The organism is Neorhizobium sp. DAR64872/K0K18, assembly GCF_050500175.1.
Taxonomy (GTDB): domain Bacteria; phylum Pseudomonadota; class Alphaproteobacteria; order Rhizobiales; family Rhizobiaceae; genus Neorhizobium; species Neorhizobium soli.
Window position 1 is genome coordinate 1,121,148 of record NZ_CP191446.1, and the last position, 56,042, is coordinate 1,177,189.

At 60.5% G+C, this 56,042-nt stretch carries 54 protein-coding genes, 1 tRNA gene and 1 other annotated feature (2 of these 56 cut by a window edge); of the genes, 31 read left to right on the forward strand and 24 right to left on the reverse strand.

All coding sequences use genetic code 11. The features are described 5' to 3' along the window. Window positions 1-505: the 3' portion of an alpha/beta fold hydrolase gene (locus ACQY1P_RS10835; protein WP_192076726.1), read on the forward strand. 323 nt of this gene lie to the left of the window's left edge; 505 of the gene's 828 nt are visible here — the last part of the coding sequence; the start codon falls outside the window, past its left edge; its stop codon occupies window positions 503-505. A 65-nt stretch (window positions 506-570) separates the two neighbouring features. On the opposite strand, the gene purN is transcribed toward ACQY1P_RS10835, so the two are convergent. Continuing rightward, entirely contained in the window at window positions 571-1,197 is a 627-nt protein-coding gene (gene purN / locus ACQY1P_RS10840; protein ID WP_325261154.1) for a phosphoribosylglycinamide formyltransferase, read from the reverse strand. After that, window positions 1,194-2,267, reverse strand: coding sequence for a phosphoribosylformylglycinamidine cyclo-ligase (gene purM, locus ACQY1P_RS10845; protein ID WP_325261152.1), 1,074 nt, complete (start codon window positions 2,265-2,267; stop codon window positions 1,194-1,196). Before purM ends, purN begins: the two co-directional genes overlap by 4 nt. A gap of 249 nt (window positions 2,268-2,516) precedes the next feature. Here purM and ACQY1P_RS10850 point away from each other — a divergent pair, with 249 nt between their 5' ends. The 5 genes from ACQY1P_RS10850 to ACQY1P_RS10870 all read left to right on the forward strand — a co-directional run bounded on the left by ACQY1P_RS10850 (window position 2,517) and on the right by ACQY1P_RS10870 (window position 9,679). Next, window positions 2,517-3,695, forward strand: coding sequence for an AI-2E family transporter (locus tag ACQY1P_RS10850; protein ID WP_062453299.1), 1,179 nt, complete (start codon window positions 2,517-2,519; stop codon window positions 3,693-3,695). Between the two features lie 7 nt (window positions 3,696-3,702). Then, the gene (gene hdaA, locus ACQY1P_RS10855; RefSeq protein ID WP_430256387.1) at window positions 3,703-4,410 is read left to right on the forward strand and encodes a DnaA regulatory inactivator HdaA; all 708 of its coding nucleotides are present in this window, start codon (window positions 3,703-3,705) and stop codon (window positions 4,408-4,410) included. A 100-nt stretch (window positions 4,411-4,510) separates the two neighbouring features. Then, window positions 4,511-6,724 (forward strand): RNA degradosome polyphosphate kinase, encoded by a 2,214-nt coding sequence (locus ACQY1P_RS10860; protein ID WP_430250209.1) that lies wholly within the window; start codon window positions 4,511-4,513, stop codon window positions 6,722-6,724. Between the two features lie 29 nt (window positions 6,725-6,753). Continuing rightward, window positions 6,754-8,274, forward strand: a complete 1,521-nt coding sequence (gene ppx, locus ACQY1P_RS10865; protein WP_062579928.1) for an exopolyphosphatase — start codon at window positions 6,754-6,756, stop codon at window positions 8,272-8,274. Window positions 8,275-8,392: 118 nt separating this feature from the next. Further along, window positions 8,393-9,679: a HEAT repeat domain-containing protein gene (locus ACQY1P_RS10870; protein ID WP_139283846.1), complete on the forward strand. Its 1,287-nt coding sequence runs from the start codon at window positions 8,393-8,395 to the stop codon at window positions 9,677-9,679. A 143-nt stretch (window positions 9,680-9,822) separates the two neighbouring features. Here ACQY1P_RS10870 and ACQY1P_RS10875 read toward each other — a convergent pair whose 3' ends face one another. From ACQY1P_RS10875 to ACQY1P_RS10885, 3 genes are all read right to left on the reverse strand, one after another. Further along, a complete protein-coding gene (locus tag ACQY1P_RS10875) occupies window positions 9,823-11,181 on the reverse strand; it encodes an esterase-like activity of phytase family protein (RefSeq protein ID WP_430256388.1) in 1,359 nt (452 codons plus the stop codon). 249 nt (window positions 11,182-11,430) lie between these two features. After that, window positions 11,431-12,576 (reverse strand): ribonuclease D, encoded by a 1,146-nt coding sequence (gene rnd / locus ACQY1P_RS10880; protein WP_062453294.1) that lies wholly within the window; start codon window positions 12,574-12,576, stop codon window positions 11,431-11,433. 90 nt (window positions 12,577-12,666) lie between these two features. Next, the gene (locus tag ACQY1P_RS10885; RefSeq protein ID WP_430256389.1) at window positions 12,667-13,935 is read right to left on the reverse strand and encodes an MFS transporter; all 1,269 of its coding nucleotides are present in this window, start codon (window positions 13,933-13,935) and stop codon (window positions 12,667-12,669) included. 260 nt (window positions 13,936-14,195) lie between these two features. Between ACQY1P_RS10885 and aspS the strand changes: the two genes are divergently transcribed. From aspS to ACQY1P_RS10900, 3 genes are all read left to right on the forward strand, one after another. Further along, entirely contained in the window at window positions 14,196-15,986 is a 1,791-nt protein-coding gene (gene aspS / locus ACQY1P_RS10890; RefSeq protein ID WP_209900536.1) for an aspartate--tRNA ligase, read from the forward strand. 175 nt (window positions 15,987-16,161) lie between these two features. Beyond that, on the forward strand, window positions 16,162-16,482 hold the full coding sequence (locus tag ACQY1P_RS10895) for a DUF1236 domain-containing protein (RefSeq protein WP_062579936.1): 321 nt from the start codon (window positions 16,162-16,164) through the stop codon (window positions 16,480-16,482). A gap of 175 nt (window positions 16,483-16,657) precedes the next feature. Then, window positions 16,658-16,715: a sequence feature (sul1 is cis-regulatory element that is thought to sense ions involved in sulfur or methionine metabolism; They are found in Alphaproteobacteria), on the forward strand. Between the two features lie 75 nt (window positions 16,716-16,790). Beyond that, window positions 16,791-18,281 carry a SulP family inorganic anion transporter gene (locus tag ACQY1P_RS10900; protein WP_430256390.1) on the forward strand — a complete coding sequence of 497 codons (1,491 nt, stop codon included), beginning with the start codon at window positions 16,791-16,793 and terminating at the stop codon, window positions 18,279-18,281. A gap of 82 nt (window positions 18,282-18,363) precedes the next feature. Here the strand turns inward: ACQY1P_RS10900 and ACQY1P_RS10905 are convergent, their stop codons facing one another. Next, on the reverse strand, window positions 18,364-19,554 hold the full coding sequence (locus ACQY1P_RS10905; protein ID WP_062453289.1) for a hypothetical protein: 1,191 nt from the start codon (window positions 19,552-19,554) through the stop codon (window positions 18,364-18,366). Between the two features lie 232 nt (window positions 19,555-19,786). Here ACQY1P_RS10905 and parC point away from each other — a divergent pair, with 232 nt between their 5' ends. Continuing rightward, on the forward strand, window positions 19,787-22,054 hold the full coding sequence (gene parC, locus ACQY1P_RS10910; RefSeq protein ID WP_062579939.1) for a DNA topoisomerase IV subunit A: 2,268 nt from the start codon (window positions 19,787-19,789) through the stop codon (window positions 22,052-22,054). A gap of 45 nt (window positions 22,055-22,099) precedes the next feature. On the opposite strand, the gene ACQY1P_RS10915 is transcribed toward parC, so the two are convergent. The 5 genes from ACQY1P_RS10915 to hemB form a co-directional block, all read right to left on the reverse strand. Further along, window positions 22,100-22,486 carry a type II toxin-antitoxin system death-on-curing family toxin gene (locus ACQY1P_RS10915; protein ID WP_092661935.1) on the reverse strand — a complete coding sequence of 129 codons (387 nt, stop codon included), beginning with the start codon at window positions 22,484-22,486 and terminating at the stop codon, window positions 22,100-22,102. Further along, entirely contained in the window at window positions 22,486-22,707 is a 222-nt protein-coding gene (locus tag ACQY1P_RS10920) for an AbrB/MazE/SpoVT family DNA-binding domain-containing protein (protein ID WP_430256391.1), read from the reverse strand. The genes ACQY1P_RS10915 and ACQY1P_RS10920 overlap by 1 nt, the downstream gene beginning before the upstream one ends. Window positions 22,708-22,782: 75 nt before the next feature. Continuing rightward, window positions 22,783-23,544 (reverse strand): arginyltransferase, encoded by a 762-nt coding sequence (locus ACQY1P_RS10925; RefSeq protein WP_430256392.1) that lies wholly within the window; start codon window positions 23,542-23,544, stop codon window positions 22,783-22,785. Window positions 23,545-23,665: 121 nt separating this feature from the next. After that, window positions 23,666-24,124, reverse strand: a complete 459-nt coding sequence (locus ACQY1P_RS10930) for an RDD family protein (protein ID WP_062453284.1) — start codon at window positions 24,122-24,124, stop codon at window positions 23,666-23,668. A 76-nt stretch (window positions 24,125-24,200) separates the two neighbouring features. Beyond that, window positions 24,201-25,211, reverse strand: a complete 1,011-nt coding sequence (hemB, locus tag ACQY1P_RS10935; RefSeq protein ID WP_244474015.1) for a porphobilinogen synthase — start codon at window positions 25,209-25,211, stop codon at window positions 24,201-24,203. A gap of 194 nt (window positions 25,212-25,405) precedes the next feature. Between hemB and ACQY1P_RS10940 the strand changes: the two genes are divergently transcribed. The 11 genes from ACQY1P_RS10940 (at window position 25,406) to ACQY1P_RS10990 (ending at window position 36,822) form a co-directional block, all read left to right on the forward strand. Next, entirely contained in the window at window positions 25,406-25,843 is a 438-nt protein-coding gene (locus ACQY1P_RS10940) for a DUF6163 family protein (protein WP_062454738.1), read from the forward strand. Between the two features lie 233 nt (window positions 25,844-26,076). Next, window positions 26,077-26,589 carry a transcriptional regulator LdtR gene (gene ldtR / locus ACQY1P_RS10945; RefSeq protein WP_062454736.1) on the forward strand — a complete coding sequence of 171 codons (513 nt, stop codon included), beginning with the start codon at window positions 26,077-26,079 and terminating at the stop codon, window positions 26,587-26,589. Window positions 26,590-27,122: 533 nt separating this feature from the next. Beyond that, window positions 27,123-28,451 carry a L,D-transpeptidase family protein gene (locus ACQY1P_RS10950; RefSeq protein WP_062454734.1) on the forward strand — a complete coding sequence of 443 codons (1,329 nt, stop codon included), beginning with the start codon at window positions 27,123-27,125 and terminating at the stop codon, window positions 28,449-28,451. 185 nt (window positions 28,452-28,636) lie between these two features. Then, window positions 28,637-29,926, forward strand: coding sequence for a serine hydroxymethyltransferase (gene glyA / locus ACQY1P_RS10955; RefSeq protein WP_062579943.1), 1,290 nt, complete (start codon window positions 28,637-28,639; stop codon window positions 29,924-29,926). 9 nt (window positions 29,927-29,935) lie between these two features. Beyond that, a complete protein-coding gene (gene nrdR, locus ACQY1P_RS10960) occupies window positions 29,936-30,415 on the forward strand; it encodes a transcriptional regulator NrdR (protein WP_062453281.1) in 480 nt (159 codons plus the stop codon). A gap of 4 nt (window positions 30,416-30,419) precedes the next feature. Further along, the gene (gene ribD, locus ACQY1P_RS10965; protein ID WP_430256393.1) at window positions 30,420-31,499 is read left to right on the forward strand and encodes a bifunctional diaminohydroxyphosphoribosylaminopyrimidine deaminase/5-amino-6-(5-phosphoribosylamino)uracil reductase RibD; all 1,080 of its coding nucleotides are present in this window, start codon (window positions 30,420-30,422) and stop codon (window positions 31,497-31,499) included. Window positions 31,500-31,508: 9 nt separating this feature from the next. Continuing rightward, window positions 31,509-32,120, forward strand: a complete 612-nt coding sequence (locus tag ACQY1P_RS10970; RefSeq protein WP_192076737.1) for a riboflavin synthase — start codon at window positions 31,509-31,511, stop codon at window positions 32,118-32,120. 203 nt (window positions 32,121-32,323) lie between these two features. Beyond that, a complete protein-coding gene (gene ribH, locus ACQY1P_RS10975; RefSeq protein ID WP_062579948.1) occupies window positions 32,324-32,782 on the forward strand; it encodes a 6,7-dimethyl-8-ribityllumazine synthase in 459 nt (152 codons plus the stop codon). A 4-nt stretch (window positions 32,783-32,786) separates the two neighbouring features. Next, entirely contained in the window at window positions 32,787-33,266 is a 480-nt protein-coding gene (nusB, locus tag ACQY1P_RS10980; protein WP_430256394.1) for a transcription antitermination factor NusB, read from the forward strand. Window positions 33,267-33,286: 20 nt separating this feature from the next. Further along, complete coding sequence (locus tag ACQY1P_RS10985; RefSeq protein ID WP_062579950.1) at window positions 33,287-34,516, forward strand: MFS transporter; 1,230 nt, start codon at window positions 33,287-33,289, stop codon at window positions 34,514-34,516. Between the two features lie 164 nt (window positions 34,517-34,680). After that, complete coding sequence (locus ACQY1P_RS10990; protein WP_062453275.1) at window positions 34,681-36,822, forward strand: sodium-translocating pyrophosphatase; 2,142 nt, start codon at window positions 34,681-34,683, stop codon at window positions 36,820-36,822. Between the two features lie 79 nt (window positions 36,823-36,901). On the opposite strand, the gene ACQY1P_RS10995 is transcribed toward ACQY1P_RS10990, so the two are convergent. Further along, window positions 36,902-37,426: an outer membrane protein assembly factor BamE gene (locus ACQY1P_RS10995; protein ID WP_062454732.1), complete on the reverse strand. Its 525-nt coding sequence runs from the start codon at window positions 37,424-37,426 to the stop codon at window positions 36,902-36,904. Window positions 37,427-37,649: 223 nt separating this feature from the next. Between ACQY1P_RS10995 and ACQY1P_RS11000 the strand changes: the two genes are divergently transcribed. The 8 genes from ACQY1P_RS11000 (at window position 37,650) to ACQY1P_RS11035 (ending at window position 42,978) form a co-directional block, all read left to right on the forward strand. Beyond that, window positions 37,650-38,201, forward strand: coding sequence for a ubiquinol-cytochrome C chaperone family protein (locus tag ACQY1P_RS11000; protein WP_430256696.1), 552 nt, complete (start codon window positions 37,650-37,652; stop codon window positions 38,199-38,201). Then, entirely contained in the window at window positions 38,198-38,776 is a 579-nt protein-coding gene (locus ACQY1P_RS11005) for a YceD family protein (protein ID WP_430256395.1), read from the forward strand. The genes ACQY1P_RS11000 and ACQY1P_RS11005 overlap by 4 nt, the downstream gene beginning before the upstream one ends. 148 nt (window positions 38,777-38,924) lie before the next feature. Next, entirely contained in the window at window positions 38,925-39,971 is a 1,047-nt protein-coding gene (plsX, locus tag ACQY1P_RS11010) for a phosphate acyltransferase PlsX (protein WP_062453272.1), read from the forward strand. A 20-nt stretch (window positions 39,972-39,991) separates the two neighbouring features. Then, window positions 39,992-40,963, forward strand: a complete 972-nt coding sequence (locus ACQY1P_RS11015) for a beta-ketoacyl-ACP synthase III (RefSeq protein WP_062453271.1) — start codon at window positions 39,992-39,994, stop codon at window positions 40,961-40,963. Window positions 40,964-41,102: 139 nt separating this feature from the next. Further along, window positions 41,103-41,441: an integration host factor subunit alpha gene (locus ACQY1P_RS11020; protein WP_062453270.1), complete on the forward strand. Its 339-nt coding sequence runs from the start codon at window positions 41,103-41,105 to the stop codon at window positions 41,439-41,441. Between the two features lie 172 nt (window positions 41,442-41,613). Beyond that, the gene (locus ACQY1P_RS11025) at window positions 41,614-42,147 is read left to right on the forward strand and encodes a MerR family transcriptional regulator (RefSeq protein ID WP_062453269.1); all 534 of its coding nucleotides are present in this window, start codon (window positions 41,614-41,616) and stop codon (window positions 42,145-42,147) included. 106 nt (window positions 42,148-42,253) lie between these two features. Continuing rightward, window positions 42,254-42,718, forward strand: coding sequence for a BA14K family protein (locus ACQY1P_RS11030; RefSeq protein ID WP_062579958.1), 465 nt, complete (start codon window positions 42,254-42,256; stop codon window positions 42,716-42,718). Between the two features lie 183 nt (window positions 42,719-42,901). Next, window positions 42,902-42,978 (forward strand) — tRNA-Pro (locus tag ACQY1P_RS11035). 457 nt (window positions 42,979-43,435) lie between these two features. Here the strand turns inward: ACQY1P_RS11035 and ACQY1P_RS11040 are convergent. The 8 genes from ACQY1P_RS11040 to ACQY1P_RS11075 all read right to left on the reverse strand — a co-directional run bounded on the left by ACQY1P_RS11040 (window position 43,436) and on the right by ACQY1P_RS11075 (window position 49,336). Beyond that, window positions 43,436-43,771 (reverse strand): hypothetical protein, encoded by a 336-nt coding sequence (locus ACQY1P_RS11040; RefSeq protein ID WP_062579960.1) that lies wholly within the window; start codon window positions 43,769-43,771, stop codon window positions 43,436-43,438. 138 nt (window positions 43,772-43,909) lie between these two features. Further along, window positions 43,910-44,095, reverse strand: coding sequence for a hypothetical protein (locus ACQY1P_RS11045; protein WP_062453266.1), 186 nt, complete (start codon window positions 44,093-44,095; stop codon window positions 43,910-43,912). A 104-nt stretch (window positions 44,096-44,199) separates the two neighbouring features. Beyond that, complete coding sequence (locus ACQY1P_RS11050; RefSeq protein ID WP_092661949.1) at window positions 44,200-44,349, reverse strand: hypothetical protein; 150 nt, start codon at window positions 44,347-44,349, stop codon at window positions 44,200-44,202. 76 nt (window positions 44,350-44,425) lie between these two features. Next, a complete protein-coding gene (locus ACQY1P_RS11055; RefSeq protein ID WP_430256396.1) occupies window positions 44,426-44,719 on the reverse strand; it encodes a DNA-binding protein in 294 nt (97 codons plus the stop codon). Window positions 44,720-44,776: 57 nt separating this feature from the next. Then, window positions 44,777-46,030 (reverse strand): O-antigen ligase family protein, encoded by a 1,254-nt coding sequence (locus ACQY1P_RS11060; protein WP_430250193.1) that lies wholly within the window; start codon window positions 46,028-46,030, stop codon window positions 44,777-44,779. After that, the gene (locus tag ACQY1P_RS11065; protein ID WP_325261105.1) at window positions 46,027-47,565 is read right to left on the reverse strand and encodes an undecaprenyl-phosphate glucose phosphotransferase; all 1,539 of its coding nucleotides are present in this window, start codon (window positions 47,563-47,565) and stop codon (window positions 46,027-46,029) included. The genes ACQY1P_RS11060 and ACQY1P_RS11065 overlap by 4 nt, the downstream gene beginning before the upstream one ends. A gap of 78 nt (window positions 47,566-47,643) precedes the next feature. Further along, on the reverse strand, window positions 47,644-48,807 hold the full coding sequence (locus tag ACQY1P_RS11070) for a glycosyltransferase family 4 protein (RefSeq protein WP_430256397.1): 1,164 nt from the start codon (window positions 48,805-48,807) through the stop codon (window positions 47,644-47,646). A 7-nt stretch (window positions 48,808-48,814) separates the two neighbouring features. After that, window positions 48,815-49,336, reverse strand: coding sequence for a polysaccharide biosynthesis/export family protein (locus tag ACQY1P_RS11075; protein WP_062454730.1), 522 nt, complete (start codon window positions 49,334-49,336; stop codon window positions 48,815-48,817). Window positions 49,337-49,632: 296 nt separating this feature from the next. On the opposite strand from ACQY1P_RS11075, the gene ACQY1P_RS11080 reads away from it, so the two are divergent. Then, complete coding sequence (locus tag ACQY1P_RS11080) at window positions 49,633-51,960, forward strand: exopolysaccharide transport family protein (RefSeq protein WP_430256398.1); 2,328 nt, start codon at window positions 49,633-49,635, stop codon at window positions 51,958-51,960. A 36-nt stretch (window positions 51,961-51,996) separates the two neighbouring features. Here the strand turns inward: ACQY1P_RS11080 and ACQY1P_RS11085 are convergent, their stop codons facing one another. After that, window positions 51,997-53,223, reverse strand: a complete 1,227-nt coding sequence (locus tag ACQY1P_RS11085) for a GNAT family N-acetyltransferase (protein WP_325261100.1) — start codon at window positions 53,221-53,223, stop codon at window positions 51,997-51,999. A 124-nt stretch (window positions 53,224-53,347) separates the two neighbouring features. Further along, on the reverse strand, window positions 53,348-53,560 hold the full coding sequence (locus tag ACQY1P_RS11090; protein WP_062453259.1) for a DUF2842 domain-containing protein: 213 nt from the start codon (window positions 53,558-53,560) through the stop codon (window positions 53,348-53,350). Window positions 53,561-53,720: 160 nt separating this feature from the next. On the opposite strand from ACQY1P_RS11090, the gene ACQY1P_RS11095 reads away from it, so the two are divergent. Next, window positions 53,721-54,824 (forward strand): COX15/CtaA family protein, encoded by a 1,104-nt coding sequence (locus tag ACQY1P_RS11095; protein ID WP_430256399.1) that lies wholly within the window; start codon window positions 53,721-53,723, stop codon window positions 54,822-54,824. A gap of 38 nt (window positions 54,825-54,862) precedes the next feature. On the opposite strand, the gene argC is transcribed toward ACQY1P_RS11095, so the two are convergent. Next, on the reverse strand, window positions 54,863-55,795 hold the full coding sequence (gene argC, locus ACQY1P_RS11100; RefSeq protein WP_184654908.1) for an N-acetyl-gamma-glutamyl-phosphate reductase: 933 nt from the start codon (window positions 55,793-55,795) through the stop codon (window positions 54,863-54,865). 74 nt (window positions 55,796-55,869) lie between these two features. After that, a protein-coding gene (gene speB / locus ACQY1P_RS11105; RefSeq protein WP_062579974.1) for an agmatinase crosses the window boundary here: on the reverse strand, window positions 55,870-56,042 show its end. The gene runs 796 nt beyond the window's last position; the window shows 173 of its 969 coding nt (coding positions 797-969); the start codon falls outside the window, past its right edge; it ends in the stop codon at window positions 55,870-55,872.

The window sequence follows — 56,042 nt, forward strand, 5'->3', positions numbered from 1 at the left end:
GCGCCACGGCGGCAAGGGCGTTTCCAAGGCCGCGCTGATTGCGTCGGTCGTTCCCTATATGGCGCAGACGCCCGACAACCCTGATGGTGTGCCGCAGTCGGTGTTCGACGAGATGACGGCCGGCATGAAGGAAGACCGGGCGCATTTCTTCCACGGCTTTTTGAAAAGCTTCTACGGCGTCGGCGTGTTCACCGGGTCGGTGAGCGAAGCCGTGCTCGACTGGTCGTTTCAGCAGACGATGATGGCGGGTCTTCGGCCAACGCTTGCTTGCGCAAAGGCCTTCTCCTCGACGGATTTTCGTCCGGACCTGCCGAGCTTCAAGGTGCCGACGCTGATCATCCACGGAACAGGCGACCAGACCGTGCCGATCGAGACGTCCGGCCGTGCCGCCGCTGCCGCGATCCCCGGCGCGACGCTGATCGAATACGACGGCGCGCCCCACGGGCTGTTTGCCTCGAACAAGCAGCAGCTGACGGACGACTTGATGGCGTTCCTGCGCAGCTAACACAAATGGCCGCACGCCGGATGGTTATGTCCGGCGTGCGGCCAAGATGTAGGCGAAAGATGTGATTAAAACTCTGCCCTGCCAGCTCTGAGGCTGACGCCTCCCGTCGCTAGAAGCGCTAGCGCTTCCGGATAGATCTGGTGCTCGACGGTCAGTACCCGCGCAGCGAGCGTATCAGGCGTATCACCGTTCTGAATGGGAACACAGGCCTGGGCCACGATCGGGCCTTCATCCATGCCCTCGGTCACGAAATGCACCGTGCAACCGGCAACCTTCATGCCGGCATCGAGCGCCCGCTGATGGGTATGCAGTCCCGGAAAAAGCGGCAGGATGGAGGGATGGATATTGAGTATCCGGCCCTCGTAGCGGGAAATGAAATCCCCGGAAATCAGCCGCATGTAACCCGCAAGACATATGATGTCAGGCGCTATTTCCTCGAGTGCCTCAAGGATCGCCGCCTCGTGCTCAGCCTTGCCGGCATAGGACTTGCGCTCGAAGGCGAGTGTCTGGATGCCGCGCGCCTCAGCCTTCGCGAGCCCGCCGGCTTGCGGTTTGTCGGAGATGACGGCAACGATTTCGGCCGGGAAGCCTGGATCTTCACAGGCGTCCGCCAGCGACAGCATGTTGGAGCCGCCGCCGGAAATGAACACGACGACGCGCTTCTTCTGCACGCTGGCGAGTGCTTTGCTCATAGACCGAGCGTGCCCTTGTAGACGACGCCGGCGTCGCCTTCCGCACGGTCGATCATGCGGCCGAGCGGAACGACGATTTCACCTTCGCGGGTGAGCACATCCGTCACCGTCTGCGCATTCTCAGCCGAAACGACGACGATCATGCCGATGCCGCAGTTGAACGTGCGTAGCATTTCCTTCGGCTCGACACCGCCGGTCTTTGCCAGCCACGAGAACACGGGCGGGACGGGGATTGAGTCGAGATCGACTTCGGCCGCCAGGTTCTTCGGCAGCACGCGCGGAATGTTTTCGGGAAAGCCGCCGCCGGTGATGTGGGCAAGCGCCTTCAGGGCCCCGGTTTCGCGGATCGCCTTCAGCAGCGGCTTCACATAGATGCGGGTCGGCGTCAAAAGCGCTTCGCCGAGCGACTTGCCGTCGAAGAACGGCGCAGGCGCGTCCCAGCCGAGGCCGGAGATCAAGACGATCTTGCGCACCAGCGAAAAACCGTTGGAATGCACGCCCGAGGAGGTGAGGCCGAGAATGACGTCGCCGGCGGCCAGGTCGCCGACTGGCAGAAGCTGGCCACGTTCGGCAGCGCCCACTGCAAAGCCGGCAAGGTCGTAGTCGCCATCGGAATACATGCCCGGCATTTCTGCCGTCTCGCCGCCGATCAGCGCACAGCCTGCATCGACGCAGCCCGCAGCGATCCCCTTGACGATGGCAGCGCCCTGGTCCGGATCGAGCTTGCCGGTGGCGAAGTAGTCGAGAAACAGCAGCGGCTCTGCGCCCTGCACGACGAGATCGTTGACGCACATGGCGACGAGATCGATGCCGACCGTGTCGTGGAAATTGGCATCGATCGCGATTTTCAACTTGGTGCCGACGCCGTCATTGGCAGCCACCAGGATCGGATCGGTAAAGCCTGCAGCTTTCAGGTCGAACAGGCCGCCGAAGCCACCGATTTCGCCGTCTGCGCCGGGACGGCGGGTTGAGCGTACCGCCGGCTTGATCTTCTCGACCATCAGGTTGCCCGCGTCGATATCGACGCCGGCATCGCTATAGGTGAGACCGTTCTTGCCCGTCTCGCTCATCGTAATTCTCCGTTGGGACATGCCGCGCGAACCGAAGATCGAGACCTTTCGGCGTGGTGCGGCTGCGCAAAAATCTCCGGCCCGCCATTGCATGACAAGGCGGAGGATGCAAGCGGAAGCGTGGGCTTTCAAGGCTTTTCACAGGCCCGGCCGTCGCTCGACGCGGCGAAGTCGATGCCGATCTTGACCTTACCCGGTCCGGGCTCATATGCGTGATACCGGGAATGCAGTGCAAAAAAGGACGTAAAGATGCCCTATCATATCAGCGGAGCGAGCCTGCGCCGCCATGTCTTCTTCTGGGCAGCCGTTCTTTTCATCTTCGCGCTGTTTCTGTGGTTTTTCAGCTCCATCCTTCTTCCCTTCGTCGCAGGCATGGCGCTCGCCTATTTCCTCGATCCTGTCGCAGACTGGCTGCAGCGCCGCGGACTGAGCCGGATGATGGCTTCCGTGCTGATCCTGGTATCGTTCGTCACGGTGTTCGCGCTGTCGCTGATGCTGGTCATCCCGATCATCGTCACCCAGTTCACCCAGTTCGCCGCCGCTTTGCCCGGTTACATCACCCAGTTGCAGCAGATCATTTCCAACCCGGAGAACTCGTTCCTGCCGAGCTGGGTCTCCAGCCAGATCGAGACCGTCAAACAGAATTTCTCTGAAGTGCTGAGCCAGGGCGCCGGCTTCATCGGTACCCTGTTTGCGCAGATCTGGAACTCCGGCAAGGCGATCGTCGACGTCGTGTCGCTCCTGATCGTTACCCCGGTCGTCGCCTTCTATCTGCTGCTGGACTGGGACCGCATGGTGTCGAAAGTCGATAGCTGGATCCCGCGCGATCAGGTCCAGACAGTGCGCGACATCGCCCGCGACATGGATGGATCCGTCGCCGGCTTTATTCGCGGGCAGGGATCACTCTGCCTCATCCTCGGCATCTACTATGCCGTCGGTCTGTCGCTGGTGGGCCTGAATTTCGGCCTGCTGATCGGCTTCGTCGCCGGCATGATTTCGTTCATTCCCTATATCGGTTCGATGATCGGGCTGATCATGGCGATCGGTGTGGCGCTCGTACAGTTCTGGCCGGACTATCTGTGGATCATGGCGGTCGCTGCCGTGTTCTTCTCCGGCCAGTTCCTGGAAGGCAATATACTGCAGCCGAAGCTGGTCGGCGAAAGCGTCGGTCTGCATCCGGTCTGGCTGATGTTTGCGCTGTTTGCCTTCGGTGCCATGTTCGGCTTTGTCGGTCTTCTTCTGGCCGTGCCGGCGGCGGCAGTCGTCGGCGTGCTTGTCCGGTTCGCGATCTCACGGTATCTTGACAGCGATCTCTATTACGGACGATCGGTAGATCTGCCGTGGGAAGGGGCGCCACAGGCCGTGGTCAATGAAAATACCGGCATGCAGCGTCTCGATGCTCCCAAGAGCGACCAGAAAGACATCTGAAAAGCGAATGACCGGATCGAGCGAACGCGACCAGCGCAGAAGCGAACAGCTTCCGCTGCAATTCACCCATGATTCCGCGCAGAGCCGGGATGATCTCCTGGTCTCTGAACGGCTGGCCGCCGCGGTCTCGATCGTCGATGAATGGCCGGCCTGGCCATCTCCGGTCGTGATCCTTGCGGGTCCCGTCGGTTCCGGCAAGTCGCATCTCGCCCATATCTGGCGGGAGCGGGCAGGGGCTGCCGAGATCCATCCGATCTCGGGTTCGAATGCAGCAACTGTCGCAGCGGATGGGCCGGTGCTGTTTGAGGACGCCGATCGGCGCGACTTCGACGAGACCACGCTTTTCCACGTCATCAATGCCGTGCGCCAGCATGGCCGCACTTTGTTGATGACATCGCGGCTGTGGCCCATGTCCTGGTCCGTGACGCTGCCGGACCTCAAATCACGGCTGAAGGCTGCGACCGTGGTGGAAATCGGCGAGCCCGATGAGGAATTGCTGGCCCAGGTGATGGTAAAACTGTTTGCCGATCGTCAGCTTTATATTGATGACAAACTTCTCAGTTACATCGTCACCAGGATGGAGCGATCCCTGGGCGCTGCGCAGACCATCGTCGACCGGCTTGACCGGTTGGCATTGGCGCGCGGGACCCCGATCACCCGTCCTCTGGCGACCGAAGTCCTCAAGGATTTCGGCAGTGCCGTACCGAATGATTAGCAACGTCTGCGCCGGCAATTGACTATGACGGTCGCGTCGTCAAACGTATCGCACGGCCCCACGCATACCGGTTATGGGGCTGGCTCTGGGATGGATGAAGATGGAATCGATGACGACCGAGATTGAGCAGCCCAAAAAGGGCGAGGCAGCCAGCAGGGACGAAGCGGCGGATGTGGGCGAGGCGCTGCTTTCCAGCCCCGAGCGGTTCATCAACCGCGAGTTTTCCTGGCTGCAGTTCAACCGCCGCGTTCTCGAGGAAACGCTGAACGCGTCGCATCCACTTCTGGAACGCATCCGCTTCCTGTCGATCTCGGCTGCAAACCTCGACGAATTCTTCATGGTGCGCGTTGCCGGTCTTGAGGGGCAGGTCCGTCAGGGCATCGTCATCAAGAGCCCCGATGGCAAGACGCCGGCAGAACAGCTGGATGCGATCCTGCAGGAAATCGACAATCTGCAGATGGAGCAGCAGGCTTCGCTCGCCGTGCTACAGCAGTATCTGGCGCAGGAAGAGATTTTGATCGTCCGTCCGGCAGCGCTTTCGGACGAAGACCGTAACTGGCTGTCCGGGACGTTCGACGACGAGCTGTTCCCGATCCTGACACCGCTTTCGATCGATCCGGCGCATCCGTTCCCGTTCATCCCCAATCTTGGCTTCTCGATGGGGCTGCAATTGCACAGCCTGAACGGCAAGGAGCCTATGACGGGTCTTCTGCGCCTGCCGACGACGCTTGACCGCTTCATCCGTCTGCCCGACGACGCAAACACGATCCGCTACATCACGCTAGAAGATGCGGTCGCCATGTTTACCGACCGGCTCTTCCCGGGTTACGAGGTCAAGGGCGGCGGTACGTTCCGCATCATCCGTGACAGCGATCTCGAAGTCGAGGAAGAAGCCGAGGATCTGGTGCGCTTCTTCGAGACGGCGCTCAAGCGCCGCCGCCGCGGCAAGGTCATCCGCATCGAGACCGATTCGGAAATGCCGGCGGAACTGCGCCAGTTTGTGGTGCAGGAACTCGGCGTTCCGGACAACCGCGTCGCGGTCTTGCCGGGTCTTCTGGCACTCAACACGCTGTCGGAAATCACCAAGGCGCCGCGCGACGATCTGCGGTTCGAAAGCTACAACGCCCGATTTCCCGAACGCGTCCGCGAACACGCCGGAGACTGCCTCGCCGCCATCCGCGAAAAGGACATGGTGGTCCACCACCCGTACGAGAGTTTCGACGTTGTGGTGCAGTTTCTTCTTCAGGCAGCCCGTGACCCCGACGTCCTCGCCATCAAGCAGACCCTCTACAGAACCTCCAACGACAGCCCCATCGTCCGAGCCCTGATCGATGCGGCCGAGGCCGGCAAGTCGGTGACGGCGCTGGTCGAGTTGAAGGCACGCTTCGACGAAGAGGCCAACATCCGCTGGGCGCGAGACCTGGAGCGAGCTGGCGTGCAGGTCGTGTTCGGCTTTATCGAGCTCAAGACACATTCGAAAATGTCGATGGTCGTGCGCCGTGAGGACGGCAAGCTGAGAACCTACTGCCACCTTGGTACCGGCAACTACCATCCCATCACCGCAAAGATCTACACGGACCTTTCCTTCTTCACCTGCAACCCGAAGATCGCCCACGACATGGCGAATATCTTCAACTTTATCACCGGTTACGGCGAGCCGAAGGAAAGCACCAAGATCGCCATGTCGCCCTACACGCTGCGACCGCGCATTCTCAAACACATCGAGGAAGAGATCGCGCACGCGAAGGCGGGAGCTCCGGCCGCGATCTGGATGAAGATGAATTCACTGGTCGATCCGGAGATTATCGACGCGCTTTATCGCGCCAGCCGCGCCGGCGTCGAAATCGATCTGGTCATCCGCGGCATCTGCTGCCTGCGCCCGCAGGTGCCGGGTCTTTCCGACAATATCCGCGTCAAATCGATCGTCGGGCGCTTCCTCGAACACAGCCGCATCTTCTGCTTCGGCAACGGTTACGGCCTGCCTTCGGACAAGGCTCTGCTCTACATCGGGTCCGCCGACATGATGCCCCGAAACCTCGATCGCCGCGTCGAAACGCTGGTGCCGCTGCTCAATCCGACCGTGCACGAGCAGGTTCTTTCACAGATCATGCTGGGCAATCTCATTGACAATCAACAGAGCTACGAGATATTGGCGGACGGTACGTCAAGGCGCATGGAAGTGCGCAAGGGTGAAGAACCGTTCAACGCGCAGCATTATTTCATGACCAATCCTAGCCTCTCGGGGCGTGGTGAAGCCCTGAAATCCAGCGCTCCGAAACTGATTGCCGGCGTCATGTCCGGACGCAAAAAGTAGCCGGCAAGAACAGTCAAGAAATAGGCAGCATGGTACGATCTGAAGCTCAAGGGCGCCTGCCTGGCATCGCCCCTGTTTCCGTCATCGACATTGGCTCGAACTCGGTTCGCGTGGTGATTTACGAAGGCCTGACCAGGGCACCGACCGTTCTCTTCAACGAGAAGGTTCTGTGCGGTCTTGGCAAGGGGCTCGGCTCGAACGGCCGGATGGACGACGAGGGCGTGTTGCGCGCGCTCGCCGCTCTCAGACGGTTCAAGGCGCTGTCCGACCAGGCGCAGGCGACGGAAATCTACGTCCTTGCAACAGCCGCCGCCCGCGAAGCCTCCAACGGCCCTGATTTCATCGCCAAGGCGGAGGAAATCCTCGGCCAGGAAATCCAGCTCCTGTCCGGCGAGGAAGAAGCCAAATATTCGGCGCTCGGCGTCATCAGCGGCTTTCACGAGGTCGACGGCGTCGCCGGTGATCTTGGTGGCGGATCGCTTGAACTGATCGACATCAAGGGACACGAGTTCGGCAAGGGGATCACCCTGCCTCTCGGCGGCCTGCGGCTGTCGGAATCGTCAGGTGGTTCCATTTCCAAGGCGCGGACTTTTGCCCGCAAGCAGGTCAATACCGCCCGCTTTCTGGAAAAGGGCGAGGGCCGCACCTTCTATGCGGTCGGCGGCACGTGGCGCAACATCGCCAAGCTGCACATGGAAATCACCAAATATCCGCTGCACATGATGCAGGGCTACGAGCTGACCTTCGAGGAAATCCAGAAATTTCTCGAAGACGTGATCGATGCCAAGGATTCCAAGGATCCTGCCTGGCAGGCCGTCTCGAAAAGCCGTCGTTCGCTTCTGCCCTTCGGCGCCGTGGCCCTGCAGGAAGTGCTCTCCGTCATGAAGCCGTCGGTCGTCAGCTTTTCGGCGCAGGGCGTGCGGGAAGGCTATCTCTATCATCTGATGCCGGATGAGGAAAAGCAGGCCGATCCGCTGGTCGTGGCTGCCGATCAACTCGCCATCTTGCGCGCGCGTTCGCCCGAACATGCGCGCGAGCTTGCCGATTGGACCGGCCGCATGGTGCCGTTCTTCGGCATTACCGAGACCGAGGAAGAAAGCCGCTATCGCAGGGCTGCCTGCCTGCTGGCCGATATCAGCTGGCGTGCGCATCCCGATTACCGCGGCGCCCAGGCACTTAACGTCATCGCCCACTCGTCCTTCGTCGGCATTACCCATGCGGGCCGCGCCTACCTGGCGCTCGCCAACTACTACCGGTTCGAGGGTTTGAGCGACGACGGTGCCACCGGCCCGCTCTCGACGATTGCGACACCGCGGCTGCTGGAACTGGCTAAACTGCTCGGCGGATTGTTGCGGGTCGTCTATCTGTTCTCGGCTTCGATGCCCGGCATCGTCAATAACCTGACTTTCCGCCAGTCGAGTTCGCCCGATCTCGACATGGAATTCGTCGTGCCGCACGCTTACCGCAACTTCGCTGGCGAGCGGCTGGAAGGTCGGCTGCAGCAGCTTGCCAAGCTGACCGGCAAGAAGCTCGCCTTCGTGTTCGAATAGCAGCTGTTGCGAGAACAGATGCATCAGATCTAGACGGTTGCAACCGAGCGGGCTTCGGCTTATCTTCGGTTGAACAGGCATGCCTTATGTTGGTGTTGGCTTCGAGGGGGGCTCGAACATGGCAGTGGCAGATCAAGGCGCGAACAATCATGCGGACCGTGGGGCCAATAACGCGCTGGCGCCCGAGAACAATTTTCCGGAAAAATACTTTGTTGCCGGCGTGGCCGTCGGGCTCTTTCTCGTGCTGCTGGGTACTGCGATCCTTCTCTTGGGACGCAGCCAGACCGCCTCCTCGCTGACCATCTGCGTCGGTTTCGGGCTGGTGCTTGCGGCGTTCGGTGCAAAGGTTGCAGGGAACTGGGCCGGCTGGTCGGTGACCGGGGCCGGCGCCATGGCAGTCGTTCTGTTTCTAATGCTCCAGCAATTTACGCCGCCTGGCACGCCGGCGCTGTTTAAAGGCGAGATCAGCGGCGACTTCTCGCATGTCGCCGATATCCGCATAATCGATGACGAGCCGCTCTACATCTACAAGGATGCCATGGTCCGACGGATCAAGTTTCTTGGCCTCGGTACATCGCTACAAAGCACGCAGATGCGGATGCAGGTCGATACAATCGAAAAGGAAGCTGGCAAAGAGTATTTCGAGCTTATCGGCGATGCCCAGAAAATCCGGGCAATTTTCGCCGAAGGCCGGCCGGTCCAGTGGCGCTTCGACTATAATGCGCGGCAGGTCAAGAACGGCTCGCTGGTTCTCCTGTCCGAACTGGATACGCTTTCACCTGGGCCGACAGCGGAGGTTAGCGGCAGCACGACAGGTGCATGGTGGGATCTGAGCGCGTTCGCTCAGGCGGCGGTTCGGCCGGAAGCATCGGTCGACCAAATTCAGAAGGCGCTTGCCGGCCTACGGAACGAGGATACGTTCCTGAGGCGCAATTCCCGCGACTTTCTGGTCTCTGCCGGAGTTGTCGCAGTGCCCATGATGCTGTCTGCGCTGCACGCATCGCCGGACGATTACCGCGTCAAGCTCGGCGTGGTCTATGCCCTGGCAGAAATGATCCGCTCCGACCCCAATCTGGCGTCGTCTCTGTCGCAAAAGCTGGCCGCTGAGGATTTTCCGTTGCTGATTCAGGCGGCCGCAGATCCGGACAAGACCATTCGCTACCAGGCAGCAGATTTTCTGTACCGCCTGCAGGATCCGCGGGCCGTGGAGCTGAGCGTAAACGCTGCCAAGGATACGACAGATCAGGGTGTGGCCAATAACCAGATCCTGATCCTGCGGCAGTCGGGGAGCAATCTTTCCTCGTCGCAAAAGAGCGACATCGTCCGTCAGCTCAATGATCCTTCGACGAACTTGAACAGAAGCTTGAAGGCGCCATCATCGCTTAACGACGTCCTGAAATGGTAATCCTGGCGATACCTGAGCTTTAATACGTCCAGGTTCGAGGTGTCATGGAGTCGAAAAGGGTACCTGCTGATGCAGATACCCTTTTCTGTTTCGTCGTGGTGATGTCCGGGCTCTAGAGGCCTGCCGATCACCGCCTCACTGCTTTACTTCGCGTTGAGGAACTCGGCGGCTTCGATCAGGCTGAACTCGTTGTCATCAGCCTTGTTGACGGCGCGACCGGCCGAGAAGGGCAGGTTGTTGTCATTGCCGATGATCAGGTGTGTCGCGTCGATCTGGTCGACATTCTCGATCGTCACGAACGGCATGTCGTAGATGCCGTCCTTCGAGCCAGCCATCTTCTTGCTGTCGGGGTCCTTGATGTTCAGAAGGTCGATATAGCCGATTTTGCGGACGGCCGCGCCGACATTGGCGTCGGTCATCTCGATCTTGTAGACGCGCTTCAGTTCGGCCGGCGCATCAAAGCAATCCGGTTTCGGCTGCTTCGGATCGGCGCAGGCCTTGTCCTTGGTGCCGGCGCCGTTGTCGCGTTCGATGACGAGCGCGGTGGTGGCATCCAGCATGTTGAAATCGCCGATCGCGACACCCTTTTCAGACAGCGGATAGAGCCAGGAACGACCGGTCCAGCTTTTCGAAGCGATGTCGAATTCGATGACGCGCAGCGCGGTGCGCCCATCGGCCTGTTCGACCTTGCCGTCGTCGAGGAAGATCGGGCCTTCCAGCAGGCCGTAAAGCTTCTGCCCATCCTTCGACATTGCCATGCCTTCATAGCCACCCGAACGCTTCAGGTTGAAGACCGGCATCTTGGCGGCGGGGTTGGCAGGCATCGAAAGGGTCGGGTTGTCAGGCGAGGTGACCTTCTTGCCGTCGACGGTGGTGGCAACGACGTCAGTCAGCTGGCCGAGCATGTCGACCTTGATGAGGTAAGGCCCGAATTCCTCGCCGAGCCAAAAACCGTCTGCGACGGGCTGGATCGATTCGATATCGAAATCGGCGCCGGTCAGGTAGCGCTTGTCGCTGCCTTCCATGGCGATCGGGAAGGGGGCGATCTTGTTCGGGTCCGACAGGAAGATGTTCTTGACGACATCGACCTTGTTGGTCGCCCAGTCGAACTTCACCTGGTGCAGGAACAGCATCGCGTCCGAGGAATTGGCCTTGGAGCCGAAACCGTTGTCGGAGAGCGTCCAGAACGTGCCGTCTGCCATCGCCTTGATCCCGGAAAAGCCCTGGATCGGTTGACCGTTGAATGGCAGCTTGACGTCGGTGACGCGAACACCGTCCTTGCCGTCGATCGATCCGAGCTTTTCCGTGCGCTTGCGGTCCGGCGTGGTGAACTTGCCCGATGTCTTGAGGAATTCAGGCGCATCGGTTGGAGCAGCAGTCACCGTATTGGCCGGCAGGATTGCCTGGCCTGTGAGCTTTGCCGGAAATTCGCGGTCGTCGGCCAATGCCGTGCCGGCGAGGAGAGCACTTACGAAGACGGAGGCTAAAAAGGTCTTGGTCATCAAATCACCTGTTCGATTGAGAAGAACACGCGACGTCGATAGGCGGCACGCATGACGGTGAGGTGATGATCGGTTGACGCTTGGATGAAGGTTTTACGTCGGTTTCTTGACGGTGCCAGAGCACGTAGTTCAAGCGTCGCGGAGCCGGGCTGGAACGCTGCAAATAACTGGGATTTAAACGAAAAGGGATCGCGCTCCGGAGCTCCGGTGGCCGATCCCTTGTATTATGAATGACGGTGAGGACGAGCCTTACAGCTCGACCGCCTCGACCTTCTTGTTGACGAAGCGCAGCGCCACGCCGCCTTGGATCAGCTTGAGCGCCGTGTCGCCGAACAGTTCGCGACGCCAGCCGGAAAGGGCGGCCACTTCGGCCAACTCGCCTTCGGCAGCAATCTTTTCCAGATCGTCGGTATTGGCGAGCACCTTGGCGGCAACGCCCTGCTTGTCGGAAATGAGCTTCAGCAGAACCTTCAAGAGTTCGACGGCAGCGCCCGTGCCTTCTGGCAGATGCACATGCTTCGGAGCATGCGGCATCTCGGTCTTCGGCAGCGCCAGCGCCGTATTGACAGCCTCGACGATCGCGGCGCCTGAGGATGAGCGTTCCCAGCCCTTCGGCACGGTGCGAAGACGTCCGAGAGCTTCGGTATCCTTCGGCTGCTGCTGGGCAATCTCGTAGATCGCATCGTCCTTCAACACGCGCGAGCGCGGCACGTTGCGGCTGCGCGCCTCACGTTCGCGCCATGCGGCGACGAATTTCAGGATCGCCAGTTCGCTTGGCTTCCTCAGCCGCGACTTCAGACGAAGCCAGGCATCGTCGGGATGCAGATCATAGGTCGACGCGCTCTCGAGAACCGCCATTTCCTCCGTCAGCCAGAGGGCACGGCCTTCACGTTCCAGTTGTTCTTTCAGAGACAGATAGACGTCGCGCAGATGGGTGACGTCAGCCAGCGCATAGTCGAGCTGCTTTTCCGACAGCGGCCGGCGGCTCCAGTCGGTAAAGCGCGACGACTTGTCGATCTGCACGCCCTTGATGCGGTTGACGAGCTGGTCGTAGGAGACGCTGTCGCCGAAGCCGCACACCATGGCTGCAACCTGCGTATCGAAGATCGGATGCGGCACGAGATTGCCGAGATGATGGATGATCTCGATATCCTGGCGCGCGGCATGAAACACCTTGGTGACCGCCGTATTCGCCATCAGCTCGAAGAAGGGCTTGAGGTCGAGCCCTTTTGCCAGCGGATCGACGAGAACTTCGACTGTCGGGCTCGCCATCTGGATCAGGCAGAGTTCCGGCCAGAAGGTCGTCTCTCTCAAGAACTCCGTATCGATGGTGATGAAGTCTGACTGAGCCAGCTTTTCGCAGGCTTCCTGAAGGGCAATTGTTGTTTCGATCATCGTCTCATTCACGTGCAGGTGGTCAACCTTCCTTTCCCTTCCCGCCGCAGATGTCAAGACAAACGGCAAGCCTTTCCCGGAAGCGGGCGGCTATTTCCTGTTGTTGCCGTCAGCGTCCCTGTCCTTGTCGCTAGCCCGGTCCGCCGGGTCTGCAAGCCGGTTGAAATAGGCCGAGGTGCGCAAGAGCGCCCGGAAGCGGGAGCTGCGCTGCTGCGGCGGCACCGGTGCCCGCAACTGCATCCGACGCAGCGTGTAGATTGCAAAACCCGCGAAGATGAAGGACGTGTAGAGGAAGAATGCGCGCGGGCCGTAGAATTCGAGAAGCGCCGCGGCAAGCAGCGGTCCGAACGTGGCGCCGACCGACCAGAAGAACAGCAAGCCTGCCGCGATCACCGCGTGCTCGCCTGGTTTCGCGTGGTCGTTGCCATGCGCCGAGCAGAGCGAATAGAGCGGCATCGAAAAGGCGCCGAACAGGAAGACGCTGATGATATTGGCCGTCTCGTTGCTGCCCGCGCCGAACGACAGATAGGCGCCGGTGATGACGGACCCGATCGTCGTCCACAGGATGACGCGCCGCCGGTCGAGCTTGTCCGAATAGACGCCGAGCGGATATTGCAGTACCACGCCGCCGATGATGCCGGCACTCATGAAGGTCGCGATCGACGTGATACTCATGCCGATCTCCTTGGCGTAGATCGGCCCAATATTGCGAAAGGCCGCCATCGACAGACCGACCGCCACGACGCCGACCACAGCGAGCGGCGAAATGCGCCACACGGTTCTCAGATCGAATGAGATGGAGGCCGGTGGCGTCGGCCCCGACTTGTCGGCGATGGATATCGGCACAAGCGAAAGCGTCAGCGCGATGGCGATGATGTTGAAGATGACAGGTCCGTCGATGCCGAAGGTCGGGATCAGGTATTGCGCGATCGTGACCGAGCCGAGATCGACGAAACGGTAGATCGACAGCGTCCGCGCGCGGTTCTCGTTGGTCACCTGCGAGTTGATCCAGCTCTCGACGGTGGCAAACAGGCTGGCGATAGTGATGCCGATCAGGAAACGCATGGCGAACCAGAAGACGGGGTCGATGACCATTGATAGGGCGATCGAGGCGGACGCAGCGATTGCCGCCATGGCCGCAAAGGTGCGGATATGGCCGATCGAGCGCAGCAGCCTTGCCACATAGATGCAGCCGATCGCAAAGCCGACACTGTAGCCGGCACCGATCAGGCCGATGACCGACGGCGAAAAACCCTCGGCCGAACCGCGCAGCGCGATATAAGTGCCCTGGAGCCCGTTGCCGCCGATCAGGATCCCTGCGGTGATCAGAAGCGGTATCAGCGGGCGGATCTGGTTCATCGGATGCTTTCGGGCATGGTCGGCAGGCGCAGAGACTCAGCCAGCGCGCTGGCCGTATCGACCCATTCTGGTTATGACATCCTCCTATGCAACTCTAGCCGTAAAAGCGGGGGAAAGGGCTCGAGCGCCGCGGGAGACTGTGACAAGTCTTGACAAAGCAGGCCCACCATGCGCTTTTCCGGCCGATTTTCATGGGTTCGTACGGCTGTGCTTCGCGCGCCGATGAAGCCGCTTTCAGCATCAGTCCAGGATAAAAGACAATGCATCGTTACCGCAGCCACACCTGTGCAGCCCTCCGCAAGTCGGACGTCGGCTCCAATGTCCGTATCTCCGGCTGGGTTCATCGCGTCCGTGACCATGGCGGCGTTCTGTTCATCGACCTTCGCGACCATTATGGCATGACCCAGGTCGTTGCCGACCCGGACAGCCCGGCTTTCAAGTCGGCCGAAGTCGTGCGTGGCGAATGGGTCATCCGCATCGACGGCACCGTCAAGGCGCGTTCCGACGAGACCGTCAACAAGACGATGGCGACCGGCGAGATCGAACTCTACGCACAGGAGATCGAAGTCCTGTCCGCTGCCAAGGAACTGCCGCTGCCGGTCTTCGGTGAGCCGGAATATCCGGAAGACGTGCGCCTCAAGTACCGCTTTCTCGATCTTCGCCGCGAAACGCTGCACAAGAACATCGTCAAGCGCACGCAGATCATCGCTGCCATGCGCCGCGAAATGGCATCTGGCGGCTTTACCGAATATTCGACGCCGATCCTGACCGCATCGTCGCCCGAAGGCGCGCGCGACTTCCTGGTTCCGAGCCGTATTCATCCCGGCAAGTTCTTCGCTCTGCCGCAGGCGCCGCAGCAGTACAAGCAGCTGATGATGGTGGCGGGCTTTGACCGTTACTTCCAGATCGCGCCCTGCTTCCGCGACGAAGACCCGCGTGCCGACCGCCTGCCGGGCGAATTCTATCAGCTCGACATGGAAATGAGCTTCGTTACCCAGGAAGAAGTCTGGGAGACGATGGAGCCGGTCATGCGCGGCATCTTCGAGGAGTTTGCTGAAGGCAAGCCGGTCACCAAGGAATTCCCGCGGATCCCTTACGACGTCGCGCTGCGCAAATACGGTTCCGACAAGCCGGACCTGCGCAACCCGATCGAGATGGAAGCCGTCACCGAGCATTTCGCCGGCTCCGGCTTCAAAGTGTTCGCAAACATGATCGCGTCCAACCCGAAGGTCGAAGTCTGGGCGATCCCGGCCAAGACCGGCGGCTCAAGAGCGTTCTGCGACCGTATGAACGCCTGGGCGCAGGGCCAGGGCCAGCCGGGTCTCGGCTACATCTTCTGGAAGGAAGAAGACGGCAAGATCGCGGGCTCCGGTCCGCTCGCCAAGAACATCGGCGAGGAGCGCACCGAAGCGGTTCGCACCCAGCTCGGCCTCGAAGCGGGCGATGCCTGCTTCTTCGTCGCTGGCGATCCGGACAAGTTCTACAAGTTTGCCGGCGAAGCCCGTAACCGCGCTGCCGACGAACTGAACCTTTCCGACAAGAACCAGTTCGCTCTGTGCTGGATCGTCGACTTCCCGTTCTTCGAATACAACGAGGAAGACAAGAAGATCGACTTCGCCCACAACCCGTTCTCGATGCCGCAGGGCGGCCTAGACGCGCTGGAAAACCAGGATCCGCTGACGATCAAGGCCTACCAGTACGACATGGTCTGCAACGGTTTCGAAATCGCGTCTGGCTCGATCCGTAACCAGCTGCCGGAAGTGATGGTCAAGGCCTTCGAAATGGTCGGCCTTTCGCAGCAGGACGTGGAAGACCGCTTCGGCGGCCTCTACCGCGCATTCCAGTACGGCGCACCGCCGCATGGCGGCATGGCAGCCGGCGTCGACCGCGTCGTCATGCTTCTGACCGGTGCCAAGAACCTGCGCGAGATCACGCTGTTCCCGATGAACCAGCAGGCTCAGGACCTTCTGATGGGAGCGCCTTCGGAAGCGAGCCCCGCGCAGCTGCGCGAACTGGCGATCCGCCCGATCCCGGCGGTCAAGAAGGACTGATCTTCGGTTCTATTTCTGTGACGAGATTGGAAAGCCCGGCGCTCGAAAGACGCCGGGCTTTCCCGTTTCAGCAGGGCAGGGCTTGGTTGCAGTGCAGCGATCAGACCTTGGTCGGACGGAACCATCGCCGCGTACTTCGAGTTGTAGAGGCAGAATAAACAAATGGAGTAAGACTATGCGCAAGATCGTACTGACCGCTTCGGCGGCATTCATGGCGCTTTCGAGTGCAGCCTTCGCCCAGACGACGATCATCACGCAGGAACCAGCAATGGCACCCGCAACGGTTGTCATGCCAGGCGAAGTCCGCACCTACGTGATGGAGCAGCCGGTTGAATCCGTGCCGTACGAAGGCGACGTTCTGGTCGGCCGCGTGCTGCCGGAAGCTGTCCAGGTTCGTCCTGTGCAGGGATATGACTCCTACGGTTACACGGTCGTGAACGATCGCCGCGTCATCGTCGACCCGCAGACGCGCACGGTTATTCAGGTCCTGGAATAGGACCTGTCCGATTTCGGATAGTATTTGAGAGACCGGGGCTGCCACCGCAGCTCCGGTCTTTTTGCGTCGGAGCTTTTAGTCCGTATCGCTTCGGGGCCGCTACCGTCGCCGTCTCGCAGATATTCCCGTACCACGCTTGGCATCTGCAATTCTCTCCGCTATAGGTCGCCCATCACAAGGACTCAGGTGAAACTCCCGAGTGGCTCTTCCGGCCGCCGATCCGCCGGACAACGCAAAGCATCAGCCGTCTTTCTCACCCTGGAGGATACCTCCCGGCGGATGCGCTTTATTTGCGAAGTTTCCAATACATGACACAGTCAATTTCCGCCTATCGGCGCGAATGGTTCTCGAACATTCGCGGCGATCTCCTTGCCGGCATCGTCGTTGCGCTCGCGCTCATCCCCGAAGCTGTCGGTTTTTCCATCATTGCCGGCGTTGATCCAAAGGTCGGCCTGTTCGCCTCGGTCGCCATTGCCTGCACCACCGCGATCACCGGTGGCCGCCCGGCCATGATTTCGGCCGCCACGGCTGCCACTGCGGTGCTGATGGGGCCCCTGGTGCGCGATCACGGCATCCAGTACCTGTTTGCCGCAACCATCCTGATGGGCATCCTGCAGATCTTCGCCGGCATGCTGAAACTCGGTCGCCTGATGCGGTTCGTGTCGAAATCGGTCATGACCGGCTTCGTCAACTCACTGGCGATCCTGATCTTTTTGGCTCAGCTGCCGCAGCTCATCAACGTTCCCGAAGTGACCTACCTGCTCATCGCATTGGCGCTCGGCATCATCTATCTGTTTCCCTATGTAACCAAAGCCATCCCGTCACCCCTTGTGGCGATCGCCGCCGTTACCATTCTGGCGCTCTCCTTCGGCATAGAGGTTCCGACCGTTGCCGATCTCGGCGCGATGCCGACGGCGCTTCCGGACTTCCTGTTGCCGGACGTACCACTGACCTTCGAGACGCTGCGGATCATCTTTCCGTATTCGCTGGCACTCGCAGCCGTCGGTCTTCTGGAATCGCTGCTGACCGCACAGATCGTCGATGAAATGACAGACACGACCAGCAGCAAGACAAAAGAATGTTTCGGTCAGGGCAGCGGCAACATCGTTGCAGCCCTGTTCGGCGGCATGGGCGGCTGCGCCATGATCGGCCAATCGGTGATCAACGTCACGTCAGGCGGGCGCGGCCGGCTTTCGACCTTTGCCTCCGGCATATACCTGCTGATCCTGCTTCTGGTGCTTGATGATATCCTGCGCATTGTGCCGGTTGCAGCACTCGTGGCCGTCATGATCATGGTGGCGATCGGCACGTTCTCTTGGAAGTCGGTCATCGATCTCAAGCGGCATCCCGGTACATCCTCGATCGTCATGCTCTCGACCGTCGCGGTTGTTCTGGCAACGCACGATCTGTCGAAGGGCGTCATCGTCGGCGTGCTTTTGTCGGGTGTGTTCTTTGCGGGCAAGGTGGCCAGGATGGTGCGCGTGTCCTCCAGCCTTTCCGAAGAAGGCAAGGCAAGAACCTATGCGGTTGAAGGACAGGTCTTCTTCGCCTCGGCAGACGCTCTCGTTGACGCCTTCGATTTCGCCGAAAGCCTGGAACGCGTCACGATCGACGTTCGCCGTGCGCACCTCTGGGATATCTCGGCCGTCGGCGCACTCGACCGTGCAGTGATGAAATTCCGTAGCCGCGGCATCGCCGTCGAGGTGATCGGTGCCAACGAGGCAAGCGCCTCGATGATCGACCGGTTCGCGCTGCACGACAAGGAACACGCAGCCCTTTCGGCAACCCCCGGACACTGAAGCGGCGCACCTGTACTGAACAAAACAAAGCCCCGGCAATCGCTTGCCGGGGCTTTTTCATTCATCCCTTAGAGGGAAGCGATCAGTCGTTCGCGGAGACCTTGACGCCCAGCACGTTGGGCAGCGTGTTCGGTGCGCCCATCGCTGCGCCCATGATCATCGGGAACGGAACAGGGTTTGCCGGCTCTGCTGTGATCGTCAGGTTCTCGGGCTTGTCGAGATAGGTGTTGACGGCCTGGCTCAGCATGTTCTGCAGTTCCGGAATGTTATACTGCGACAGCACGATCGGCGTCATCGCCTTGATCATCTGTGCCATCTGCGGGCCGTTCGAACCCTGCTTCTTGCCGGCATAATCCAGCGCCTTCGCCGTCACGCCGTCATCCTCGAAGCGGATCTGGGCGGCGTTGAACGTGAGCCGCTGCATCAGGCCGAGCATGGCAAGGTTTGCCGCCTGCTGCGCTTCCTGCTTGTTCGGGTTGGCTTCCAGCGCCTTTGCGGTTTCCTGCGCGGACTTCAGGAAGTCGATCGTATAGCCGGAAAAGCTGAAGGACAAATCGAGACGGCCGACCTTGTCGAAGTCGATGGCATATTCCTCGACGGCGACAGTACCGTCGTTCTGCGTCCATGTGCCGTTGAGGTTGATGCTGCCATCCAGAGTGTTGACGCCAAGCGCCTGGATTGCCTCGCGCGACTGCGGGTCGTCGATGATGCTGAGATCCGCCTTGATTTCGTTCAGCGCCATATCGAAGTCGATACCGGAATTGTCGTCCGCAACCTCCGTCGTGACGCTGCTCGGGCCGACTGTGAGAACGGTCTTGCCGCCGACTGCGACGGTCGTGGCGCCGGTCTTGGCTTCCTCGTAGAGCAGGAGCGACTCGATTGTGTTCTTCGTGGCGTCCGCCGGTACCGTGACGCCGCTCATCGTGATGTCGGACGCGCTGATCGTGGTGGCTTCATGCGAAACGTTGATGTTAGGGAAGGTCACCTTGTCGATCGTGTAGCCACCCTCGGCTTCTTCGACGCCATCCATCGTCACAGTGCCGATCGGCATCTTCTGCGGAGCCCCTGAGGGATTGTAGGTCGCGCCTGTCAGCGTCACCTTCGACCCGTCGACGGCAACCGACTGGGCTTCGAGCGCGCCGCCCTGGATGACGAGCGCGGCGTTGATCTTCTTCAGAAGATCGTTGCCGTCGAGAGCCAAGGCCGGCCCGGCAAACACCGACAGCGCTGTGGCGGCGGCAAGCAGGCGCGCCGTGGTGGAAAAGTGGGTCATAGGTCCTCCTGGCGGGCGGCACGGCCCGGGATCAATTACAGTCTGGCTGAGGCAAGAGTTAAGGCGGACGGTGCAAAACGTCCATGCCGTAGTGTCCATTCGCTTCGGCATAATTGCGGCAGCGTAAATGTTTGTCGCCAAACAGTGAAAACTTGTGTCATCGGCCCGATCATCCACAGGGCGTTTGGATAGGTTTCTTGCCGGGAATCAGGGATTTCTATAGTCAAGTGCCATGGGAAAAATTGTAACTCCACCTGGCGACGGCTCGGGAGACGGCGGCGGCGACCACATTCAGGCGGTTGACCTGAAGGCAGCGCTCGAAGAGCGCTATCTTGCCTACGCTCTTTCCACGATCATGCACCGTGCTCTGCCTGATGTGCGCGACGGTCTGAAACCCGTCCATCGCCGTATCGTCTACGCGATGAACGAGATGGGCCTTCGCCCCAACTCGGCCTTCCGCAAATGCGCGAAGATCGTCGGTGAAGTGATGGGTAACTACCATCCGCACGGCGACCAATCGATCTACGATGCGCTTGCCCGTCTCGCGCAGGATTTCTCGCAGCGCTATCCGCTGGTCAACGGCCAGGGCAATTTCGGCAATATCGACGGCGATAGCCCCGCCGCGATGCGTTACACCGAATCGAAGATGACTGCCGTTGCCGAACTGCTGCTGCAGGGAATCGGCGAGGATGCGGTCGACTTTCGCGATACCTACGACGAGAGCAACTCCGAACCGACGGTTCTGCCCGGTGCCTTCCCGAACCTGCTGGCCAACGGCGCCTCCGGGATCGCGGTCGGCATGGCGACGTCGATCCCGTCGCACAATGCCCATGAAGTCTGCGACGCGGCGCTGCATCTCATCGCCCATCCGGATGCCAGCGTCGAAAAGCTGCTCGAGTTCATGCCGGGTCCGGATCTTCCGACCGGCGGCATCATCATCGATAACCGCGAGTCGATCCTCGAGAGCTACAAGACAGGTCGCGGCGGCTTCCGCGTCCGCGCCAAGTGGGAGATCGAGGATCTCGGCCGCGGCGGCTATCAGATCGTCGTCACCGAAATTCCCTACCAGGTGCAGAAGTCGCGCCTGATCGAAAAGATCGCCGAACTGCTGATTGCCCGCAGGCTGCCGCTGCTCGACGACATCCGCGACGAATCCGCCGAAGACGTCCGCATCATCATCGTGCCGAAGAACCGCACGGTCGATGCGACGCTGCTGATGGAATCGATGTTCAAGCTGACCGAGCTTGAAAACCGCATTCCGCTCAACATGAACTTGCTCTCGATGGGGCGCGTGCCGCGGGTGATGGCGCTGAACGAGGTGCTGCTCGAATGGCTGGCGCATCGCAAGGACGTGCTGGTTCGCCGCTCCCGCTACCGCCTGGCAGCAATCGACCGGCGGCTGGAAATCCTCGGCGGCCTGCTGATCGCCTACCTCAACATCGACGAGGTGATCCGCATCATCCGCGAGGAGGACGAGCCGAAGCCTGTCATGGTGGCGCGCTGGTCTCTGACCGACCTGCAGGTGGAATCGATCCTCAACATGCGGCTGCGCAATTTGCGCAAGCTCGAAGAGTTCGAGATCCGCACCGAGCACGATAATCTGACCAAGGAAAAGGGCGAGATCGAAGCGCTTCTCGCCTCCGACGAACAGCAGTGGAAGACCGTCGCCTGGGAGATCCAGGAGGTCAAGAAACAGTATGCCAAGGCGACCGAGCTCGGCCGCCGGCGCACCCAGTTCGCCAATGCGCCGGAAGCCAATCTGGAAGCAATCCAACAGGCGATGATCGAAAAGGAACCGATCACCGTCGTGATTTCGCAGAAGGGCTGGATCCGCGCTTTGAAGGGGCATGTGACCGATACGTCGGGCCTCGTCTTCAAGGAAGGAGACGGACCGAAGATCGCGTTCACGGCGCAGACGACCGACAAGCTGCTGCTGGTGACAACAGGCGGCAAGGCCTACACGCTCGGCGCCGATAAGCTGCCGGGCGGCCGCGGTCATGGCGAGCCGATCCGCATCATCGTCGACATGGAGAACGACCAGGACATCCTGACCGCCTTCGTCCACGACGCCAGCCGCAAGATGGTGATCGCGTCGACAGCGGGCTATGGCTTTGTCATTGCCGAAAGCGAGATGGTGGCCAACACCCGCAAGGGCAAGCAAGTCATGAACGTCTCGATGCCGGACGAGGCAAAGCTGGTCGTTCAGGTCAAGGGCGATCACGTCGCGATTGTCGGCGAGAACCGCAAGATGCTGGTCTTTCCGCTCGACCAGTTGCCGGAAATGACACGCGGCAAGGGCGTGCGCCTGCAGCGCTACAAGGACGGCGGCATCTCCGACATCAAGTGTTTCGCAATCGATACCGGGCTTGCCTGGGAAGACAGTGCCGGACGCGCCTTCAACCGCAGCAAGGATGAGCTTCTCGAATGGATGGGTGACCGCGCCTCCGCCGGCCGCACCGTTCCGAAGGGCTTTCCGCGCAGCGGCAAATTCGCCGGCTGATCAGGCCTTTGGATTGAGACGGTTCGCCCTGATGGGCGGACCGGTTCAGGGGTAGGGGACCGTGTGATCGCGAAGGAACCGCGCTGCACCATCCTCGTCGATCTCGCCGGCTGCGACGGAGAGGATGAATTGGTAGAGCGTGGCGTCATCGGTATCGATGGCATACCCGTTGTCCATCAGGAAGACACCGGCTGAGACGATCGCGATCCGCTTGTTTCCGTCGATGAAAGCATTGTTCATTGCAAGAACGTAAAGATACGCTACCGCCAGCTCGATGAGGTCTGTCGATCCATATGCAACCTTGTTGACGGCAAGCATCAGCGCAGATTCCAGCGCGCCCTCATCGCGCAAACCATAAGCCCCACCGAATCTTTCGATCTGGCGCAGGTGGAGGCGTTCAACCAGCGCTCGTGAAAGAAATTGGATGGCCATCACTCGGCCAGCTTCTTGAGGGCAACCTTGTATCTGTCCATGAAGCGCTCCGCATGCTCTAGCTGACGGTTGAAATCGTCATCGAGCGGCTTCAAGACCAGCTTCCCTGCTTCTTCGCTAAGATCGATATTATCTCCCACGCGCAACCCCATCCGCTCCAGAATCTCCTTCGGGATGATGATGCCTTCGGAATTGCCGATCTTGCGGATGGTGGTCTTCATGCGCGTATCCTCGTGTTGCAACGCGAGTTACAACATGAGGATGGCCGATTTGCAATGCCGTCGGGAGAGGGGGCGTCAGACGTCGCGCGCCGGATCGGCAAGTTCCCATCCGCGGGCCGTCAGGTGTTCCTGAGGCTGGTAGCGGGTCTTGTAGCCCATCTTGGGCGACCCCTTCACCCAGTAGCCGAGATAGACATGCGGCAGGCCGAGCGTCTTCGTGCGGTTGATATGGTCGAGGATCATGAAGGTGCCGAGAGAGCGCTTTTCGAGATCGGGATTGAAGAAGGAATAGACCATCGACAGCCCGTCGCTCATCATGTCGGTCAGCGCCACGGCGAGCAATTCGCCCCTCGGCGTGCCGGCGATACCGTCTCCCGGCTCGCGGCGGCGGTATTCGATGACGCGGGTGTTGACGTGCGAATCCTCGACCATGATCGCGTAGTCGAGGGCGGACATGTCCGACATCCCGCCGCGCTGGTGACGGCTGTCGAGATACCGTCGGAACAGGGAGAACTGTTCGGTGGACGGCTGCGCTGGACCAAGGGTCGCAACGATGTCGCTGTTGGTCGCAAGAACGCGCCTCATGGATTTCGCCGGCTGGAAGTCGCCTGCAAGAATTCGTACGGAAACGCAGGCACGGCACGCTTCGCAGGCTGGCCGGTAGGCGATGTTCTGGGACCGTCGAAACCCGCCTTGGGTCAATAGGTCGTTCATCTCCGCCGCGCGAGGACCGACGAGATGCGTGAACACCTTGCGTTCCATTTCACCCGATAGATACGGACAAATCGCCGGTGCCGTCAGGTAGAACTGAGGTGATGGCGTTGTCTGTGTGTTCATGGAGGTGCAGCCCGGTCCGTCGTCTTGCTCGTGGCGCTACTGATCCTAGCATGGCGCATAACGCGGAAACGTCAACTGGCGCATTTGCCGGTTGACGCATCCCTGGATCACTGTTGCGGTCTTACGACCTGCGGACGACGACGGTGCCGAGGAGGAGATCGTGAACCAGCCGCGAGCGCTCGATAAACAGCCCGGCCAGGAGCACCAGTGGCGTCAGTACCGAATTGATCACCCAGAACAGTACCGTGTGAACCATGGCAGTCAGGAAATCCATCCGGCGCCCGTCGACCCGTGTCATGGCAAGCCCCATGGCGCGCATGCCCGGGGATCCCTGGCTGGCGCCACCGAGCGTCAGGCCGAAATAGAGGAGGGCGACGATGAAGAACAACGCGGGATAGAGCATGAAGCCAAGCCCGAGCGTCAGAATTCCCAAGAAGAACACGATCACCGCTGCAGGGATGCACAGCAGAAGAACGAACAGGTAATCGATGACAAAGGCGAAGATCCGGCGTGACAGAACGCCGCTATAGGCGCGCCAATTGTCCGGTGCGGCATAGGTCGGGTTCGGTTCGAAGCTCATTCGCGTGGTTCTCCAGTTGTACCAAACCCGATATAAGAGGTGGCAAGCCCAACAGCAAGGTTTGCCACCATAGGCTTTAAACCCGGCCGAGTTTCTTCGCGGCCTCGATCGCAAAGTAGGTCAGGATGCCGTCGCAGCCGGCGCGCTTGAAGCAGAGCAGCGTCTCCATCATGATCCGGTCGCCGTCGATCCAGCCGTTCATCGCCGCCGCCTTGATCTGCGAATATTCGCCGGAGACCTGATAGGCGTAGGTCGGCAGGCCGAAAGCTTCCTTCACGCGCCAACAGATATCGAGATAGGCGATACCCGGCTTGACCATCAGCATGTCGGCGCCTTCTTCCACGTCGAGTGCCGCGTCGCGCATCGCTTCGGTGCCGTTGGCGGGCGAGATGTAATAGGCGTTCTTGTCGCCCTTCAGGAGCCCGCTCGTATTGATCGCCTCACGGTACGGACCGTAAAATCCCGAGGAGAACTTTGTCGCATAGGACATGATGCCGACATCCTGGTGACCGGCAGCGTCGAGCCCGCGGCGGATGGCGCCGATGCGACCGTCCATCATCTCGGACGGCGCGATGATGTCGGCACCTGCATCCGCCTGCAGGACCGCCGCCTTGATCACCTGATCAACCGTCTCGTCGTTGACGATGATGCCCTCACGCAGGATGCCGTCATGGCCATGGCTGGTGAATGGATCGAGCGCCACGTCGGTGATGACGCCGATATTGGGCACCGCTTTCTTCGCGGCGATGGTGAACTGGTTGATGAGGTTGTTCGGATCGAGGATCGCTGATCCCGTCTCATCGCGCAGGTTCATCTCGATGTCGGGGAAGGGCGCAACAGCTGGAATGCCGAGATCGGCCGCTTCCCGTATGGCTTCCACCGCCTTGTCGACGCTCATCCGGTTGACCCCGGGCATCGACTTGATCGGATCGACGATGCCGGTGCCGGGCACGATGAAGATCGGCCAGATCAGGTCGTCCACGGTCAGCCGGTTCTCCTGCACCATGCGTCGCGTCCAGTCTGCCTTGCGGTTGCGCCGCATGCGGCGATGACCGGTGACGTGGTCGACGAGGTGGGTCTTGTCCATGACGGATACTCCGTTCTTATTGCTCGCTGCTGACGAGAGCGTTTCCTGGCTGGATTGAAACATTCTGCCGGAGCAGGCTTGTGTCAGGTCAAACGCTCTAACACGCGAGAAACTGTTTATGAATGGGGCTTACTGCGCATTGCTGCCATGCGGCCTGCTGGCGGCTCGCGACGTCTCCCGATATGATCGCCGGCATGGAATCTGATTCACCCACGGTACCCAAGCGCACGCTGACGGAAATCCTGTTCGTCGTCTTCCTCAGGATTATCGCGGTTGCCTGCCTATGGTTCGGCATCCAGTACTGGGCAATGCTGGTCGGCTATTCGCTGCACGGCATGGCGCGCTTTGATCTTCTGGCGCCGCCCTGGAAAGTGGCGGCGGCCTCGCTTGCCGTTCTGTTCCCGGTTGCCTCGCTCGGTTTGTGGCTCACCGTGTCCTGGGGCGCGGTGCTCTGGACTATCGCAGCGTTCTCGCAGGTGCTGATGTATCTCGTCTGGCCAGAAATCTTCGGACGGAACACTCTTGTGCCCATCCTGCACGGCCTCGTGGCCGCCATTTACGGCGTGTTTCGGCTCTCTTTATGGCTGGAAGAGCGGCGCAAGGCGGAGCGGGTAAGGATTGATTCACCTTGACCCTAAAGCTTTGGCGCCTTTATTTGGCCTGAAATTTCGACCTAACCCATTGATTTCAATAGGGCGGAAATAAGGGTGAGGGGGAGGCAGCTAGACTGCCGACGATTGGAAAAACTTCTGCAAGATTTTGTTAACCCTTTGTTTTAAGTCGAATTTTATGCGCTTTCGTTAGTGTCTGTCTCAAGGCGGGAATAAACAAACACACCGCCAAGCAAAACAGTGAGGCAGTCATGATGAACACGAAAATGAAGCCGCAGGCACCGGTCGCAGCAGACATCAACGAAGACCCGATCCGTTCGCTTTATATGGAATCGCTCCACCTGGTCGAGCGTCTTCACCGCCGCCTGCTCGACGTCATCAAGGACGAGTTCGACCGCCAGGGTCGCGACGACGTCAACGCCATCCAGGCACTTCTCCTCTTCAACATCGGCAACTCGGAACTCACTGCCGGTGAACTGCGCTCGCGCGGTTACTATCTCGGCTCCAACGTTTCCTACAACGTCAAGAAGCTGGTCGACCTCGGTTTCATCAACCACCAGCGTTCGCGCATCGACCGCCGCTCGGTCCGCATCAGCCTGACCAAGGAAGGCCAGGAAGTCGCAGAAACCGTCGCCAAGCTCTATGATCGCCACGTCGGCTCGATCGAAAAGGTCGGCGGCATCGGCGAGGGCGAGTTCTCGCAGATGAACAAGCTGCTGCAGCGCCTCGACCGTTTCTGGAACGACAGCATCGCTTACCGCATGTAATATCTGCCATCGCCGCGCCGCGCTCCTGAACCACCGGAGGCGCGACGGCGGCACGGCAAAGACAACTGTCGGCGCCTGCATTTCCTCCAGTCATGCAGTGGCACGACACACATATCGGGCGGAGCGTAGCAATACGCTCCGCCGATCCCGTTTCAGAGCTCGAGATGTCCTCTGTCATGGTCGCTTGATGCAGGCTCTTTAAGAACACCGGAACGCAGCGTTCTCTCGATCCACAGCGCACTCCCAACCTCCCGAAATGGCTTCGAGTTCGCGCCTGCCACATTTCCCGTTGAGTATCTCGAAGGAGGCCGAAAAGTCACGCTTTCACACGGCTTTGTGACGCTGCGGCAACTGACACGAATTGGCCATATTGCTATGGGACCGCCATGCTTGAACAGGTTCGGGAAACTCGTGCTACTCCAGATGGCCCCCCGAGCATTTCCAGCAGCCCAGCCGCGGAATTTTGCGCGTTTATTAACCATATCCCTGTAGCGCTTTTGTTTTGAAGCCTCTGGGACCAGATGGACAGGATGATGTCGAAAAAGATCGGATCGGAATTGCTTTCCCGCCGCGCCATGTTGCGTTCGGCCGTCTCCGTGGGTGCCGCCGTTCTGGCCGCGCCGGCTTTGGCGCAGTCGACGCTCGATGGCATCATGACCGCGCCTCGTCGTGGCAACTGGGATGACCAGTTCGATGCGCGTGGTTCGCGCTCGGCCGTCGGTGTCGTCTCCAACAATCCGATCCTTGGTTCCGAAGGCCCGGCAAACATCCAGCAGGCAATCGCCTTCTATCAGCAGATCGTCTCTGCAGGTGGCTGGCCAGATGTCAATTCGTCCGTGCGCCTGCAGCTCGGCGTCGTTGATCCGTCGGTGCAGAACCTGCGCCGTCGCCTGATGATCGCCGGCGATCTCGATCAGTCCGCAGGCATGTCCAGCTCGTTCGACAGCAATGTCGACGGTGCGGTCAAGCGCTTCCAGGCCCGTCACGGCCTGCCGGCAGATGGCGTGCTTGGCGAATTCAGCGTCAAGGCGATGAACGTTCCGGCCCAGACACGTCTGATGCAGCTCGAAACCAACCGGGTTCGCCTGCAGTCGATGTCGGGTGATCTCGGTTCGCGTTACGTCATGGTCAACATCCCGGCGGCCTATGTTGAAGCGGTCGAGAACGATCGCGTGGCGCTGCGCACCAATGCGGTCGTCGGCCGTATCGACCGCCCGACCCATGCGATCAATTCGAAGATCTACGAAGTCATCCTCAATCCTTACTGGACCGCACCGCGCTCGATCGTCGAAAAAGACATCGTGCCGTTGATGCGCAAGGACCCGACCTACCTGACGCGCAACAACATCCGTCTGATCGACGGTCGTGGCCAGGAAGTGTCGCCGGAAACCGTGGATTGGAATGCCCCCAAGGCGCCGAACTTCATGTTCCGCCAGGATCCGGGCAAGATCAACGCGATGTCCTCGACGAAGATCAACTTCCACAACCCGAACAACGAATACATGCACGACACGCCCCAGCAGGGCCTGTTCAACAAGCTGATGCGCTTTGAGTCCTCGGGCTGCATGCGTATCCAGAACGTGCGCGATCTCGTGACCTGGCTGCTGCGTGACACGCCCGGCTGGTCGCGTCAGGAAATCGAACGGGTTATCGCTGCTCGCCAGAACAACCCGATCAAGCTCAGCCAGGAAGTTCCGGTCTATATCGTCTATGTCACGGCATGGTCGGCAAAGGACCAGGTCGTCCAGTTCCGCGACGACATCTACCAGCGCGACGGCAACCAGGAACTGGCTCTGCAGACCACGACCGGCGTGGAGCGTGCCTCCGGTGCGATCACCGAACAGGATCTCCTGCCGCAATAAGCAGGACGTCGCTGACGAACGACCAATTCGATTGAAAGGCCGCATCGCCCAAAAGGGTGGTGCGGCCTTTTGCCGTTGTCTCGAAACGGAGTTGGACGCGCAAATGTCGCTCCGTGTATTGCCCTGATCGGAAGGGAAGGCTAAGACGCGTCACATCGCCTGCCACCCTTCGAGGAACCTCGCACATGTCCAATACCGAAGCATTCTTCTCCCGCCCGCTGGCCGAATCCGATCCGGATATTTTCGGCGCGATCGAGAAGGAACTTGGCCGTCAGCGCCATGAGATCGAACTGATCGCCTCGGAAAACATCGTGTCGCGCGCCGTGCTCGAAGCCCAGGGCTCGATCATGACCAACAAGTATGCCGAAGGCTATCCGGGCAAGCGCTACTACGGCGGCTGCCAGTTCGTGGACATCGCCGAAGAACTTGCCATCGAACGCGCTAAGAAGCTGTTCGGTGTGAACTTCGCCAACGTCCAGCCCAATTCCGGTTCGCAGATGAACCAGGCCGTGTTCCTGGCGCTGCTGCAGCCGGGCGACACGTTCATGGGCCTCGATCTCAACTCGGGCGGTCACCTGACCCATGGTTCGCCGGTCAACATGTCCGGCAAGTGGTTCAACGTTGTGTCCTACGGCGTTCGTGAAGGCGACAACCTTCTCGATATGGATGCCGTGGCCGAGAAGGCCCGCACGACCAAGCCGAAGCTGATCATCGCCGGCGGCACGGCCTATTCCCGCACCTGGGACTGGAAGCGTTTCCGCGAGATCGCCGACGAAGTCGGTGCCTGGCTCATGGTCGACATGGCGCATATCGCCGGTCTTGTTGCCGGCAACCAGCATCCGTCGCCGTTCCCGCACTGCCATGTCGCGACCACCACGACCCACAAGTCGCTGCGCGGACCGCGCGGCGGTATGATCCTTACCAATGACGAGGATCTGGCGAAGAAATTCAACTCGGCTGTCTTCCCCGGCCTGCAGGGCGGCCCGCTGATGCATGTCATCGCCGCCAAGGCGGTGGCGTTCGGCGAAGCGCTGCAGCCTGAATTCCAGGATTATGCAGCTCAGATCGTCAAGAACGCCAAGGCCCTGTCGGAAACGCTCGTGGCAGGTGGTCTCGACATCGTCTCCGGCGGTACCGACAACCACCTGATGCTGGTCGATCTGCGCAAGAAGAACGCGACCGGAAAGCGGGCCGAAGCAGCGCTTGGCCGCGGCTATATCACCTGCAACAAGAACGGCATTCCGTTCGATCCTGAAAAGCCATTCGTCACGTCCGGTATCCGCCTCGGCACGCCGGCTGGCACGACGCGCGGCTTCAAGGAAGCCGAGTTCACCGAAATCGGTAATCTGATCGTCGAACTGCTTGACGGCCTGAAGACGGCCAATTCGGACGAGGGCAATGCGGTGGTGGAAGCGGGTGTCCGCGAAAAGGTGATGACGCTCACCAATCGCTTCCCGATGTACCCGTACCTCTAAGGAAACACGATGCGCTGCCCCTATTGCGGTTCGGAAGATACCCAGGTCAAGGACTCGCGTCCGGCCGAGGATTTCACCTCTATAAGGCGGCGGCGCATTTGCCCTGACTGCGGCGGTCGCTTCACGACATTCGAGCGCGTGCAGTTGCGCGAGCTGCTGGTGTCCAAGAAGACCGGCCGCAAGGTACCGTTCGACCGCAACAAGCTGGTGCGGTCGTTCCAGATCGCGCTGCGCAAGCGGCCGGTCGATCCCGACCGCATCGAGCGCGCCGTCTCCGGCATCGTCCGGCGCCTCGAAAGCTCGGGCGAGAGCGAAATCTCCTCCGAAGAGATCGGCCTGCAGGTGCTCGAATCGCTGAAAAGCCTCGATGACGTTGCCTTCGTGCGCTACGCATCCGTCTATCGCGACTTCTCCCATGCGGAGGACTTCGAGAAAGTGATTTCCGAGATCAACGCCAAGATTGCCCGCGATCCCGGGCTGGAGTCCTGACGCCATGTCGGAGGCCGACGACCAGCGGTTCATGGCCGCAGCGCTTAGGCTGTCGCGCTGGCATGAAGGCCAGACCATGACCAATCCATCGGTCGGCTGCGTGCTCGTCAGGGACGGAGCGATTGTCGGCGCAGCGGTTACTGCCCGCGACGGCCGACCACATGCGGAAGCCCGCGCACTCGCCGTTGCCGGCGAGAAGGCGAGGGGTGCGACCGCCTATGTGACGCTCGAACCTTGCGCCCATCACGGCAAGACCCCGCCCTGCGCCAATGCGCTCGTGGCGGCCGGTGTTTCCCGCGTTGTCGTCAGCGTCGCCGATCCCGATCCGCGCGTCTCCGGTCAGGGATTGAAGATCCTGCACGATGCCGGCATCGCGACCGAGCTTGGCCTCATGGAAGATGACGGCAAGCGCGCGCTCGCCGGTTATCTCTCCCGCCAGATCCGCCACCGCCCTTACGTCACGCTCAAGCTTGCCGTCTCGGCCGATGGAATGCTGGGACGCCGTGGCGAGGAAGTACTGATCACCGGGCCGCTCGCCCGTGCCCAGGTGCATGTCATGCGCGCCGAAAGCGATGCGATCCTGGTCGGTATGGGAACCGTCCGTTCCGACGATCCGCAACTGACGGTCCGGCTTCCCGATATGAGCGACAGATCGCCCGTCCGCATTATTCTAGATCGCCGTCTCGAACTGCCGCTCGACAGCCTTCTGGTGAAGTCTGCCCGCGACGTGCCTGTGATCGTCGCCTGCGTGCCGGTCTCGCAAGAGTCCGAAAAGCGTGAGAAACTTCTGGCCGCAGGTGTCGATGTGATCGAGGCAGGCGATCTCGCAGGACTTCTCGACCAGTTGGCGACACGCGGAATTTCCCTTCTATTCGTTGAAGGCGGCGCAACGGTTGGCAAGGCCTTTCTGGATGCCGGCCTCGTCGATCGGATCGTGCTGTCGCAGGGGCCGACGATGGTGGGCGAGGGCGGTCTTGAATCGCCTCTGTCGCCATCCGATATGCCGGAGGGTTTCCAGCTGGTTCGTGAGGATACGTTCGGTCCCGACCGTTCCTACGATTTCCAGAAAATCGAGCAGTCATAGAGGTCGTCGATGTTTACCGGAATTGTCACCGATGTCGGAACCGTAGCGGCGACGACCCCGATGGACGAGGGCGTCAAGCTCCGTATCGCCACCAGCTACGATCCGAAGACGATCGCGATGGGTGCCTCGATCGCCCATGGCGGCGTTTGCCTGACCGTGACCAACTTGCCTGAGGACGGCAGCAATGAGCGCTGGTTCGAGGTGGAAGCCTGGGAAGAAGCGCTGCGGCTGACAACGATCGCTGGCTGGACATCCGGTACCCGCGTCAATCTGGAGCGGGCGCTGAAGATCGGCGACGAACTGGGCGGCCATATCGTCTCCGGCCATGTCGACGGCAAGGCGGAGATCCTGTCCGTGACCTCCGAAGGCGAAGCAGTCCGCATTCGCCTTCGGGCGCCGGAAAGCCTCGCCCGCTTCGTCGCGCCGAAGGGATCGGTTGCGCTCGATGGCACATCGCTGACCGTCAACTCGGTCGATGGCACCGATTTCGATGTGCTGCTGATCAGGCATACGCTGGGCGTGACCACATGGGGCGATCGCCAGGCCGGCGATTTCGTCAATTTCGAAGTGGACACGATGGCTCGTTACGCAGCAAGGCTGGCCCAGTTCCCGACAGGCTGAGGCTGACCCGACGACATGCGGAAACAGGCGGCAGCGTGCAAGCTGCGCTCCTCCTGTTCCGCCCCGATGACGTTGCAGAATAGGTATTCGCGCCCTGCAACGCAGCGTTCAGCGAAAACCACTTGCCAATCCCGGCCGGGCATGTTTTGACCGCCGACTATTCGGCTTGTCGCCCAACGCGCCGATGTAACCAAGGTGAAATCATGCCGCAAGAAAACGCACCTCACATCCTGATCGTGGAAGCACGGTTTTATGACGACATGGCGGACGCGCTGCTCGATGGCGCAACGACCGCTCTCAAGGATGCGGGTGCGACCTACGACGTGGTGACGGTTCCGGGTGCGCTCGAAATTCCGCCGGCAATCGCGATGGCGCTCGATGCCGGCGATCAGGACGGCACGTCCTATGACGGCTTTGTCGCGCTCGGCATGGTCATCCGTGGCGAAACCTACCATTTCGACATCGTCTCGAACGAATCCTCGCGCGCGCTGATGGATCTTGCGGTCTCCGAATCGCTGGCGATCGGCAACGGCATCATGACCGTCGAGAACGACGAGCAAGCCTGGGTGCGTATCAAGCGGTCCGAGAAGGACAAGGGCGGCTTTGCGGCCCGTGCCTGCCTCACCATGATCGCACTGCGCGAAAAGCTGAATGGTGGTTGATAGAATGACCAAAGAAGGCGAGCATCCGGTCAAGCCGGCAAATCAGCGTGGCGCGGCGCGTTTGGCAGCCGTTCAGGCCCTTTATCAGATGGATGTGGGCGGCACCGGCGTCCTTGAGGTCGTGGCAGAATACGAGGCGCACCGCCTCGGACAGGAACTGGACGGCGATACCTATCTGAAGGCGGACGCCTCCTGGTTCCGCTCGATCGTCGCCGGCGTCGTACGCGATCAGGACAAGATCGACCCGCTGATCCGCTCGGCGCTGCAGGAAGACTGGCTGCTGTCGCGGATCGATTCGACCCTGCGCGCCATCCTGCGTGCCGGAACGTTCGAGATCGTCGAGCGCAAGGATGTCCCGGTGGCTGTCATCGTCACCGAATATGTCGAGATTGCCCGCGCGTTCTTCGAGGAAGACGAGCCGAAGGTCGTCAATGCCGTTCTCGACCGCATTGCCAAGCAAATCCGCGGCGACGCGAAGAAGTAACATCCCGGAAAGAGCATCAGATGGACGAAGCGGTCGAGCGTCAAAGAATTGACTTGAGCACCGCCCGCCGCAGCGTCTTTCTGCTCGCAGGCACCCAGGCCATCCTGGGGTCTGCCACACCTCTCACCGTGTCGATCGGCGCTCTTGCCGGCTATCAGCTTCTCGGCGACGACAAGTCGCTTGCGACAGCGCCGATTACCGCGTTCAACCTCGGCACGGCCGTCGGTGCGGTGCTGATTGCCATCGCGTCAAAATTCCTCGGTCGCAAGGCGGCCTTCATGTCGGGCGGCATGCTTGGCGCGATCGGCGGCGGGCTTGCGGCAATCGCGCTGTTCCGTGGTGATTTCTGGCTGTTTGCCTTCGCGCTTCTGCTGGTCGGGTCCTGCGCCGGCTTCACCCAGAAGATCCGCTTCGCCGCTGCCGATATTTCTCCCAAAGCCTATAAGCCGCGAGCCATCTCCTGGATCCTCGGGGCCGGTATCGTCTCGGCGATCGTCGGGCCTCAGCTCTCCATCGCCGCAAAGGATTGGCTGGCGCCGGTGACCTTTGCCGGTGCGTTCCTGATGCTGATCCCGCTTTGTCTTGCCGGTATCTGCATCATGGCCTTCCTGCGTCTACCGACCAAGGCGGATGCGTCGCTCTCAACCCAGCAGCCGCCGGCACGGTCGCTGCGGGAAATCGTCGTGACGCAGCGGTTCATGACCGGCATGGTCTGCGGTATCTGCACCTACGCGCTGATGACCTTCGTGATGACTGGTGCGCCGCTCGCCATGGTGATCGGCTGCGGCTTTCCGACGGAACTGGCGGCGCTCGGCATCCAGTGGCATGTGCTCGCCATGTTCGGCCCAAGCTTTTTCACCGGCATGCTGATCACCCGCTTCGGCGCGGAAAAAGTGGTCGCCGCCGGCCTCGTCACGCTGATGGGCTGCGCGATCGTTGCCCATATGGGCGTGGAATTGTGGAATTTCTGGCTGGCGCTGGTTCTCCTCGGGATAGGCTGGAATTTCGGATTCATCGGCTCGACCACGATCGTCGCCTCCAGCTATCGACCGCAGGAGGCCGACAAGGTGCAGGGGTTTCACGACATCGTCCTCTTCGGCACGGTGGCACTGTCCTCCTTCTCCTCGGGCAAGGTGTTCGTCACCTGGGGCTGGTCATTCATCAACCTGGTGATCTGGCCGGTCGCGATCTTCTGCCTTCTTCTCATTCTGGCGCTGATGCTGCGCAGGCCCGTCGCAAAAGCCAACTGACCCGGTTCTATTACCGTCGTAGCGCTTGACGGCGGTTGTTCCTCACCGCAATCTCACCCGCGCATGGCAACAGCTGCGTTCCTTGGGAGGGGAAAGCCGTTGCTGGAGGGTGCAGAATGCCGGGGCGGCATCGGCCGCAGCCGGTCAGGGAGAGGAAAATTCGCATGACTGTAATTCTAGGTGTGATCGTCTGCGGTCTGCTGTCGATCATTTATGCTGCATGGGCCACGCGTTCCGTACTTGCCGCCGATCAAGGCAATCAGCGGATGCAGGAGATCGCCGGTTATATCCGCGAAGGCGCACAGGCGTACCTGTCGCGCCAGTATATGACCATCGCCATCGTCGGGGTGCTGGTTGCGGGTCTCACATGGTTTCTTCTGTCTGGCACGGCAGCCATCGGCTTCATCATCGGCGCCGTTCTCTCGGGCGCTGCCGGCTTCATCGGCATGCACGTGTCGGTGCGGGCCAATGTGCGCACGGCGCAGGCGGCATCCCATAGTCTGGCGGCAGGTCTCGACATTGCCTTCAAGTCTGGCGCCATCACCGGCATGCTTGTCGCGGGCCTCGCACTGCTCGGCGTGTCCATCTACTTTTTCATCCTGACAACTGTGCTTGGCCATGCGGTCGGTTCACGCGAAGTGATCGATGCCCTTGTGGCACTCGGCTTCGGTGCCTCGCTGATCTCGATCTTCGCGCGCCTCGGCGGCGGCATCTTCACCAAAGGCGCCGATGTCGGCGGCGATCTCGTCGGCAAGGTGGAAGCCGGTATTCCGGAAGACGATCCACGCAACCCGGCAACGATCGCCGACAATGTGGGCGACAATGTCGGTGACTGCGCCGGCATGGCGGCCGACCTGTTCGAGACCTACGCAGTCTCGGTCGTCGCGACCATGGTGCTTGCCGCAATTTTCTTTGCCGGCAGCGCCGTCATCGACCAGGCGATGCTCTATCCGCTGGCGATCTGCGGCACCTGCATCATCACCTCGATCGTCGGCACGTTCTTCGTCAAGCTCGGCACCAACGGCTCGATCATGGGCGCCCTCTACAAGGGCCTGATCGTGACGGGGCTGCTGTCCATTGTCGGACTTGCGATCGCGACCTCGATCACCATCGGCTGGGGAACGATCGGCACGGTTGCCGGCATGGACATCACCGGCGCCAGACTGTTTGCCTGTGGCCTTGTCGGGCTCGTGGTGACGGCACTGATCGTTGTGATCACCGAATACTATACCGGCACCAACAAGCGGCCGGTCAATTCCATCGCCCAGGCCTCCGTGACCGGCCATGGCACCAACGTCATCCAGGGACTGGCCGTCTCGCTGGAATCGACCGCACTGCCGGCACTCGTCATCGTCGGTGGCATCATCTCCACCTATCAGCTCGCCGGACTGTTCGGCACAGGCATCGCCGTCACCGCCATGCTCGGCCTTGCCGGAATGATCGTGGCACTCGATGCCTTCGGCCCTGTCACCGACAATGCCGGCGGCATTGCCGAAATGGCGCACTTGCCGCCGGATGTTCGCAAAGCCACGGATGCTCTGGATGCCGTCGGCAATACGACCAAGGCCGTCACCAAGGGCTACGCGATCGGCTCAGCCGGTCTCGGCGCACTGGTGCTGTTTGCGGCCTACGCCAACGATCTCCAGTACTTCGTGGCAAACGCCGATAAATATCCGTACTTCCAGGGGGTAGGCCAGATCTCGTTCAGCCTGTCCAATCCGTATGTGGTGGCGGGCCTGCTGTTTGGCGGTCTCATCCCGTATCTGTTCGGCGGCATCGCCATGACGGCGGTCGGCAAGGCGGCAAGCTCGATTGTCGAGGAAGTTCGCCGGCAGTTCCGCGAAAAGCCCGGCATCATGCAGGGAACGGAAAAGCCCGACTATGGCCGCGCGGTCGATATCCTGACCAAGGCCGCGATTCGCGAAATGATCGTGCCGTCGCTTCTACCGGTGCTGGCACCGATCTTCGTCTATTTCGGCGTGCTTCTCGTCTCGGGCGGTGACAAGGCATCTGCCTTTGCAGCGCTCGGCGCCTCGCTTCTCGGCGTCATCATCAACGGCCTGTTCGTCGCGATCTCGATGACCTCGGGCGGCGGCGCCTGGGACAATGCCAAGAAGAGCTTCGAGGACGGTTTCGTCGATAAGGACGGCACCCGCCACATGAAGGGATCCGATGCCCACAAGGCTTCGGTGACCGGCGATACGGTCGGCGATCCCTACAAGGATACGGCAGGCCCTGCCGTCAATCCGGCGATCAAGATCACCAACATCGTCGCCCTTCTGCTGCTGGCGGTTCTCGCCCACTAGAAGCAGGTCTCACACAGACAAAAGAAAGCCCGCGGTACCATTGGTATCGCGGGCTTTTTGATATTCGGAAATGCGCTTGTTAGTTGCCCATGCTCTGCAGCATGTTGCGGATCTGGCCGGCACCGCCGCTTGCTGCTCCGGAACCACCCGACAGAAGCTGCTGCAGGAAGGTAAGGTCGCGGCCGCCGGTTGGCGTCGTGCGCGAGATCGTGTCGAACACCTTGCCGTCCTGAAGTGCGTAGTTGGCGCGCTGTGCGACCACGCCGTTCTTGTCGAAATAGATGGCAAGCACGCTCTGCTCGACGATCTGCGGCTTCATGAAGGCTGCCCGACGGTGGCGCTTCTGGGAAATGTAATAGAACACTTCCGTATCGAAGGTCGCGGTCGTCGACGGTGTACCCATGGTCAGGATCACCTGCTCGCGGCTTGAACCGACAGGGATCAGGTTCAGCGACTGCTGGTCAACGACATAGCCGTTGTACATCGTGTCGCCGATTTCCATGGATGTGCAGCCGGAAACTGCAATCGATGCAACGACAAGGGCCGCCGCCGTTTTGCTCAACGCTTTCATTTCGTATCCGAAAACCCGCTTCTTCAACGGTATCCCCCACATGTCGATGTGCCGGCGGAAGCCGGTTACTCTGCTGCTCATACCATTGTGGCTATTCCGGGGACAGCTGACTGCCGCTTCCGGATAGCCGAACCGAAGCCCGCCGATGGCGAATGCATTGCAATTCGTGCCTGCTTCGGTAAACCAGCTTTCGTTTGCATGCAACATCGCCAGCTTCGACCATGACGCAAACATGAAGGCAAATGCAGGAAACACGATGATATTCGGCCTGTTCAAAAAGAAAAACAGCAATCAGACCATCGTCAACCGGCAATACTACGCCCTGACGTCGGCAGCGCGCATCCCCGTGTTCTACGAGGATTTCGGCGTACCCGATACCGTGATGGGCCGGTTTGAAATGCTGTCCATCGTGATGATCCTGTTTTTTCGCCGGACGGCGAAGTCGGGGCCGAGCGGGCAGGAACTGGCGCAGGAGATCGTCGATGCCTTCTTTCAGGATATCGACCATTCGATTCGCGAGCTCGGCATCGGCGACCAGGGGGTTCCGAAGCGGATGAAGAAGCTCGCGGGCATGTTCTACGGTCGGCTCGAAACCTATGCCGCAGCTCTCGACAGCGGCGACGAAATCGCGCTTGCCGCAGCGCTGCACCGTAATATCCATCCTAAAGCCACCGATATACAAGACATGAGCGCACTTGCGCACTGGATGACAACCACCGAAACCGCTATGTCAGCGGTCTCGGAAGATACGATTTCCCGTGGGCTGCTGGTCGTGCCGCAGCCGGTCCGGGAAGGCGAGGAACAATGAAACGCGATCAAGAACCCAGCAAGGCCAAAGGCGGCAAGCCTCCGTTCTCCTATCCTGTGAAGGTCGGAAACATTTCGGCCAATCCCGTCACTGTCACTGTTGAAGCCGATGAAAACGAGCTGAAGGGCTTGGCCGTTCTCTGGGACGTCGTATCGGTCAATTCGTTGAAGGCGGAAATCTACATTGCCCGCTGGAAGAAGGACGGCGTGCGCCTCAAGGGCCACGTCAAGGCCGCTGTCACCCAGGCTTGCGTGGTGACGCTTGATCCTGTGTCGTCGACCATTTCAGAGGATTTCGATCAGGTCTTTGTGCCTGAGGGATCCAAGCTTGCGCGCGTCGTCACGGCCGAAAGCGCCGAGATGGTGGTCGATCCTGATGGTCCGGACCTGCCGGAAATGTTTGTCGGCGATACGATCGATGCGGGCGAGGTCGTTGCCGAGTTCGTGGCACTGGCGATGGACCCTTATCCGCGCAGGCCGGGCATCGATTTCAAGGACCATATCGAGAGCGACCCGAACGATCCGGCGACCAAACCCAATCCGTTTGCCGCGCTCAAGGATTGGAAAAAAGACTGAGACCGGTTGTAAGCAGAAACAAAACCTATATTTTGGCCACGATTTCGCCGGCAGGGCGGCGCATGAGCGTGCCCACTGAAGAAGCAAAAGTCGGCGCAGGCATTCGTTGCAGGCGCGTGCGGCCGGTTAAAACAAGGATCAGGGACGCGTGATCAGAATTTCGATTGACGCCATGGGTGGCGACTTTGGCCCCGAGGTTGTCATGGCGGGCGCCGCGAAGGCGCTCGAACGCCATCCCGACGTCAGTTTTCTCCTCTACGGACTGAAAGCCGAATGCGAGCCGTGGCTTGCACGCTATCCGAAACTGCGTGAACGGTCTGTGTTCCACGCGTGCGAACTGGCCGTTGCCATGGACGAGAAGCCGAGTGCGGCGCTACGCCGTGGTCGCTATGTCTCGACCATGTGGCGTTCCATCGAAGCCGTGAAGCTTGGCGAAGCCGATGTCGTTGTGTCCGCCGGCAATACCGGTGCGCTGATGGCAATGTCGAAATTCTGTCTTCGCACGTTGGCGAGTATCGAACGCCCTGCAATTGCAGGCATCTGGCCGACGCTGAAGGGCGAAAGCATCGTTCTCGATATCGGCGCGACGATCGGCGCTGACAGCCAGCAGCTGCTCGATTTCGCCCTGATGGGCGGCGCTATGGCGCGGGCCCTGTTCGAAGTCGATTGCCCGACCGTCGGCCTTCTCAATGTCGGTGTCGAAGAGGTCAAGGGTCAGGAAGAGGTGAAGGAAGCCGGTCGGCTTATCCGCGAAGCCAACCTGCCGCATCTCTCCTATCACGGCTTCGTCGAGGGCGACGACATCGGCAGGGGCACTGTCGACGTTGTGGTGACCGAAGGCTTTACCGGCAATATCGCTCTGAAGACCGCCGAGGGAACCGCGCGCCAGATCGCCACGCTTTTGCGCGAATCCATGTCGCGCACGCTGCTTGCCCGGATCGGCTACCTTCTCGCAAAGCCAGCATTCGATCGCTTGCGCGAGAAGATGGACCCGAACAAGGTCAATGGCGGCGTCTTTCTCGGCCTCAACGGTATTGTGATCAAGAGCCACGGTAGCGCCAACGCCGAAGGCATCGCAGCCGCGATCGCAGTCGGCTACGACATGGCGCGAAATGACCTCAACGCCAAAATTTCGCAGGATTTGAAGATTTATCATGCCAGACGCCTGCCGCCGGCCGGCCCTGAAGCCGCATGACGTTAGGATGTGATTTGACTATGATTCGATCAGTTGTTCGCGGTTACGGGGCAGCGCTCCCGAAACGGGTCGTCACCAATCGCGAGCTGGAGACGATGGTCGACACGTCGGACGAGTGGATCGTCCAGCGCACCGGCATCACCCAGCGCTACATCGCCGGCGACGACGAAACTACGGCATCGCTCGGTGAGAAGGCAGCGCGGGCCGCGCTCGATAATGCCGGCCTGACACCTGATGACATCGATCTGGTCCTTCTGGCGACTTCGACGCCGAACAACACCTTTCCCGCGACCGCCGTCGAGATCCAGAACCGGCTCGGCATGAAGCATGGCTATGCCTTCGACATGCAGGCGGTCTGCAGCGGCTTCGTTTACGCGATGACGACGGCAGACCTCCACCTGCGTGGCGGGCTTGCCAAGCGCGCGCTGGTGATCGGCGCCGAAACCTTTTCCCGCATTCTGGACTGGAACGACCGCACAACCTGCGTGCTGTTCGGCGATGGCGCCGGCGCCGTTGTGCTGGAGGCTCAGGAAGGCGAGGGCACGATTGCCGACCGCGGTATCCTGACGGCGCATCTGCGCTCGGACGGATCCCACAAGGACAAGCTCTACGTCGATGGCGGCCCATCGACGACCGGCACGGTCGGGCACCTGAAGATGGAAGGCCGTGAGGTCTTCAAGCATGCGGTGGCTATGATCACCGACGTGATCGAGGACGCATTCGAGGCGACCGGCACGACTGCCGAGGATATCGACTGGCTGGTACCGCACCAGGCCAACCGTCGTATCATTGATGGATCTGCAAAGAAGCTCAACATTCCCACCGAGAAAGTCGTCGTCACCGTCGACATTCACGGCAACACGTCGGCGGCATCGATCCCGCTTGCGCTTTCAGTCGCCTGTGCCGACGGTCGCATCAAGAAGGGCGATCTTGTGATGCTGGAAGCCATGGGTGGCGGCTTCACCTGGGGGGCCGTCCTGATCCGCTGGTGATGCCGGCTGAAAACCTGAGCCATATTATGAAATAATCAATGCCGAACAGATGCTTGGCCCGGGGGCGCTTGACCGTGGGGCACAACCAAAATACTGTTTGCGGGCTTTGATAATATCACATTAAATCAGGCGGGGGACCATGGCCGGCAAGACAGTCACACGCGCGGATCTGGCGGAATCGGTTTTTCGCAAGGTTGGCCTCTCTCGCACGGAATCGGCGGAACTCGTCGAAACGGTAATCGACGAAATCTGCAACGCCATCGTTCGCGGCGAAATGGTCAAGCTTTCGTCGTTTGCGACATTTCAGGTGCGCGCCAAGAACGAGCGCATCGGTCGCAATCCGAAGACAGGCGAGGAGGTACCGATCTCACCCCGCCGGGTGATGACCTTCAAGGCATCCAATGTTTTGAAGCAACGCATCCTCAAAGCGCACACATTGCGCAAGGTTAAGCAGAAGCCGGCAAGCCCTGCGAGCTGACACGCCCGTTTTGCACGCTGGCACCCCTGCCAAAACACCAATCTTGTGAACACACTTGAATCTTTCGGTGCAAGCCGTTGAGAAATGTGCGATTCGACGCATAATCCTCGTCCAGCCTTTCGTGCTGACCCCTTTCGCGCCGCACGGCCGTTCGATCCCTGGAGATTGACACTTGGACAAGAGCCCGGACGCATTCCGCACCATCAGCGAAGTCGCTGACGATCTCGACCTGCCGCAACACGTGCTGCGCTTCTGGGAAACGCGGTTTCCGCAAATCAAGCCGATGAAGCGGGGAGGCGGCCGTCGCTACTACCGCCCGGAGGACGTGGATCTGTTGAAGGGGATACGTCACCTTCTCTACGACCACGGATACACGATCAAGGGCGTTCAGAAGCTCCTGAAGACGAATGGCAACAAGTTCGTCTCAGCAATCGCATCGGGTGATATCGCCACGATGGAAGCCATCATGGCGGCCAACAGCGAGAAGAATGCCGAGCCGAAAATTTCCACCCAGGAAGAAGATCAGGTCGTCGGGCGCCCGAAGGTAAAGCCGAGCGGCCGGTTCTTCGGTTTCGGCGGGGCCGGGGAGGACCAGTTGGAAGTGTCGGTTGGAAAATCGAGCGTCGGCAAGGAAGACCGTGCCCTGCTGCAGGAGGCACTGTTTGACCTTCTCGAATGCAAGCGTCTGCTGGACCAGGTTCGTTGATCCGATACCTGCTTACATGAACTCACTGTAAATTTACCGTTCACCTCTGGTTCAAACGCGAAGGTACAACATTTACCTACGAGGAAACACTAGAGGAGATGCAAACGTGAAAAAACTCGCAATCATTGTCGTCTCGGCCATGACGGCACTTACGAGCATGGTACCGGCACACGCCTTCCCTGTCGTCAACGCACCGAAGACCATCGAAGCGCCGCAGAGCGTTGATCAGGTCCAGCAGGTTCAGTGGCGGCATCGTGATCGTTGGGAAGGTCGTCGCTACTATCGTCACCATCGCGACTACCGCCGCGGCGACTATTATCGCGGTCGCCACTACCGTGGCCATAATTCGGGTGCGATCATCGGCGGTCTTGCTGCCGGCGCTCTGATTGGCGGTGCCATTGCATCCCAGCCGCGCTACGCCGAGCCGCGTTACGTGCAGCCACGTCGTTACGTGAACGCCAATAGCGCGCACGTCAATTGGTGCGCCAACCGCTACCGGTCCTACAGGGCTTACGACAATACGTTCCAGCCCTATAACGGCCCGCGCCAGCTGTGCTACTCGCCCTACTGATAGGGTAGTCGCCAAGGCGTCCTGACAGGCCGGCCCCAGACAATGGGGCCGGCTTTCTTGTTGAAGCAAGACCTTCGATCCAGGATCCACTGAAAGCCGATTTTTTCCTTGCGTGGTGAAGATCATGTCAGTATGGAATGCATGCTTCACGCGACGCCGGTCCGCCGGCTCGAAGCGATGTGGCGGAATGTAGCGCAGCCCGGTAGCGCACTTGACTGGGGGTCAAGGGGTCGTCGGTTCGAATCCGGCCATTCCGACCATTCTTCCTTCGGCGACAGGCTCCCCCAGAGCCGCTTTGACCTGAGCTCGCCATGGGCGAACTCGTCTCTCGTCACGCCAACCTGTTGCGACGTCACTCACCAGAACCTGTGAACGAATGATGGATCATCCCGAACCGCGTTCGACTTATCTGACTACAATTTGCATTTGGCTGGAACGTCAGTGTTCCCGACGCGTTGTCAGATAGGAAAACAAAGGAGAATGTGATGTTGAAGGGTGTTGTACTTTGGGCGATGGGCGTTCCGATCCTTGTAATCGTGCTGCTCTACGCATTCGTATTCTAAAGTTCTGGATCTCTGGCGGTAACGGCCAGCGCATTTTGATCTAAAAGGGTCAGCTCCGAAACACGAGCTGACCCTTTTTCATTTTTGCCGCTGTTGTCGAGATATAGCTCGAGCAAAAAAAGGCCCCGCACTTGCGGGGCCTTTTCAGTCAGTCTTAGATTTCCGGGCAACCAGGGCGATTGGCGAAGGTGATCCGGTCGGGACCCCGACGGGTCATGCCCTGGACGGTGATGCTGCGGCGAGTGGCGCGGACGATCTCCGTCTGACGGAAGCCTTCGTCGCGAGCGGCGGCGCGTGCTTCGCCAGGGCTGCAGCCCATGCGGCGATCGCGTCTGTCGTAATCGCGATCCCTGTCGCGGATCACCGGGCGCACGCCGTCAGGTCCGATGCGCAGCTGTACGTCTTGGGCCGATGCCGGGGCAGTGGCCGCACCAAGGGTGCAGACGGACAAGGCCAAGGCCAGGCCTGCCTTTGCGAAAACATTGATCATTGTATCCTCCGTGTATGGAGCCGTGGCAGGGCCTGCGGCGCAAGATATTCACGGGGATGTAACTGATTTGTGAGTGGTAAAGTTCCGCCTGCGATCAATCAGCAAGTATAGGCGTAGCAGACGTGATAGTAGTTCGCGTTAGCGAAAACGCGCTGTCCGGCTCGCATTCATCAGAAGCTCCTGCTCGGAAGCAAACGACCCCAGGAGCTGCAGAAGACGGTTTTCCTCGTCCTTGTCGAGACGGTAACGGCGCGCAAAGTCAGTTACGCTCCACACCTTCTTCATTCCGGACTGCTGAAGATCGACGGGTGTAATATGCGACATTGTGCCCCCTCACAGATATTGGAGGATGGTATCCTCCAATATCTAGTGCATATAAAAACGACGTTAAATAGAGAAACTTCTTAAGCTCGGTTTGCGCGGAGAAACTACTTTTCCTCGACCTTGACGCCATCCTGGCCGATGCTGAATTCTACGCCCTTTGGCTTGGTTTCTTCGCGGTAGACATAGAACCCCAGACCGACGACCAGAACAACGAGAGCGCCGATGATGAAGTACAGATTATTGGAACGCGTCATGAATTTCCCCGACTATGCAATTCTGGCCGGGAAACGCCTATGAGCTCAATATGTTCCAGCGAGTTTCAGGTTTTTTTCAATCGTCGTTTGCGGCGTTGAGATCTTCGGGGCGCATGCCCTCTTCCTGACCGTCTTGCTTCAGTCTCACACCCGGTCCCATTCCGGATCCGCCGTCGCCGGCTGCCAGGAATATAACGCCCCTTGTCTCGAAGAATGCCCTCAGTCTCTCACTGATGGTTGGGTCGGGCAGGGCGTCATGGGCCTCCGCGTTGTCGAATTCGACGGCGGACAGGCCCGAAGCGGCGCAAAGCGCGTCTTTCGAGATGCCGGTGAGTGCGCGCGCTGCGCGAATTTGCGATGAGGTCAACATACGAGAAATCTGGCGCAAGGCGACCCAATGTCAAGGACTTGCGCTTGAGGCAACAACTCAGGCCTGTAACGGCGGCATCGCGGCAGTGGTGTTTCGCTGATAGCGGTTTTCCAGGGCGACGCACGCCCAGAGAATGCCGAGCGAGAGATAGAAATGCCGCCAGTGGTCGGTGTCGATGACGTTGCCGATCATCGCATGTCCCAGGATCAGGACCCATGCAATCATCAGAAAAGGCTGCCAAGGCCTCTCGCGCAGCATATAGCGGAAGCCCATCCACAGGCTGGACCAGATCATGATCTGATACGTCACCGCACCCACCCAGCCATAGGTCGTGAGCGTCTTCAGCCAAATATTGTGCTCGTCTTCGCCGAAGATTTTTCCAAGCGCCATCGGTCCCATGCCGAGCGGTCGCTCCATTGCCATCAGAAAGCCGATCTTATGCCGCTCGAAGCGACCAAGCCGCGCGCCGTCGTAATCCTGCACCAGTTTCGCACGGTTGGAAAACAGGTCGGCGATCTGCGGGATCTGCAAAGCGATCGCAAGGGCGAGCACGAGAGCCACGCCGGCACAAATCGAGATGACCAGGATCTTCAGGCGGAATGCCGTCGTGCGCTCCTTGAGGAGCATGAGGACGATCAGCGCGATGGCACCGAACAGCAGGAGGCCCCAGGCCGCGCGTGAAAACGACAGGAAGATGCCGATCGCCAGCACCAGCATGCCGAGGATGAGAAGGGGGGTACGGATGACCGGGCCGGTCAGCATGCGGTAAAGGAGATAGAGGAGCGGGCCGACCAGATAGGGGCCGAACACGTTGGGGTCCTGAAAGGCGCCCATGGCGCGGTTATAGCGGGTAAAGACATGGGCCCCGGGAAACGCGTCGAAATAGCCGAGGATGCCGAGAGTGGCCGTGATGATGGCGGCCGCCACCCAGGCATGAAAGATGATCTTCAGCCGCCGATGGTCGTTCTCTATGACCGCTGCAAAGAACACGGCGGTGAGCGCAAGAAAGATCGAGACCGCATAATACATACCGGCGCCGGACGAATCCTTCATCACGAAGATGGAAAACAGGCCGCTGATGTTGAAGATCAGCAGCATCGCCATCAGCATCGCGACGGTGCGCGAGATTCTGAGCCCAAACAGGAACCAGAGGCCGATCTGGGCCACCATCATCAGTTCGTAAGGGGCAGGCTCCGACATGACGAAGCCGGACAGAAAGACGCCAAAGGCCAGCATGCCGTTTGCCACGAGAGCGAACACGGCCAGCTGGACGTTGAACGGCCGGGTCTCATGTGCGGCCAGCGTCGTCAATATGCATTGTCCGTGTTGAGAAGCCGGATCGGCGTCAGGAACAGGATCTTGAGATCGAACAGGATCGACCAGTTCTCGATATAGTCGAGATCGTGGGCGGTGCGGGCACGGATCTTTTCGTCGCTGTCCAACTCGCCGCGCAGTCCGTTGATCTGCGCCCAGCCAGTCACGCCGGGTTTCACGCGGTGGCGGGCGAAGTAGCCTTCGACGACGTCCACATATCTGCGTTCGCCAGTCTGGGCACTGACCGCATGCGGACGGGGACCAACGAGAGACAGCTCTCCTTTCAGCACGTTGAACAGCTGCGGTAGCTCGTCGATCGAGGACTTGCGCAGAAACCGGCCGACGGGCGTGACCCGCGGATCGCCCTTGGTCACGGCCTTGATCGCGGTCTGGTCGCTCATGCTCGTGTACATCGAGCGGAATTTGAGAACGTTGATGATCTCATTGTTGAAGCCGTGGCGCTTTTGGCGAAACAGCATCGGCCCTTTCGAGCTGAGCTTCACGGCAATGCCGGCAGCCAGCATGACGGGCCAGAGGCAGGCGATCGCGAACACGGCAAAGACGATATCGAAGATGCGCTTTGCGACCGAATCCCAGTCGCGGATCGGCTTGTCGAAAATATCGAACATCGGAACGGTGCCGACGTGACTATAGGCCCGTGGGCGGAAGCGCAGGCGGTTCGCATGCGCCGCGAGCCGGATATCGACCGGCAGAACCCAGAGTTTGCGCAGAAGCTGCAGGATACGCTGCTCGGCGCTGGCGGGAAGCGCGATGATCAGCATGTCGATTCGGGCAAGGCGCGAGAATTCCACAAGCTCGGCAAAGGTACCAAGCTTCGGGTAGCCGGCAACGACGGTCGGCGAGCGGTCGCTGTTGCGGTCGTCGAAGATGCCGCAGATGCGGATGTCGTTATCCGACTGGCGTTCCAGGGCGCGCACCAGTTGCTTGGCAGGTTCGCCGCCGCCGACGATTACGGCGCGGCGTTCCATCACGCCGTTGCGCGCCCAGTGGCGGATGCCAAGCGCGATCGCCTGCCGCTCGGCGGCAAGGACGACGCAGCTGACGGAGAACCAGACGATGAGACCGGTCACGGGCACCCAACCGCCCGCGGCAAAGCTGAGCGCGAGATTGGTCAGGACAAAACCGAAGGCCCATGTGATGAGAACCCGCTTCAAGGTCCTGTTGGCGGACCTCAGGGAGGGGATCTGATAGGTGTCGGCAATCTGCAGAAGCAGAAGCGTGATGGCAGAACCGAAGGTGATGATGACCAGGCGGGAAAGCGACATCTCGGTCGCGCCGTAGATCAGGTCGACGATGAGGCCGACAATCAGGATCGCGGCAAATTCGGTAAGCCGGATCAGTCCGACCAGCAGGGATGGCGAATAGCTGGTTTCGCGGAACTGCTGGGCGATCTGGCGTGCGAAGGGATTGAGGACCGCGCCCGCTTCCTTCTCCTCGCTCGCACGCATCTCTGAGACCTTGCGGCGAAGGCTTTCGACGTCGAATTCATCGGGCTTGTTCAGCGGGCTCATGCCAGGATCCTCGACTCAGCTGCCGCGAAGGCGCAGAAGTAGTCTCAGTCCAGTAGCAAAAAGAAGCTAAAGAAGCCTTTAGCTGTACCTTCGGTCAGGGATTTGGCCGAGTAGATCCTGGTACAAGTGAAGCATGTCGTCCGCCATAACGGAGGCGGAAAACACTGCCTTAAAATCGGACGGCTTCGGCATGACGCGGTCATGCCACTCCGGTGTCTGCAGTGCCTGCGTCATCACGTCGGAAAGGCTTGTGGCGTCGCCGGGGACGGCAAGGGCCGCACTTTTCACACCCAGCACTTCGGGAATGCCGCCGACACGCGATGCGATGACAGGCTTCCCGGCGGCGAGCGCTTCCAGCACGATATAGGGCATCGCTTCCGCCCGCGACGGAACGACGACGAAATTTGTGAGGGCAAACGCCTTGCGGGCGGGCATGGCCGGCATCATCGTCAGCCGGCGGCCAAGGCCACGTTCGGAAATCATGGCTTCATAGCGCTCACGGTCCGGACCGTCGCCGACCATCAGCGCCGAGAGCGGCCGACCGACCGCGCGTTCCGTTCGGGCAAAGGCGTCGATGAAGACATCCGGTCCCTTCAGGTCGCGCAGCATGCCGATATAGAGAAAGTCGACCGCGGAAATGACCGCCGGTACCGGCTCGAACTCGGCCTCGCCAATTCCGTTATAGATCACACGCGCGGTCTTGAGCGGTTTTCCGACCTTTTCCTCGTAGGTGCGGCGCTCATAATCGCAGACAAAGACCAGGGCATCGCCGAAGCGTTCCTGGAACCGTTCGAGCTGCAGCACGACCTTGCCCGAAAGACTGGACCGGTCGAAATGCAGACTGCCGCCGTGCGGCGAATAGAGGCGGGCCACGCAATACCTGTTAACCCGCAAGGCTGAGCCGATCAATCGCGCCAGAACGCCGCCCTTGGCGCCGTGTCCGTGCAATATGTCCGGCCGCAAGCTCTTGATATGGTTGTAGCTTCTGTAGAGTGCCGCAAGATCGGAAGGAGCGATCGAACGGCGCATCGGAATTCGTGTCAGGCCAAGCGAAAGCTGCGGCCGGATCGTGTCGAACAACCTGTCCTCGTGCTCGCCACCGGTCGAGCTGTCGCAGAGGATGCCGACCTCGTGGCCGGCAGCCCGATGTTCTTCCACCAGGTCGCGCACATGGCGGAAGATCCCGCCGACGGGCGACCTGAAACAATGGAGGATGCGCAAGGGAGGGGCCTCAGCCGACATGATGATGTCAGAACAGCCGCTCGCGGACGTAGACCGTGTCGCCAGCGAGGACCTGTGAGGAAATCGTCGTACGGCCCGTGATGACCTCGCCGTTGATCTTGCGTGTGACGTCGACATCGCGCTGGTTTCCGCGAGAGGTAAAGCCTCCGGCGATTGCGATGGCGTTCTGTGCCGTCATGCCGGGCACATAGGAATACTGTCCGGGTCGTCCGACTTCGCCCATGACGAAAACCGGGCGGTAACGATCCATTTCGATCGTCACGTCGGGATCGCGCAGATAGCCCTGCTTGAGCTTGGCGGCGATTGCACCCTCGAGCGTCGGCATGGTCTGGCCCCGGGCCGTGATCTGACCGATCAGCGGGAAGGCGATATAGCCGGCCTGATCGACGGTATAGGTGTTGGAAAGGCTCGGCTGTTCGAAGACGCTGACACGTAGCCGATCGCCGCTGTCCAGCCGGTAAGGCTGGATCGTCGCTTCCTGAAAGCTTTTGGGAGCCGGCTTGTATGAGGCGCAGCCCGACAGCGTCATCGCAACGGCTGCCGCCGCAAGAGCCAGAACGGTTTTGGCGCGCTGGTTGCGCGTCGGATTTTTCTTGTCTTGGGCGAATAGCATGTTCGCGTCCCAGGCTCGGGGTGGTGGTTCGACGATTTCGAGCCTGTTATCGATCCATTAGGGTTAATGCCCGGTAAAGAGAGGCACGACGACCATCGGAAATAATGCCTGCAAGATCAGAGTCCGGTTTTTCTTCGAAGCCGCGGCTCATTAACTGTAGCGTTACCATGATAATTTACTGTCCGCCCAAATAGACCAGTTTGGAGCGGGCAATGTCTGGCGTAAACGGCGGCCATCAGGATGTGGATATCGACCTCAGGCAGGTCATCGCGGCCGTCTGGGAACGCAAGGCGAAGATCCTCGCCGTGACGATCGCGGCGGGCGCGCTGGCGCTGGTCGGCGCCTCGCTGATCAAACCCAGCTACAAGGCCGAAACCAGGCTGCTGATCGAATCGCGATCGCCGAACCTGTCCGGCGGGGAAGGGGCAGGCAGTTCCAACGATCCGGTTCTGGACACGCTTAACATCACCAGTCAGGCCCAGCTGCTGCAATCGACCGACCTCATCAAGCGGGTTGCGCGCGATCTGAAGCTTTCCGATCGCCCGGAATTCGACCCGGCTGGACAGTCGGCACTGCCGGACCTTCTGGTGATGGTCGGCCTGAAGCAGGATCCGATGGCGATCGATCCGGAAGACCGGGTCATCCAGAAGTTCCGCGAAAAGCTGTCGGTCTATCCGGTCGAGGGCTCGCGCGTCATCGCCGTCGAATTTGCATCGCATGATCCGAAGCTCGCGGCGGATGTGCCGAACCGGATGGCCGAAGCCTATCTTCAGATCCAGAGTGGCTCGAAGGTGGACACCCATGCCGAAACCGCCCGCTGGCTGGAGCCGGAAATCGCCAACCTGACGACCCGCGTCAACGATGCCGAAAAGAAGGTGGCGGACTACCGCTCCTCGAAAGGACTTTTCCAGACCAGCGAAGCCAACAGCTTTTCCAGCAAGCAGTTGAACGATATCTCGACCGAACTTGCCCGCGTTCGCGCCGATCTCGCCAATGCCGAGGCCCGTTCGGAAAACGTCCGCGCTGGTTTGAGAGCCGGCCGCGCTTCGGACACCCTGGCGGACGTCGCGGGATCGCAGGTCATCCAGCGTCTGAAGGAAACCCAGACCAATTTGCAGGCGCAGATCAATGATCTCTCGACATCCCTGCTCGACAACCATCCGCGTCTTCGGGGACTTCGCGCGCAGCTCAGCGGCATCAATCAGCAGATCGAGCGTGAAACCCAGAAGATCCTGGCAAGCCTCGACAACGAGAGAGAGATTGCAAGGCTCCGCGAGCGTCAGCTGACGCAGCAGATGAACGGCTTGAAGGCTGATTCGGCCAAGGCCGGTGAAGAGGAAGTCGGGCTGCGGGCCCTGGAACGCGAAGCGTCCGCCCAGCGCCAGCTGCTCGAAACCTATCTCGTGCGCTACCGCGAGGCGACGTCGCGCCGCGACGCCAATTCAAGCCCTGCGGATGCCCGCATCGTATCGAGCGCGGTCGAACCGTCGGAACCCTTCTTTCCGAAGGTCATTCCGATCGTCATCGTGGCGACGCTTGCGACACTGATCGTCAGCTGCCTGGTCGTCATCATCGCCGAACTGTTCAGCGGCCGGGCGCTCCGCCCTCTCAATCGCCGTCGCGAGGACGACTTCCTGCTGACACCACACGAGGTCGCAACGCCTGCGGTCGAACCGGCCCCGGCCGAGCCCGAACCGACCCCTGCCGGCGCTTTGGTTGCAACAACACCCGCCGCAGCTCCGGTTGCGGCAGAAACTGTTGCAGATCGGCCAAAGCGCGAACACAGGCTGTTCGCGGCGGCAAAGGAAATGCTGGCTGCCTCCCGCAAGGATGCCGCTGCCGCGAAGGGCGCGGAAGTTGACCAGAAGCAGGAGGCTGCGGTCGCTGCCGAGCCACCGGTCGAAGAAATTGCCGTCACGACGCCGGCGAACGACGGGGAGGAGGAATCCTTCACGATCGCGTCCGTTGCCCGCTACCTCCAGCGCCGTGCGGTGCCGATCGGCCTGGTCGTGTCGCCCGGTGGCGATGCAGGCTCGACGGCGACCGTGATGTTGGCCCGTGAAATTTCGGAGCGCGGTCGCACCGTCGCCCTGATCGACATGACCGGCTCGGCTTGCCCGACACGGCTGATGGCGCAGGACGTCAAGCTTGCAGGCATCACCGATCTGCTGTGCGGCGAGGTTGCGTTCGGGGAAGCCATCCATCCGGACCGTCTCTCGGATGCGCATATCATCCCGTTCGGTTCTGCCGATCCGGTTCGCGCCATGCGGGGCGCAGACCGGCTGCCGATGGTCGTCGATGCACTCGCAGACGCCTATGATCTGGTTCTGATCGAATGCGGCCCGGCGGAAGCGCCGATGCTGTCGCGACTGACCCGCAACGAAAAGGCGGAGGTCATCCTCTCCGTGCCTGAATTCAAGGAAGAGGATATCGCAAAGATCGTCCAGGACTTCCAAGGCGAGGGAATTCGCAACCTGCTGGTAATGTCTGACGCCAATGACCGCAGTTCGCCGCGCAAGGCTGGACGACAGGTGGCGTGAGCCACTCCGCATGAACCACGATCTACAAGGCGGCTTTCAGGCCGCCTTGTTCGTTTTGGCGGCCCGCAGTTTCTGCAAAAGAGCGTAAAGGCGCGGGTTGTGCTTCACCGCAGCCTTCGCCCTCGTTGCCAGAACCATCAGCGGTTTGAGGACGGAACCCTTCGGTGTGATGGCGATGAGAATATCGTGCAGCACGGTTTCCTGGCTGCACCAGCTGCGCTTGTAGGGCTGGTCGCCCACGCCGAAATCGAACAGCGCCGCGCCTTCGCGGCAGCTTTTCTCGATCATCAGCCAGAACAGCAACTCGCCGGGGCTTGCCTCCGGGCAGATGCTGTCGTCGATGGAGCTGAACTGGCAGATCACATGGTCGCCCTTGCGCGAGACGCCGGCGATAGCCACGACATGTCCCTCGTGCTCACCCCGCATGCGGATCGCGTGAAGGGTGAGCGAAGTGTCTGTCCCATCAGTCGGCGCGTCCATCAGGCGATGGAAGAAGCTACGGATCTCAGATGCGTGGAAGACATCAGGCAGGCCGAACATTTTCAGCCGCGCCGCCTTCTGGCGAAAGAACGTATCGAGCAGCGCGTGCTTTTCGTCCGCGTCTAGCGCGATCACGTGGTCATAGCCGCCGGCTGCTTCGATCTTGCGGCTCTGTGAGCGGAATTTCTTGCGCCGCGTCTTGGCGTTGAGCTGTGCCAGCGTCGTCTCGAAATTCGCAAAAAGCGGCAGCTGGAACGAATGGTTCTGGTTCTCCGTCGTTGCGAGAGCACTCAGCGGATGCCGACTGCCGCGCCAGGAGAGCGGCACGCAATCGAGCACCACGAGATCGGCATAAGGAGAAAGAGCCGTGCGCAGCATGCGCAGGAACGGCTTCAGCTCGGCAGCGGAAGCCACCTTGAGTGCCGGATCGAACAGGCCGGTATTGATATTGTTGTAATGGTTGCCGGGGAGGCGGGCAACGCGGATGCTTTTTTCAAGCACGATATCGAGCGGCAGGATAAACACGGCGCGACCGTCGATGCGACCGACGACGACTGCAAGCGTGCGACCTTGGGATTTCGCCCAGGCTTCGCACCAGTCGAAACCCTGATGCAGCGAATTGAGCTTGATCGCCTGCAGACGGTGCCAGTCGGACTTCAGATCCGCCATGTCCGTCGTGACTGCCATTTCGATCTGCGCGAAACGCAACGGGACAGTCTCACGGGAAGGCGATCCCGATGTCCCTGCCGGCGCAAGCTCTTCAATCAGTCTCGAGGTTTGCATGACGCGCTCCGCTGTCTTTCAAGCGGGGAGAATAGGCAGCGTGCACCAACAATCTGTTTATTGCTGTGTCGCCCGCCGCCAATACTATCACGGCTGGTTAATGCGGGGTGAACCCAGGCATAACCTAGACTTTCGGCCGTGCGCCCGCCATCCACTTGATGATCAGCATGGCCGGCAGGATCCACAAAAGCCCCGACAGCAGGAAGTAGAGGAAATGCACCCACCACGGCGATGTCGCGAGCAACAGCGTCGCGACGGTGGTTGCGGCCAGCGCGTAGACGATGACGAGCACGATGATCATGATCGTGCCGATGAAACTTCTCAGGCGTGGGACCAACGCGTTTCTCCTTCCGCGACGCGATGCCGCAAAGCATCGGGGCTTGTTTTGCACGTGTCCATGGGGCAAATCAACGGCAAGAAGCGGAAAGATCACCGCGTGCAGGGCGCTCTTGAGCTCGTGCGAGGCTGATCTTTCTTCGAGCGACAGGAGTTTCCGCATGTCGGCGACTGATAGCGTCATCATCGATGTCATCCACCCCGCAGTAAAACGACGCGAGCGCGACCGCAGATCGGTGCGCATATGGCTCGGCTTCGTCGTCTTCGTGCTGTTCTGCCTCGTACTTGTGGGCGGCGCGACCCGGCTGACGGATTCGGGTCTGTCGATCACCGAATGGAAACCGATCCACGGCGTGATCCCGCCTCTCAACGCGGCCGAATGGCAGGAAGAGTTCGAGCTCTATCAGCGCATCCCGCAATATCAGCTGGTCAACGCCGGCATGACGGTCGATGAGTTCAAGACGATCTTCTGGTGGGAATGGGCGCACCGTTTCCTGGCACGATCGATCGGCCTTGTCTTCGCCGTTCCGCTGATCTTCTTCTGGGTGACCGGTCGCATCGAGAAACGCCTGCGCTGGCCGCTGGTCGGCACGCTGGCACTCGGCGGATTTCAGGGTTTTGTCGGCTGGTGGATGGTGTCGTCGGGCCTCACCAAGCTTGTCAGCGTCTCGCAGTACCGGCTTGCGACGCATCTGGTCATCGCCTGTCTCATCTTTTCCGCCTGCGTCTGGATCATGCGCGGCCTCACGCCACAGAAGCAGGGGGCAGCCCCGACGCGTCACTCCTATATCGCGGCTGGAGGCCTCGCGTTTCTGGCGCTGTTCCAGATCTATCTCGGCGCACTTGTCGCAGGCCTCGATGCCGGCCTCAGCTACAACACCTGGCCGATGATGGATGGCGCCTTCGTTCCGGCCGACCTGTTCTTGCGCGATCCCTGGTGGATCAATCTGTTCGAGAACCCGAAGACGGTGCAGTTCGTCCACCGCTGCGGCGCCTATGTGCTTCTGGCAGCAGCGCTGATCCACATGATCGTGTCACTGTCCAAAGCGCCGGGCTCGGTCCATACGGGGCGCGCCGTCATCCTGTTCCTGCTGGTCTGTCTGCAGGCCGTGATCGGCATTCTGACGCTGGTCTATCAGGTGCCACTGGATCTGGCGCTGGCGCATCAGGGCGGCGCCCTTGTCGTCCTCGGCTATGCCATCACCCACTGGCGCGGCTATGTCGGCGAATACCCTATCGAAGACAAAAAAGCCGCGGCGAACTGAGTTCACCGCGGCCTCAAGTCTTAAAAATCCGGATGTCTTCAGGCAGACAGCATCAGGTCCATGTTCTGGACGGCGGCACCGGAGGCACCCTTGCCGAGATTGTCGAGCAGCGCCACGAGATTGACATGCGGGCTGCCAGCCGCGCCGAACACGAACAGCTTCATCCTGTCGGTGTTGACCAGTTCCTCGGCATCGACGCGGGCAAGCGTCGCGCTCTCGTTGAGCGGCACGACGGTAACGATATCCTGTCCCGCATAGTGGGCGACGAGGGCGCTATGAATGCTCTCGATCGTGGCACCATCCTTGAGGTCTTCGAGGAACAGCGGCACCTGCACGATCATGCCCTGCGCAAAGCGGCCGACGGACGGCGAGAACAGCGGCGCGCGATCGAGCAGGCCATGTTCCTTCATCTCGGGCACGTGCTTGTGCTTCAGCGTCAGGCCGTAGAGAAAGTTGTTGGCGGAGATCGCGTCCTCGCGTGACGCATCTTCCATCTGGCCGATCAGCTGCTTGCCGCCGCCGGTATAGCCGGACACTGCATTGACCGAGACCGGGTAGCCGTCGGGCAGGAGACCGGCAGCGCGCAGCGGACGCAGCAGCGCGATAGCACCGGTCGGATAGCAGCCGGGATTGGCGACGTTGCGGGCAGCCTTGATCTTGTCGGCCTGCGCCTTGTCCAGTTCGGCGAAACCATAGGCCCAGTTCGGATCGACCCGGTAGGCGGTCGAGGTGTCGATTACCCGCACGTTGTTGTTGCCGGCAAGCATTGTCACGGCTTCTTTCGAAGCCTCGTCCGGCAGGCACAGGATCGCGATGTCGGCGCTGTTGAGCAGGTCCTCGCGCATCGCTGCGTTGCGCCGCTCGGCTTCCGGGATCGACAGGAGCTCGACGTCGCGGCGGTCGGCCATGCGGGTGCGGATCTGCAGCCCTGTCGTGCCGTGTTCGCCGTCGATGAAGATCTTTGCCGTCATGGTCATTATCCCTGAAATGTCAGTGCCTTGGGGTGAGAGCCGGAATCAGTTTGCCAGCTGCTTGATTCAATTTGTCAACGGGCGGAAAGTCGCTCCGCGCGCAGGCCAAGCATATACATCGCAACCGTTGCCCCGGCAATGGCGGTGATATCGGCATGGTCATAGGCCGGTGCCACCTCCACCACGTCGGCGCCGCAGATCTCGAGGGCGCCGAGTTTGCGCAGCACCGACAGGATTTTCGCACTCG

What these genes read in the sequence shown, in the direction of transcription:
- ACQY1P_RS10885 (WP_430256389.1), bottom strand. Translation starts at nt 13,935, where the DNA reads ATGAACCAGATCCGCCCGCTGATACCGCTTCTGATCACCGCAGGGATC.
- ribH (WP_062579948.1), top strand. Translation starts at nt 32,324, where the DNA reads ATGCCGCAAGAAAACGCACCTCACATCCTGATCGTGGAAGCACGGTTT.
- ACQY1P_RS10915 (WP_092661935.1), bottom strand. Translation starts at nt 22,486, where the DNA reads ATGGCCATCCAATTTCTTTCACGAGCGCTGGTTGAACGCCTCCACCTG.
- ACQY1P_RS10920 (WP_430256391.1), bottom strand. Translation starts at nt 22,707, where the DNA reads ATGAAGACCACCATCCGCAAGATCGGCAATTCCGAAGGCATCATCATC.
- ACQY1P_RS11015 (WP_062453271.1), top strand. Translation starts at nt 39,992, where the DNA reads ATGATTCGATCAGTTGTTCGCGGTTACGGGGCAGCGCTCCCGAAACGG.
- ACQY1P_RS11050 (WP_092661949.1), bottom strand. Translation starts at nt 44,349, where the DNA reads ATGACGCGTTCCAATAATCTGTACTTCATCATCGGCGCTCTCGTTGTT.
- argC (WP_184654908.1), bottom strand. Translation starts at nt 55,795, where the DNA reads ATGACGGCAAAGATCTTCATCGACGGCGAACACGGCACGACAGGGCTG.
- ACQY1P_RS10875 (WP_430256388.1), bottom strand. Translation starts at nt 11,181, where the DNA reads ATGACCAAGACCTTTTTAGCCTCCGTCTTCGTAAGTGCTCTCCTCGCC.
- ACQY1P_RS11095 (WP_430256399.1), top strand. Translation starts at nt 53,721, where the DNA reads ATGTCGGCGACTGATAGCGTCATCATCGATGTCATCCACCCCGCAGTA.
- ACQY1P_RS11080 (WP_430256398.1), top strand. Translation starts at nt 49,633, where the DNA reads ATGTCTGGCGTAAACGGCGGCCATCAGGATGTGGATATCGACCTCAGG.
- ACQY1P_RS11020 (WP_062453270.1), top strand. Translation starts at nt 41,103, where the DNA reads ATGGCCGGCAAGACAGTCACACGCGCGGATCTGGCGGAATCGGTTTTT.
- purN (WP_325261154.1), bottom strand. Translation starts at nt 1,197, where the DNA reads ATGAGCAAAGCACTCGCCAGCGTGCAGAAGAAGCGCGTCGTCGTGTTC.
- ACQY1P_RS11065 (WP_325261105.1), bottom strand. Translation starts at nt 47,565, where the DNA reads ATGAGCCCGCTGAACAAGCCCGATGAATTCGACGTCGAAAGCCTTCGC.
- ACQY1P_RS10925 (WP_430256392.1), bottom strand. Translation starts at nt 23,544, where the DNA reads ATGAACACACAGACAACGCCATCACCTCAGTTCTACCTGACGGCACCG.
- ACQY1P_RS10970 (WP_192076737.1), top strand. Translation starts at nt 31,509, where the DNA reads ATGTTTACCGGAATTGTCACCGATGTCGGAACCGTAGCGGCGACGACC.
- aspS (WP_209900536.1), top strand. Translation starts at nt 14,196, where the DNA reads ATGCATCGTTACCGCAGCCACACCTGTGCAGCCCTCCGCAAGTCGGAC.
- ACQY1P_RS11000 (WP_430256696.1), top strand. Translation starts at nt 37,650, where the DNA reads ATGATATTCGGCCTGTTCAAAAAGAAAAACAGCAATCAGACCATCGTC.
- ACQY1P_RS10905 (WP_062453289.1), bottom strand. Translation starts at nt 19,554, where the DNA reads ATGACCCACTTTTCCACCACGGCGCGCCTGCTTGCCGCCGCCACAGCG.
- ppx (WP_062579928.1), top strand. Translation starts at nt 6,754, where the DNA reads ATGGTACGATCTGAAGCTCAAGGGCGCCTGCCTGGCATCGCCCCTGTT.
- ACQY1P_RS10930 (WP_062453284.1), bottom strand. Translation starts at nt 24,124, where the DNA reads ATGAGCTTCGAACCGAACCCGACCTATGCCGCACCGGACAATTGGCGC.
- ribD (WP_430256393.1), top strand. Translation starts at nt 30,420, where the DNA reads ATGTCGGAGGCCGACGACCAGCGGTTCATGGCCGCAGCGCTTAGGCTG.
- ACQY1P_RS10950 (WP_062454734.1), top strand. Translation starts at nt 27,123, where the DNA reads ATGTCGAAAAAGATCGGATCGGAATTGCTTTCCCGCCGCGCCATGTTG.
- purM (WP_325261152.1), bottom strand. Translation starts at nt 2,267, where the DNA reads ATGAGCGAGACGGGCAAGAACGGTCTCACCTATAGCGATGCCGGCGTC.
- ACQY1P_RS10870 (WP_139283846.1), top strand. Translation starts at nt 8,393, where the DNA reads ATGGCAGTGGCAGATCAAGGCGCGAACAATCATGCGGACCGTGGGGCC.
- nrdR (WP_062453281.1), top strand. Translation starts at nt 29,936, where the DNA reads ATGCGCTGCCCCTATTGCGGTTCGGAAGATACCCAGGTCAAGGACTCG.
- ACQY1P_RS10860 (WP_430250209.1), top strand. Translation starts at nt 4,511, where the DNA reads ATGGAATCGATGACGACCGAGATTGAGCAGCCCAAAAAGGGCGAGGCA.
- ACQY1P_RS10990 (WP_062453275.1), top strand. Translation starts at nt 34,681, where the DNA reads ATGACTGTAATTCTAGGTGTGATCGTCTGCGGTCTGCTGTCGATCATT.
- ACQY1P_RS11005 (WP_430256395.1), top strand. Translation starts at nt 38,198, where the DNA reads ATGAAACGCGATCAAGAACCCAGCAAGGCCAAAGGCGGCAAGCCTCCG.
- hemB (WP_244474015.1), bottom strand. Translation starts at nt 25,211, where the DNA reads ATGGACAAGACCCACCTCGTCGACCACGTCACCGGTCATCGCCGCATG.
- ACQY1P_RS11085 (WP_325261100.1), bottom strand. Translation starts at nt 53,223, where the DNA reads ATGCAAACCTCGAGACTGATTGAAGAGCTTGCGCCGGCAGGGACATCG.
- hdaA (WP_430256387.1), top strand. Translation starts at nt 3,703, where the DNA reads ATGACCGGATCGAGCGAACGCGACCAGCGCAGAAGCGAACAGCTTCCG.
- ACQY1P_RS11055 (WP_430256396.1), bottom strand. Translation starts at nt 44,719, where the DNA reads ATGTTGACCTCATCGCAAATTCGCGCAGCGCGCGCACTCACCGGCATC.
- ACQY1P_RS10850 (WP_062453299.1), top strand. Translation starts at nt 2,517, where the DNA reads ATGCCCTATCATATCAGCGGAGCGAGCCTGCGCCGCCATGTCTTCTTC.
- nusB (WP_430256394.1), top strand. Translation starts at nt 32,787, where the DNA reads ATGACCAAAGAAGGCGAGCATCCGGTCAAGCCGGCAAATCAGCGTGGC.
- ACQY1P_RS11040 (WP_062579960.1), bottom strand. Translation starts at nt 43,771, where the DNA reads ATGATCAATGTTTTCGCAAAGGCAGGCCTGGCCTTGGCCTTGTCCGTC.
- ACQY1P_RS10895 (WP_062579936.1), top strand. Translation starts at nt 16,162, where the DNA reads ATGCGCAAGATCGTACTGACCGCTTCGGCGGCATTCATGGCGCTTTCG.
- ACQY1P_RS10940 (WP_062454738.1), top strand. Translation starts at nt 25,406, where the DNA reads ATGGAATCTGATTCACCCACGGTACCCAAGCGCACGCTGACGGAAATC.
- ACQY1P_RS11045 (WP_062453266.1), bottom strand. Translation starts at nt 44,095, where the DNA reads ATGTCGCATATTACACCCGTCGATCTTCAGCAGTCCGGAATGAAGAAG.
- ldtR (WP_062454736.1), top strand. Translation starts at nt 26,077, where the DNA reads ATGAACACGAAAATGAAGCCGCAGGCACCGGTCGCAGCAGACATCAAC.
- rnd (WP_062453294.1), bottom strand. Translation starts at nt 12,576, where the DNA reads ATGATCGAAACAACAATTGCCCTTCAGGAAGCCTGCGAAAAGCTGGCT.
- ACQY1P_RS10900 (WP_430256390.1), top strand. Translation starts at nt 16,791, where the DNA reads ATGACACAGTCAATTTCCGCCTATCGGCGCGAATGGTTCTCGAACATT.
- glyA (WP_062579943.1), top strand. Translation starts at nt 28,637, where the DNA reads ATGTCCAATACCGAAGCATTCTTCTCCCGCCCGCTGGCCGAATCCGAT.
- parC (WP_062579939.1), top strand. Translation starts at nt 19,787, where the DNA reads ATGGGAAAAATTGTAACTCCACCTGGCGACGGCTCGGGAGACGGCGGC.
- ACQY1P_RS11070 (WP_430256397.1), bottom strand. Translation starts at nt 48,807, where the DNA reads ATGTCGGCTGAGGCCCCTCCCTTGCGCATCCTCCATTGTTTCAGGTCG.
- ACQY1P_RS10985 (WP_062579950.1), top strand. Translation starts at nt 33,287, where the DNA reads ATGGACGAAGCGGTCGAGCGTCAAAGAATTGACTTGAGCACCGCCCGC.
- ACQY1P_RS11075 (WP_062454730.1), bottom strand. Translation starts at nt 49,336, where the DNA reads ATGACGCTGTCGGGCTGCGCCTCATACAAGCCGGCTCCCAAAAGCTTT.